General features: G+C 61.1%; 46 protein-coding genes (1 of these 46 running past the window's edge). 29 read left to right on the top strand and 17 right to left on the bottom strand.

Translation table 11 applies throughout. From position 1 onward, the window contains the following. On the top strand, positions 1 to 769 hold the 3' portion of the coding sequence (gene mmuM, locus ACE3SE_RS12990; protein ID WP_374555827.1) for a homocysteine S-methyltransferase. Its footprint begins 188 nt before the window's first position; only the last 769 of its 957 coding nucleotides appear in the window; its start codon lies off the left edge, out of view; the stop codon is at positions 767 to 769. 46 nt (positions 770 to 815) lie between these two features. Here mmuM and ACE3SE_RS12985 read toward each other — a convergent pair whose 3' ends face one another. After that, positions 816 to 1,922: a methyl-accepting chemotaxis protein gene (locus ACE3SE_RS12985; RefSeq protein ID WP_374555825.1), complete on the bottom strand. Its 1,107-nt coding sequence runs from the start codon at positions 1,920 to 1,922 to the stop codon at positions 816 to 818. A 397-nt stretch (positions 1,923 to 2,319) separates the two neighbouring features. Here ACE3SE_RS12985 and tauA point away from each other — a divergent pair, with 397 nt between their 5' ends. The 4 genes from tauA to tauD are packed head-to-tail and all read left to right on the top strand — an operon-like array spanning position 2,320 to position 5,880. Then, complete coding sequence (tauA, locus tag ACE3SE_RS12980) at positions 2,320 to 3,315, top strand: taurine ABC transporter substrate-binding protein (RefSeq protein ID WP_062787082.1); 996 nt, start codon at positions 2,320 to 2,322, stop codon at positions 3,313 to 3,315. A 2-nt stretch (positions 3,316 to 3,317) separates the two neighbouring features. Continuing rightward, positions 3,318 to 4,109: a taurine ABC transporter ATP-binding subunit gene (gene tauB, locus ACE3SE_RS12975; protein WP_374555823.1), complete on the top strand. Its 792-nt coding sequence runs from the start codon at positions 3,318 to 3,320 to the stop codon at positions 4,107 to 4,109. Continuing rightward, positions 4,106 to 4,987, top strand: a complete 882-nt coding sequence (tauC, locus tag ACE3SE_RS12970; protein ID WP_374555821.1) for a taurine ABC transporter permease TauC — start codon at positions 4,106 to 4,108, stop codon at positions 4,985 to 4,987. The genes tauB and tauC overlap by 4 nt, the downstream gene beginning before the upstream one ends. Positions 4,988 to 5,046: 59 nt before the next feature. After that, positions 5,047 to 5,880 (top strand): taurine dioxygenase, encoded by an 834-nt coding sequence (gene tauD / locus ACE3SE_RS12965; RefSeq protein WP_374555819.1) that lies wholly within the window; start codon positions 5,047 to 5,049, stop codon positions 5,878 to 5,880. A 109-nt stretch (positions 5,881 to 5,989) separates the two neighbouring features. On the opposite strand, the gene dbpA is transcribed toward tauD, so the two are convergent. Then, complete coding sequence (gene dbpA, locus ACE3SE_RS12960; RefSeq protein ID WP_374555817.1) at positions 5,990 to 7,375, bottom strand: ATP-dependent RNA helicase DbpA; 1,386 nt, start codon at positions 7,373 to 7,375, stop codon at positions 5,990 to 5,992. A 157-nt stretch (positions 7,376 to 7,532) separates the two neighbouring features. Beyond that, positions 7,533 to 9,161, bottom strand: coding sequence for a methyl-accepting chemotaxis protein (locus ACE3SE_RS12955; protein ID WP_374555815.1), 1,629 nt, complete (start codon positions 9,159 to 9,161; stop codon positions 7,533 to 7,535). A gap of 242 nt (positions 9,162 to 9,403) precedes the next feature. Here ACE3SE_RS12955 and ACE3SE_RS12950 point away from each other — a divergent pair, with 242 nt between their 5' ends. Together ACE3SE_RS12950 and ACE3SE_RS12945 are read left to right on the top strand one after the other, a co-directional pair. Further along, a complete protein-coding gene (locus ACE3SE_RS12950) occupies positions 9,404 to 10,651 on the top strand; it encodes a TIGR03862 family flavoprotein (RefSeq protein ID WP_374555813.1) in 1,248 nt (415 codons plus the stop codon). A gap of 166 nt (positions 10,652 to 10,817) precedes the next feature. Then, positions 10,818 to 11,030, top strand: a complete 213-nt coding sequence (locus ACE3SE_RS12945; protein WP_045847980.1) for a sigma factor-like helix-turn-helix DNA-binding protein — start codon at positions 10,818 to 10,820, stop codon at positions 11,028 to 11,030. 49 nt (positions 11,031 to 11,079) lie between these two features. Here ACE3SE_RS12945 and ACE3SE_RS12940 read toward each other — a convergent pair whose 3' ends face one another. Next, a complete protein-coding gene (locus tag ACE3SE_RS12940) occupies positions 11,080 to 11,976 on the bottom strand; it encodes a LysR substrate-binding domain-containing protein (protein ID WP_374555810.1) in 897 nt (298 codons plus the stop codon). A 96-nt stretch (positions 11,977 to 12,072) separates the two neighbouring features. Here ACE3SE_RS12940 and lysA point away from each other — a divergent pair, with 96 nt between their 5' ends. Next, a complete protein-coding gene (lysA, locus tag ACE3SE_RS12935) occupies positions 12,073 to 13,458 on the top strand; it encodes a diaminopimelate decarboxylase (RefSeq protein WP_374555808.1) in 1,386 nt (461 codons plus the stop codon). Positions 13,459 to 13,569: 111 nt separating this feature from the next. Next, positions 13,570 to 14,355 carry an ABC transporter substrate-binding protein gene (locus ACE3SE_RS12930; protein ID WP_374555806.1) on the top strand — a complete coding sequence of 262 codons (786 nt, stop codon included), beginning with the start codon at positions 13,570 to 13,572 and terminating at the stop codon, positions 14,353 to 14,355. A 45-nt stretch (positions 14,356 to 14,400) separates the two neighbouring features. On the opposite strand, the gene ACE3SE_RS12925 is transcribed toward ACE3SE_RS12930, so the two are convergent. Further along, on the bottom strand, positions 14,401 to 15,069 hold the full coding sequence (locus ACE3SE_RS12925) for a hypothetical protein (protein ID WP_045847938.1): 669 nt from the start codon (positions 15,067 to 15,069) through the stop codon (positions 14,401 to 14,403). 181 nt (positions 15,070 to 15,250) lie between these two features. Then, the gene (locus ACE3SE_RS12920) at positions 15,251 to 15,799 is read right to left on the bottom strand and encodes an NADPH-dependent FMN reductase (protein ID WP_131359566.1); all 549 of its coding nucleotides are present in this window, start codon (positions 15,797 to 15,799) and stop codon (positions 15,251 to 15,253) included. 187 nt (positions 15,800 to 15,986) lie between these two features. On the opposite strand from ACE3SE_RS12920, the gene asd reads away from it, so the two are divergent. Next, positions 15,987 to 16,835 carry an archaetidylserine decarboxylase gene (gene asd, locus ACE3SE_RS12915; RefSeq protein WP_374555804.1) on the top strand — a complete coding sequence of 283 codons (849 nt, stop codon included), beginning with the start codon at positions 15,987 to 15,989 and terminating at the stop codon, positions 16,833 to 16,835. Positions 16,836 to 17,137: 302 nt separating this feature from the next. Further along, positions 17,138 to 18,637, top strand: a complete 1,500-nt coding sequence (locus ACE3SE_RS12910) for a GGDEF domain-containing protein (protein WP_374555802.1) — start codon at positions 17,138 to 17,140, stop codon at positions 18,635 to 18,637. A gap of 75 nt (positions 18,638 to 18,712) precedes the next feature. On the opposite strand, the gene prpF is transcribed toward ACE3SE_RS12910, so the two are convergent. The 4 genes from prpF to prpB form a co-directional block, all read right to left on the bottom strand. After that, positions 18,713 to 19,906: a 2-methylaconitate cis-trans isomerase PrpF gene (gene prpF, locus ACE3SE_RS12905; RefSeq protein WP_374555800.1), complete on the bottom strand. Its 1,194-nt coding sequence runs from the start codon at positions 19,904 to 19,906 to the stop codon at positions 18,713 to 18,715. A gap of 170 nt (positions 19,907 to 20,076) precedes the next feature. After that, on the bottom strand, positions 20,077 to 22,677 hold the full coding sequence (acnD, locus tag ACE3SE_RS12900) for a Fe/S-dependent 2-methylisocitrate dehydratase AcnD (RefSeq protein WP_131359573.1): 2,601 nt from the start codon (positions 22,675 to 22,677) through the stop codon (positions 20,077 to 20,079). 69 nt (positions 22,678 to 22,746) lie between these two features. Continuing rightward, positions 22,747 to 23,895: a bifunctional 2-methylcitrate synthase/citrate synthase gene (gene prpC / locus ACE3SE_RS12895; protein ID WP_059287001.1), complete on the bottom strand. Its 1,149-nt coding sequence runs from the start codon at positions 23,893 to 23,895 to the stop codon at positions 22,747 to 22,749. Positions 23,896 to 24,058: 163 nt separating this feature from the next. Further along, on the bottom strand, positions 24,059 to 24,940 hold the full coding sequence (prpB, locus tag ACE3SE_RS12890; protein WP_045847945.1) for a methylisocitrate lyase: 882 nt from the start codon (positions 24,938 to 24,940) through the stop codon (positions 24,059 to 24,061). Positions 24,941 to 25,183: 243 nt separating this feature from the next. Between prpB and rpoE the strand changes: the two genes are divergently transcribed. From rpoE to nagZ, 16 genes are all read left to right on the top strand, one after another. Then, the gene (gene rpoE, locus ACE3SE_RS12885) at positions 25,184 to 25,783 is read left to right on the top strand and encodes an RNA polymerase sigma factor RpoE (RefSeq protein ID WP_045847946.1); all 600 of its coding nucleotides are present in this window, start codon (positions 25,184 to 25,186) and stop codon (positions 25,781 to 25,783) included. A gap of 2 nt (positions 25,784 to 25,785) precedes the next feature. Further along, on the top strand, positions 25,786 to 26,259 hold the full coding sequence (locus ACE3SE_RS12880; RefSeq protein ID WP_374555797.1) for a sigma-E factor negative regulatory protein: 474 nt from the start codon (positions 25,786 to 25,788) through the stop codon (positions 26,257 to 26,259). Then, positions 26,259 to 27,215, top strand: a complete 957-nt coding sequence (locus ACE3SE_RS12875) for a MucB/RseB C-terminal domain-containing protein (RefSeq protein ID WP_374555795.1) — start codon at positions 26,259 to 26,261, stop codon at positions 27,213 to 27,215. Before ACE3SE_RS12880 ends, ACE3SE_RS12875 begins: the two co-directional genes overlap by 1 nt. Before the next feature lie 95 nt (positions 27,216 to 27,310). Further along, positions 27,311 to 28,726, top strand: a complete 1,416-nt coding sequence (locus ACE3SE_RS12870) for a DegQ family serine endoprotease (RefSeq protein WP_374555793.1) — start codon at positions 27,311 to 27,313, stop codon at positions 28,724 to 28,726. Next, complete coding sequence (locus tag ACE3SE_RS12865; protein ID WP_045847950.1) at positions 28,723 to 28,962, top strand: glutaredoxin family protein; 240 nt, start codon at positions 28,723 to 28,725, stop codon at positions 28,960 to 28,962. The genes ACE3SE_RS12870 and ACE3SE_RS12865 overlap by 4 nt, the downstream gene beginning before the upstream one ends. A gap of 65 nt (positions 28,963 to 29,027) precedes the next feature. Then, a complete protein-coding gene (lepA, locus tag ACE3SE_RS12860; RefSeq protein WP_374555791.1) occupies positions 29,028 to 30,821 on the top strand; it encodes a translation elongation factor 4 in 1,794 nt (597 codons plus the stop codon). Beyond that, positions 30,822 to 31,784: a signal peptidase I gene (lepB, locus tag ACE3SE_RS12855; RefSeq protein ID WP_052694226.1), complete on the top strand. Its 963-nt coding sequence runs from the start codon at positions 30,822 to 30,824 to the stop codon at positions 31,782 to 31,784. A 21-nt stretch (positions 31,785 to 31,805) separates the two neighbouring features. Then, positions 31,806 to 32,162 (top strand): DUF4845 domain-containing protein, encoded by a 357-nt coding sequence (locus tag ACE3SE_RS12850; RefSeq protein WP_131359581.1) that lies wholly within the window; start codon positions 31,806 to 31,808, stop codon positions 32,160 to 32,162. A gap of 5 nt (positions 32,163 to 32,167) precedes the next feature. Next, positions 32,168 to 32,878, top strand: a complete 711-nt coding sequence (gene rnc, locus ACE3SE_RS12845; RefSeq protein WP_045847953.1) for a ribonuclease III — start codon at positions 32,168 to 32,170, stop codon at positions 32,876 to 32,878. Next, positions 32,875 to 33,765 (top strand): GTPase Era, encoded by an 891-nt coding sequence (gene era / locus ACE3SE_RS12840; RefSeq protein WP_045847954.1) that lies wholly within the window; start codon positions 32,875 to 32,877, stop codon positions 33,763 to 33,765. Before rnc ends, era begins: the two co-directional genes overlap by 4 nt. Beyond that, positions 33,765 to 34,082, top strand: a complete 318-nt coding sequence (locus ACE3SE_RS12835) for a hypothetical protein (protein ID WP_045847955.1) — start codon at positions 33,765 to 33,767, stop codon at positions 34,080 to 34,082. The genes era and ACE3SE_RS12835 overlap by 1 nt, the downstream gene beginning before the upstream one ends. Next, on the top strand, positions 34,079 to 34,810 hold the full coding sequence (gene recO, locus ACE3SE_RS12830; protein WP_045847956.1) for a DNA repair protein RecO: 732 nt from the start codon (positions 34,079 to 34,081) through the stop codon (positions 34,808 to 34,810). Before ACE3SE_RS12835 ends, recO begins: the two co-directional genes overlap by 4 nt. 22 nt (positions 34,811 to 34,832) lie before the next feature. Further along, positions 34,833 to 35,561, top strand: coding sequence for a pyridoxine 5'-phosphate synthase (gene pdxJ / locus ACE3SE_RS12825; protein WP_374555787.1), 729 nt, complete (start codon positions 34,833 to 34,835; stop codon positions 35,559 to 35,561). Between the two features lie 5 nt (positions 35,562 to 35,566). Beyond that, positions 35,567 to 36,130, top strand: coding sequence for a metal-dependent hydrolase (locus ACE3SE_RS12820; protein ID WP_374555785.1), 564 nt, complete (start codon positions 35,567 to 35,569; stop codon positions 36,128 to 36,130). After that, the gene (acpS, locus tag ACE3SE_RS12815; RefSeq protein ID WP_045847959.1) at positions 36,127 to 36,507 is read left to right on the top strand and encodes a holo-ACP synthase; all 381 of its coding nucleotides are present in this window, start codon (positions 36,127 to 36,129) and stop codon (positions 36,505 to 36,507) included. The genes ACE3SE_RS12820 and acpS overlap by 4 nt, the downstream gene beginning before the upstream one ends. 77 nt (positions 36,508 to 36,584) lie before the next feature. Next, positions 36,585 to 37,667: a beta-N-acetylhexosaminidase gene (gene nagZ / locus ACE3SE_RS12810; protein WP_131359589.1), complete on the top strand. Its 1,083-nt coding sequence runs from the start codon at positions 36,585 to 36,587 to the stop codon at positions 37,665 to 37,667. A 61-nt stretch (positions 37,668 to 37,728) separates the two neighbouring features. Here the strand turns inward: nagZ and ACE3SE_RS12805 are convergent, their stop codons facing one another. The 4 genes from ACE3SE_RS12805 to ACE3SE_RS12790 form a co-directional block, all read right to left on the bottom strand. Further along, positions 37,729 to 38,889: an HD-GYP domain-containing protein gene (locus ACE3SE_RS12805; protein ID WP_374555782.1), complete on the bottom strand. Its 1,161-nt coding sequence runs from the start codon at positions 38,887 to 38,889 to the stop codon at positions 37,729 to 37,731. Positions 38,890 to 39,015: 126 nt separating this feature from the next. Further along, positions 39,016 to 40,149, bottom strand: a complete 1,134-nt coding sequence (locus tag ACE3SE_RS12800; protein ID WP_131359591.1) for an HD-GYP domain-containing protein — start codon at positions 40,147 to 40,149, stop codon at positions 39,016 to 39,018. Between the two features lie 86 nt (positions 40,150 to 40,235). Next, positions 40,236 to 44,177 carry an ATP-dependent RNA helicase HrpA gene (hrpA, locus tag ACE3SE_RS12795; protein WP_374555780.1) on the bottom strand — a complete coding sequence of 1,314 codons (3,942 nt, stop codon included), beginning with the start codon at positions 44,175 to 44,177 and terminating at the stop codon, positions 40,236 to 40,238. A 112-nt stretch (positions 44,178 to 44,289) separates the two neighbouring features. After that, positions 44,290 to 45,765: a methyl-accepting chemotaxis protein gene (locus ACE3SE_RS12790; RefSeq protein WP_374555778.1), complete on the bottom strand. Its 1,476-nt coding sequence runs from the start codon at positions 45,763 to 45,765 to the stop codon at positions 44,290 to 44,292. Between the two features lie 313 nt (positions 45,766 to 46,078). Between ACE3SE_RS12790 and ACE3SE_RS12785 the strand changes: the two genes are divergently transcribed. Then, positions 46,079 to 47,770 carry a ShlB/FhaC/HecB family hemolysin secretion/activation protein gene (locus tag ACE3SE_RS12785; protein ID WP_374555776.1) on the top strand — a complete coding sequence of 564 codons (1,692 nt, stop codon included), beginning with the start codon at positions 46,079 to 46,081 and terminating at the stop codon, positions 47,768 to 47,770. A 29-nt stretch (positions 47,771 to 47,799) separates the two neighbouring features. Further along, the gene (locus tag ACE3SE_RS12780; protein WP_374555774.1) at positions 47,800 to 55,140 is read left to right on the top strand and encodes a hemagglutinin repeat-containing protein; all 7,341 of its coding nucleotides are present in this window, start codon (positions 47,800 to 47,802) and stop codon (positions 55,138 to 55,140) included. Positions 55,141 to 55,211: 71 nt separating this feature from the next. Here ACE3SE_RS12780 and tnpC read toward each other — a convergent pair whose 3' ends face one another. From tnpC to tnpA, 3 genes are read right to left on the bottom strand one after another with little or no spacing between them, the layout of a single operon-like run. Beyond that, complete coding sequence (gene tnpC / locus ACE3SE_RS12775) at positions 55,212 to 56,759, bottom strand: IS66 family transposase (RefSeq protein ID WP_374555772.1); 1,548 nt, start codon at positions 56,757 to 56,759, stop codon at positions 55,212 to 55,214. A gap of 49 nt (positions 56,760 to 56,808) precedes the next feature. Then, complete coding sequence (gene tnpB / locus ACE3SE_RS12770; RefSeq protein WP_374555770.1) at positions 56,809 to 57,153, bottom strand: IS66 family insertion sequence element accessory protein TnpB; 345 nt, start codon at positions 57,151 to 57,153, stop codon at positions 56,809 to 56,811. Next, positions 57,150 to 57,530 carry an IS66-like element accessory protein TnpA gene (gene tnpA / locus ACE3SE_RS12765; RefSeq protein WP_374555768.1) on the bottom strand — a complete coding sequence of 127 codons (381 nt, stop codon included), beginning with the start codon at positions 57,528 to 57,530 and terminating at the stop codon, positions 57,150 to 57,152. Before tnpA ends, tnpB begins: the two co-directional genes overlap by 4 nt. Positions 57,531 to 57,671: the final 141 nt, after the last annotated feature.

The following is a 57,671-nucleotide window of genomic DNA, read 5'->3' as shown; positions in this document are numbered from 1 at the left end:
CGGGGCCGACATCATCACCACCTCCAGCTACCAGGCGAGTTTTGAGGGCTTTGCCCGGCGTGGCCTGGACCGGCTGCAAGCCGCCCGGCTGATGCAGCTGTCGGTGGATCTGGCCTTGCAGGCGCGCCAACGCTTCATGGCCGGCCAGCCAGAAGGGGCGACAGCGCCGCTGGTGGCAGCGTCGGTCGGGCCTTACGGGGCCATGCTGGCGGATGGCTCGGAATACCGGGGGGATTATGGCCTGAGCGTGACCCAGCTGATGGACTTTCACCGGCCACGACTGGCGGTGCTGGCCGCCAGCGGGGCCGATTTGCTGGCCTGCGAAACCATTCCCTGCCCGCAGGAGGCCGAAGCGCTGGCGCGCTTGCTGCAGCAGGAATTTCCCGCCACGCCCGCCTGGATCAGCTTCAGTTGCCGTGATGCAGAACATGTATGGCAGGGCGAGCGGCTGGCCGACTGCATGGCCATGCTGGACGCCGTACCGCAAGTGGTGGCACTGGGGGTGAACTGTACCGATCCATTGCTGTTGGAGGCACTGTTGGGGCAAACGGCCAGTGTAACTTCCAGGCCCTTGCTGGCCTACCCCAACTCTGGCGAGCACTGGGATACGGAACAGCACTGCTGGCAGGGTAGCGCCAGTGTGGCGGGTTTTGTTGCACTGGCGCAGCGCTGGCGTGCTGCCGGGGCACGGCTGATTGGCGGCTGCTGCCGTACCGGCCCCGCGCATATTGCCGCCTTGCGTGCCAGCTTTGTCGCCAATGACGGTTAAACAAAAAGCCGGTCAATGACCGGCTTCAGGCAGCTGACAAAGTGATTCAGATCTTGCGGGTACAGGGCTGGTTTTCCATCTCGGTCAGAATGTCCATGACCTGGCTGGACGCATCCTCCATGCGGCGCAGTGCCTGCTGTGCCTTGGCAAACTCGTGGGCGTGGAAGGCGTTGAGCGCTTCCTTGCCGAAGTTGTGCACATTGGCGTGCGGCGCTTCCAACTGGGTGTAGTTGCTGTTGCCCTTGCATTCCTGCGCGCCGCGGCCTTCGTAATACCACTTGCCCAGACGGCAATGCTGGTGGGAGGACACCTTGTCGGCATGCAGGTCGTGATAGCCGATGAAGGCCTTGTAGATATCCAGCTTGAACACGATGTGGTCCAGCTTCACCACTTCCATGAAGCTGGTGTTGGTGCCCTGGGCAATCACCCGTGCCATCTGTTCGCTGACATCCACCATGCTGCGGATGGCATTGGCGGTTTCAATGCCGGTTTCACGGTAACCTGCTACCTGTGCGGCCGCTTCGGTCACTTGTTGCTTGGTGCTGTGCGAGGCGCTTTCCACATCGCCCACCAGGCTGGAAATTTCATTGGTGGCATTGGCCGTGCGCTCGGCCAGCTTGCGCACTTCGTCGGCCACCACGGCAAAGCCGCGGCCTTGTTCACCGGCACGGGCGGCTTCGATGGCGGCGTTCAATGCCAGCAGATTGGTCTGGTCGGCCACGTCCTTGATCAGCTGCACGAACTGGCGGATCTGCCCGGTCTTGCTGTTGAGCGAGTCCATGGATTCAGCGGTTTTCTGCTGTGCCTGGGCGATTTCATCAAAGCTGTGCGCCAGGGTATCCACCGCACCACGGGTGCCATGCAGCGTGGTGACGGCATCGGCGGCAGCGCCAAAATTGTTTTCCATCAGGGTGGCGAGGTCGGCAAACGAGGCGCGGATGCTGGCGAGGCTGCTGCAAAAATCACCAAAGGGTTCGATATAGCTGTCATTGCGCTGGCTGGTCAGTTGCAATTTGGACAGCTGCTGCTCGGCTTGCTGACGGGCTTGTTCACTTTCCTGCAGGCGGGTTTGATTGAGGCGTGCTTCCTGTTCCAGCTGTGCGACTTGTTGCTCTAATTCCTGGATACGTCTGTTCTTTGCTGCACCAAACATTAAAGTCTCCGGCTACCGTTGGGTTGTTCTCTTTGATTGAAGCTGTTGTTTTGATTTTTAATGACTTTACTGCGCTTCAGCCTGTCGTGGTGAAGTATTTGCACTGACAAGTGCCTGGGCCTTGTTAGTTGAAGAGCCAGCTTTTAACTGCATGGTATTTTCTCTGCGCTCTGGTTTAAATAGCCGCGGGACAAACTTTGCCCCCTGTTTGCTCCACATCAAGCCGATTGTTCGGTTTTGGCCGGCTCGCTGGGTTTTCAGCTGTTTTTGTGATTACTGTCAGGGTTTTCCTATTGCATTTTTTTGCTAAGTAAACCGTTTTTTCTTGCTTAGTTTTCCGGTGGCTGCTTGCTAGATTGGTGTCCAGCAAACAAACCCACCAATAACGGAAAACACCATGACACAAGCCAAGACCAAGACGGTTCGCCTCTCCCTGATCGCCGCTTCCCTTGCCCTGTTCGGCAGTCTGGCCCATGCCGGTGATGCAGTCACCATCGCCTACCAGACCGGCATCGACCCTACCAAGATTCCGCAAGCTGACGGTACTTATGAAAAGGCCACCGGCACCCAGATCAACTGGCGCAAGTTTGAAAGCGGTTCGGAAGTGATTGCCGCCGTGGCCTCGGGTGACGTGGTGATCGGCAACCTGGGCTCCAGCCCGCTGGCCGCTGCCGCCAGCCGTGGCCTGCCCATTGTCACTTTCCTGGTGGCCGATGAAATCGGTGATGCCGAGGCACTGGTGGTGCGCAATGGCAGCAAGATTGCCAAGCCGCAGGACCTGATCGGCAAGAAAGTGGCCGTGCCTTATGTGTCCACCACCCACTACAGCCTGCTGGCCTCGCTCAAGCACTGGAATGTGGATGCCAGCAAGGTGAATGTGCTGAACCTGCGCCCCAGCGAAATCACTGCAGCCTGGCAGCGTGGCGACATTGATGCCGCCTACGTGTGGGACCCGGCACTGGGCAAGATCAAGGCTAACGGCAAGGTGCTGACCAGCTCGGCACAGGTCTCCAAGTGGGGCGCCCCGACTTACGATATCTGGATCGTGCGCAAGGACTTTGCCGATGCCCATCCGGAATTCGTCAACAAGTTTGCCAAGGTATCGCTGGATGCCATCGCCGGTTATGTGGCCAACCCCAAGGCCTTTATCGCCAACAAGGACAATATCGACAAGATCAGCCGTCTGACCGGCGCTGCGCCGGCTGACGTGGTGCTGGGCTTGCAGGGCAACCGCTTCCTCACCCAGAAGGACCAGATTGCCCTGCTGCAAAAGCCTTTCGTGCAGGCCGTAGCCAATACCGCAGCCTTCCTGAAATCGCAGGGCAAGGTGGACAGCCTGCAGGCTGATTACAGCCCCTATGTGAGCAACCAGTTTGTGAAGGCAGCGAAATAATCATGGCCATCCTCTCCGCCAACAAGGTGAGCGTGCGCTATCCCGGTCAGGACCGGCCCGCCTTGTCCGAAGTGTCGCTGGATATCGGTCCGGATGACCTGACCGTGGCACTGGGGCCGTCCGGCTGCGGCAAGACCACCTTGCTGAACCTGTTTGCCGGATTTGTCCAGCCGGATGGCGGCGAGGTGCGCTTTGGTGAAGCCCGGGTGACCGGGCCGGGTGCGGACCGCGCCGTGGTGTTTCAGCACGACGCCTTGCTGCCCTGGCTTTCCGTGCGTGACAACGTGGCGTTTGGCTTGCGTCTGCAAGGCGTGGCCAAGGCCGAACGGCTGGCGCGGGCTGACGAGGTGCTGCGCCTGGTCGACCTGCCGGAGGCCGGCAGTCGCTACAGCTGGCAGCTGTCCGGCGGCCAGCGTCAGCGCGTGGGGATTGCCCGCGCACTGGCCAGCCACTCGCAGGTATTGCTGATGGACGAACCCTTCGGCGCACTGGATGCCTTTACCCGCGAGCAAATGCAGGAGCTGCTGCTCAAGGTGTGGCAGCAGGCGCGGCGACGCATTTTCCTGATCACCCACGATATCGAAGAGGCGCTGTTTCTCGCCACTGAGCTGGTGCTGATGTCGCCGGGGCCGGGCCGCATTGTGGAAACCCTGCGCCCTGGTTTCAGCCAGCGTTACCGCGCCGGTGAATCGGCGCGGTCCATCAAGTCCGATCCGGCCTTCATCGCGCTGCGCGAGCAATTGCTGGCCACCTTGTTCGACCATCGCCGTCAGGCCGAGGAGATTGCCGCATGAATGCACTGGAACAGACACTGGAACAAAAACTGGCTGATGTTGCCGTCAGTAAAACCGTACCGGACGAACTGCCGGCCAGCAGCCCGCGCGCTGGTAGCCCCCGCTGGCGGCAATACCGTCGCGGCTGGCTCAGCCTGATCAGCCTGCTGGCAGTGCTGGGCGGCTGGTGGGGGCTGTCGCACAGCGGCATTGTGCCGCCGCTGTTTCTGCCGGCGCCCGAAGCGGTGGTGGCCAAGTTGATCACCGTCAGCATCCAGGGTTTCATGGATGCCACCTTGTGGCAGCACCTGGCAGCCAGCCTGCAGCGCATCGTGCTGGCCTTGCTGGCTGCGGTGTTGCTGGGCATCCCGCTGGGTGTGCTGATGGGCGTCAGCCCGGTGGCGCGTGGCCTGCTGGACCCGCTGATTGAAGCCTATCGCCCGGTGCCGCCGCTGGCTTATCTGCCGCTGATTGTCATCTGGTTCGGCATTGGCGAATTGTCCAAGGTGCTGCTGATTTTCCTGGCGGTACTGGCACCGGTCATCATTGCCACCAGTCATGGCGTGGCGCAGGTTAGCCGTAACCGCCTGCGTGCCGCGCAGACGCTGGGGGCCAGCCGCAGCCAGTTGCTGTGGTTTGTCATCTTGCCCGAGGCCTTGCCGGAAATTCTCACCGGCATCCGCATCGGCCTGGGTACCGGCTGGTCCACCCTGGTGGCGGCCGAACTGGTGGCGGCCACCCGCGGGCTGGGTTTCATGGTGCAGTCGGCAGCGCAGTTCCTGGTGACCGATGTGGTGATTCTGGGCATTGCCGTCATCGCGGTGATCGCCTTTGCGCTGGAACTGGGCTTGCGCCTGTTGCAGCGGCGACTGGCACCCTGGCATGGCCAGCTGGATTGAAGATTTCATGGTCGCTGCCTGTGGCGGCGGCCAGAACCGAATGATGCAAGGAATAGAAGATGAGTCTGACTCTTACCCGTTTGTCCCCGGCGCTGGGCGCGATTGTTGAAGGCGTGGATCTGGCGCAGCCGCTGACTGACAGCCTGCAGCAGGAGATACAGCAGGCCCTGCTGCAACACCAGGTGCTGTTCTTCCGTAATCAGGACATCAGCCCGCGCCAGCAGCGCGACTTTGCCGCCCGCTTTGGCGATCTGCACACCCACCCCATCTACCCGCAACACCCGGATGCACCGCAGGTGATGATTCTGGACACCGACGCCTTCGACCTGAAGGACAATGCCATCTGGCACACTGATGTCACCTTCATCGAAACACCGCCTGCCGCTGCGGTACTGGCCGCTCGCCACTTGCCGGAGTTTGGCGGTGACACGCTGTGGGCCAGCAGCTTTGCTGCCTGGGATGCGCTGTCCGACCGGCTGAAAACCATGCTGGAAGGGCTGACTGCCACCCATGACTTCACCAAGACCTTCCCGCTCAAGCGCTTTGGCCTGACGCCGGCCGACCGGGAAAAATGGGAACAGACGCGGCGCGACAATCCGCCGCTGAGCCACCCGGTGGTGCGCACCCATCCGGTGAGCGGTCGCAAGGGCCTGTTCGTCAATGGCGGTTTCACCACCGAAATCAACGAGCTGCCGGAAGAAGAGGGCGCTGCCTTGCTGGCCTTCCTGCTTGCCCATCAGGCGCGGCCGGAATTCACCATCCGCTGGCGCTGGCAGGCCGGGGATGTGGCGTTCTGGGATAACCGCTCTACCAGTCATTATGCGGTGGACGATTACCGTCCCAACCGTCGCATCATGCACAGGGCCACGATTCTGGGTGACAAACCCTTCTGAACAGACTCAGAACAGGTTCAGAACAGACTCTGAACAGACTCTGGTTTTCGGTCGGAAAACAAAAAAGCCACCCCTTGGGGTGGCTTTTGCATGGTGTGTTGCGCAAGGCTTATTCGACAAAGCGCATCTTGAACAGACGGCCCTTGATCTTGCTGACCGACAGCCGTTCAAAAGCCTGCTGGGCGATGTCGCGCTGCAGGGCGACAAAGCTGGCACCTTCCAGCACGTTGATCTTGCCCACGTGGCTGCCGGCAATGCCGCCGTCACCAGTCAGCGCGCCCAGAATGTCACCCGGGCGCAGCTTGTCACGTTTGCCGCCGGCAATTTCCAGCGTCACCATGGCCGGAATCAGCTGGCCGCCCGGCGCCGGGGTCAGTTCGTCCACTTCGGCCCAGGTGAGCGGGGCCTTCTGGTAGTCCTCGATCTGCACCAGGCGGCGGGCATCGCTTTCGCAGGTCAGCGTCATGGCCAGGCCATGCAACTCGCCACGGCCGGTTCGGCCAATGCGGTGGATGTGCACTTCCGGGTCGTGGCTCACGTCCACATTGATCACCAGGTCCAGTTCCTTGATGTCCAGCCCGCGTGCGGCCACATCGGTGGCTACCAGCACGGTGGTGCTCTTGTTGGCAAAACGCAGCAGGATCTGGTCGCGGTCGCGCTGTTCCAGATCGCCATACAGCGCCAGCGCGGAGAAGCCACGGCTTTGCAAGTCTTTCACCAGCTCCTTGCAGCGTTCCTTGGTATTGCAGAAGGCCAGCGCGGAAGCCGGGCGCACGTGCTGCAGGATGCGGGTGACGGTTTCCAGCCGGGTTTCCGGCTTCACCTTGTAGAACCATTGTTCGATATGGTCGCCGCTGTGCAGCGCTTCCACTTTCACTTCCACCGGCTGACGCAGGAACTGCGCGCTGGCCTTGCGGATGGTGTCCGGATAGGTGGCGGAGAACAGCAGGGTCTGACGCTGGCGCGGGCAGGCGCGCACGATGCCGACGATTTCCTCGATGAAGCCCATGTCAATCATGCGGTCGGCTTCGTCCAGCACCAGGGTTTTCACCCCGGCCAGGTTCAGCGATTCGCGGTACAGGTGATCCTGCAGACGGCCAGGCGTGCCCACCACGATGTGTGCACCGTGTTCCAGCGAGGCACGCTGCGGCCCCATCGGCGAGCCGCCGGTCAGGGTCACTACCTTGATATTGTCGATGCTGCGTGCCAGTCGGCGGATTTCCTGCGCCACCTGGTCGGCCAGTTCACGGGTGGGGCACAGCACCAGTGCCTGTACGGCAAACCAGCGCGGGTTGATGTTGGCCAGGATGCCAAGGCCGAAGGCGGCGGTCTTGCCGCTGCCGGTCTTGGCCTGGGCGATCAGGTCGCGCCCGTCCAGAATCACCGGCAGGCTTTCGGCCTGGATGGGGGTCATGCTGTGGTAACCAAGGCTGTCCAGGTTGGAGAGCAGGGCTTCAGGCAGCGCGGTGAGGCTGGAAAAGGCGATTTTTTTCACGGACTTGGCGATATCACGACAGAAACGGGCTGGCAGTGTAACAGCAGACGGCGTATTGGCCAAACCGGCTGTTGCGGATGTGGCTGTACTGCGCTGGCAGACAGAAAAAACGCCAGCGGGCCGGGGCGCACTGGCGTTGCTTGCTCTTGCCGGTTTGCTACACCTTGAAGCGGGCCACCGAGTCGTTCAGTCCGCCTGCCAGTTGTTCCAGCTCTTCGGCCGAGCGCACGGTGTGCTGGATGGCGGAGTCGTTGGTATTGGCCAGCTGGGCAATGCTGTCGATATTGCGGGTCACGCGTTCGCTGGCTTCACGCTGCTGTTCGGTCACCTGCACGATTTGTTGCAGGCCATTACGGACGGCCACCGCCGAGTCATTGGCGGCATCCAGTACGCTGGCCACTTGTGCCGCCGACTGGTTGCTGGCCTGCAAGGAGCTGAGGCTGGCTGCCACGGCATCGCGCACGGCTTCGGTCTTGTTGTTCAGCGCATCCGTGACGCTGTCGATTTCGCGCGCCGACAGGGCGGATTTTTCCGCCAGCTTGCGCACTTCGTCCGCCACCACGGCAAAGCCACGTCCGGCTTCGCCGGCACGGGCCGCTTCGATGGCGGCATTCAGGGCCAGCAGATTGGTCTGTTCGGCAATGTCGCGCACCTGCTGGGTCATGCCGGTGATGGCAGCGGTGGATTGCACCAGCTCGGTTTCCGCTTCGGACATCATGGTGACAGCTTGCTGGATTTCGCCAACCTGCTGTTGCAAGCGGCTCAGGTCCTGGCGGCCCTGCTGCGAGCGTTGCAGGCTTTCATCCGACTGTTGCAGTACCTGTTCGGCATGGCGGGCAATGTCGCCAATATGCTGGGCCAGTTGCTCCACCGCCTGCGCCGCATCCTGCGATTGGCGATTCTGGGCTTGCGAACCCTCGGCCAGTCGTTCCGCACCCTGACTCAGCTGACCGGAAGACGAAGCCACGCTGCGCGCAGCGGTGCCAACCTGGCGTACCAGCTCGGCAATGGAACCCAGCATCTGGTTGAACAGGCTGGCAGTCTTGCCGATTTCATCCTGATGGCGTACTTCCAGCCGGCGTGTAAGGTCGCCTTCGCCCTTGGCCAGTTCAGCCAGACCACCTGCCATGGCTTGCAGCGGCCGGGTGACAAAGCGGCGGATGAACAGGAACACCACCAGCATCAGCGGCAGCGAGGCGATGATGGCAAACAGGATGCTCTGGTTGCGGAATTGCGCCACCGAGGCGTAGGGTTTTTCCAGTGAAATGCGCATGCTGACCGCGCCCAGCGGGGTGCCTTCGCTCACCTGGTGACAGCTGATGCAGTTCTTGCCCAGGTAATTGCTGGCCGCACGTGCCGGGTACACCACGTGCAGGTGTTCGCCCAGTTGCGGGCTGGATTCAATGGCCACATAGGGCTGGCCGCTGGCCAGTGCGCTCTTTTCCGCTTCGTCCGCGGCATGCGCCTTGTCACCGGCGTTGCCGGGGCCAAACTGCTTGTTGACCGCATCCCCCCGGACCACACGCAGTTCGCGCACGGCGGAGAGTTCCTTGATTTGATCCAGAAACACGTCACGCTGACCCACGGTGCCGGTCATCATCATGCCGGTGAGGCCGGCCAGCGTCATTTCGTTCATGCTGCTGGCCAGGTCCTTGGCCTGCGATACCGCAATATCACGGCTGACCGTGGTTTCCCAGGCAATCAGCCCGCTCCATGCCACCACCAGACAGCACCAGATGGCGCTGGTCAGACGCAGCCAGATTGGCCATTCGGAAAATTTTTTCATTATATGTACGGGAGCCCCGCCTCCTTTTGTTGTTGCTTATGTTTTTATCCAGGCCGTCTCGACCTGCTACAGCGGCCAGCGTAACGCACGTCATATTAACTGTGCTTGGTTTAAAACAAAATTTTTTCCCCCTTTGGCCGTATGGGTACGATGTGGCTTGGGATAACGCGGGTTTTCTGCAACAATCCGCCCTCTGTCGACCGGCCCGCCGGTTTTGCCTTGTTCTTGCTGCAGGAGTTGTCATGTCGTCATCCCCATCTTGTTCACGTGTTGCCATCATTGGCGGAGGTCCGTCCGGCCTGATGGCAGCCGAGGTGCTGTCCCGGGTGGGTGTGACGGTGACGGTATATGACGCCATGCCGTCGGTAGGGCGCAAATTCCTGTTGGCCGGCGTGGGCGGGATGAACATCACCCATTCCGAAGCCAAGGCGGACTTTCTCGGCCGCTATCGCGAACGGGAAGGCGAGGTCGCTGCCTGGCTGCATGACTTCGATGCCGACATATTGCGTGAATGGGTGCATGGTCTGGGGGTGGAAACCTTCGTCGGCAGCTCGGGCAAGGTATTCCCGCGCGAGATGAAGGCAGCACCCTTGCTGCGCGCCTGGCTGACGCGCTTGCGCGAGGCCGGTGTGCAATTCAGGGTGCGCCACCGCTGGCTGGGCTGGACGGCACAGGGCGCCTTGCGCTTTGCCACGCCGGAGGGCGAAGTAGAGGCGCGGCATGATGCCGTGCTGCTGGCCTTGGGTGGTGGCAGCTGGAAAAAGCTGGGTTCGGATGGTAGCTGGCTGCCCGTGCTGGCCGAACGCGGTGTGGCGGTGCGCGATTTGCTGCCGGCCAATTGCGGTTTTGACTGCAACTGGAGCAGCCACTTTGCCGACAAGTTTGCCGGAGAGCCGCTCAAGTCGGTGCTGCTGGAGTTTACCGATCTGGCTGGTCATACCGTGCGCAAGACCGGTGAATGCGTGGTCACCCGCCACGGGGTGGAAGGCAATCTGATCTATGCCTTCAGCGCGCCCATCCGCGACAGTTTGCTGGCCAATGGCAGTGCCACGGTGTATCTGGATTTGCTGCCACAAAAAAGTGCCGGACAGGTGGCGGCGGAAGTAAAACATCCACGCGGCTCGCGTTCGCTATCCAGCCATCTGCAAAGCCGCCTGAACCTGAAAGGGGTGAGGGCAGGCCTGCTGCGCGAATGCCTGAGCAAGGAAGCATTCAACGATATGGATCAGCTGGCCGCAGGTATCAAGCGCTTGCCGCTGACCATGCACGCCACGCGGCCCATCGACGAAGCCATCAGCACTGCGGGCGGGGTCCGGCTGGAGGCGCTGGACGCCGGGCTGATGCTCAAAGACATGCCGGGCGTGTTCTGCGCCGGTGAAATGCTGGACTGGGAAGCCCCTACCGGCGGCTATCTGCTGACCGCGTGCCTTGCCAGTGGCCGCGCCGCCGGGCAAGGCATGCTGGACTGGCTGGCCGCAAGGGGCAGCTGAGCCAGCCTGGTCTTTCTTCCCGCTTGCAAAACTGTCCGTGCATTTTTTTTGCAAGCATCTATGCTGAATTTACCGGCCCCGGCAAGTGGTTTTACCGGGGTTGCCAGTGTCTGCTGCACTGGCTGGAGCATCATTCCCCCACCCCATGATGTCGGAGATCAGCGCCATGAAACTCGACGATTTCAACCAGGTAGCCGACCTGATCGGCCTGAAAAAACGTTCGCGTGAAGCCGTCTGGCTGATGGAAGTAGAAGGCATGACCGGCTACTTTGCCGCCCAGCAGATGGATATCAGCGAATCCACCGTGTCCCGCGCCCACACCCGTTTCCGTCAGGCACTGCGCAAGCTCAATGCCCTGTCCACGCATTTGCCTTTGTGATTTCTCCTGTGTTGTTGACTTGTCGCCCGGCCTCCATGCCGGGCTTTTTCTATGGTGTGTGGCGAATGCCGCCAGCCTGCTCGCGCAGCCAGGACAGTAAATCCTGCAAGCCCGGATGCTCGGCATAACTCTCGGGGTAGACCAGCCAGTAACCGGAACCGGTATGCAACTGGCTATCGAATGGGCAGACCAGCCGGCCTTGTTCCAGCTCGTCCTGCAGCAAGGCCATGTCACCGATCGCCACACCCAACCCGCTGGCAGCCGCCGTCCACGCCAGGTGGTGCAAGTCCACCACTTGATGCTTGTAGGCGGCAAGCGTGTGTATGCCCTGGGTATCCAGCCAGGCAACCCATTCCTCATAGTCGCGGGTGGTGTGAAACAGGGTGTGGCCTGCCAGGCTGTCCACACCGGACAGTTCAGTCCGCATGGCGGGGGAGCACACCGGGCTGAGCACCTCGGGTAACAGCAGCTCGGCCTGCATGTTCGGCCATTGTCCGCGCCCGAACAGGATATAGGCCTGATGGCTGTCCGGGTCCAGCACCTCCGGTTCGTACACCATGCTGTCGATGCGCAGCTGGGTAAGCGGGTGCTGCTGGTAAAAGCTGCCCAGCCGCGGCATCAGCCAGCGCACGGCAAAGCTCACATACACCTGCAGGCTGAGGATGTCGCTGCGGGTTTTGATCTGCCTGTCCACTTCCTTCAGCTTTTGTACCACCTCACGCGCCACCGGCAGCAGGGTCTGGCCTGCCGGTGTCGGGCGTATCTGCCGGTGCTGCCTTTGCAATAGCGCGGTGGCGTAGTGCTGCTCCAGCAGGCTGATCTGCTTGCTGATGGCACCCTGGGTCAGAAACAGGCGGCGTGCGGCCTCGGTAAAGCTGCCGGTGTCGATGACGGTGACAAAGGCGCGCAAGGCGGTGAGCGAGGGCAGGTGATGGGTTTCATTCATGACGGAATGGAATGGTTCGATGCCAATTATTCGTTCGTGAAAACTAGGCGATTTCCGTATGTTTGGCAACAAACAACACAACATGACGGAGCGCACATGCATCACGATTTCGATTCCCAACGGCAATACACCCTGCAACACGACCGCCGTCTGTCTGCTGCTGATGGACAGTTGCAGATGGAGGGGGTGGGGCTGGCCGCGCTGGCCGCAGAACTCGGCGCACCGCTATTCGTGTATTCCGCGCCGGAAATCCGCCGCAATGTTGACGAAATCAAGCAGGCCTTTGCCAGCCATGCCAATACCCGCATCTGTTACGCCTCCAAGGCTTGCTCCTTGCTGGCGGTATTGCAGGTGGTGCGCGAATCCGGCATCAGCATCGAAGCCAATTCGGCCAATGAAATCCGCCGCTGTCTGGCCGCAGGTTTTGCCGGCAGCCAGATTGTCTACAACGGCGTGGTGAAGCGTGATGAGGAACTGGAATTCGCCATCCGCCAGCAGCTGCATGCCATCAATGTGGATAGCGAGCACGAATTGCTGGCCATCGACCGTATCAGCCGTCAGCTGCAAATTCCGGTACGCATCTGCCTGCGGGTGGAGCCCAACGTCAAGGCCGCTACCCATGAAGGCCTGATGACGGCATTCCGCGCCAAGTCCGGGGTGGATCTGGCCGATGCCGAAGGCATTTGCCGTCAGGCACTGGACATGCCCTATGTAAAGCTGTGCGGCCTGCACATGCATGTGGGTGACCAGGTGCCGGATGCCGAGCCGTTTGGCGCGGCCACCCGTGTGCTGGTGGATTGTGCCCGCCAGCTGGAAGCAGCACTGGGTGTGCGCTTTGACATGATCAATGTCGGCGGTGGCATTCCGGCACCGTACCGCTACGCCACCGACCGTGGCCTGGGCGGGCCGGACAATATGCAGCCGCAAATCGGCGCCAATGAATTTGCCGCTGCCGTCATCCGCGAAGTACACGCCTGGCGTGAGGATATCGAAATCTGCATCGAGCCGGGCCGCAAGGTGGTGAGCAGTGCCGGGGTATTGCTTACCCGCATGGTGACCGCCAAGCGCAAAACCTTGTTGCGCGAGGATGGCAGCGTGGAAGGCCAGGTGCAGTGGTGCATGCTGGATGCCGGCTTCAATGCCATTCCGGATTACAAGGACTGGTACTTCTATGTCTACAATGCCAGCCGCATGACGGACAGCCACAATCAGCCCGTGAAGCTGGGCGGCCCCTTGTGCGACGGTGGCGATTACTTCCGCCATGGCCCGCTGGGTGAGCAGTTCCTGCTGCCTGAGGCCAGTGCGCCGGGCGATGTGCTGGCCTTCCTGGATGTGGGTGCCTACCAGCTGGAAAACCAGACCGTCTACAACGCCCAGCCGCGTTCCGCTGCGGTGCTGATTGACGGTCCGGGCCAATACCGCCTGATCCGCCGTCAGGAACGCTTCGACGACATGTTGTTGCTGGAGCGTGACCTTTCCTGACTGTCAGAACCCTTTTGCCGTATCGCCACACCCCTTGACGGGTGTGGCGTGATAACACCAAGCCGTCCCTTGTCGTGCGTTTGTCTACTCACCCAGTCCGGAGGAATGAAGATGAAGCTGCAATCCTGGTGTGCCGTGTTGTTGTCTGCTGTCGCCCTGCAAGCGGGAGCGACGGATCTGAACAATCTGCGTATCGGCATGGATGCCACCTATCCGCCGTTCGAATCGCTGAACCCGGCGGGGCAGATCGTCGGCTTTGAGGCAGACCTGGCTGCTGCCCTGTGCAAGGAAATGAAAGCCCGCTGCAGCCTGATCAATCAGGACTGGGATGGCATCATTCCGGGGCTGATGGCCAAGAAGTACGATGTGATCATGTCGTCGATGACCATTACCGCCGAGCGGGCCAAGACGGTCAGCTTCACCGAGCGCTATTTCCGTACGCCGCAGCGGCTGATTGCCGCCAAGGGCAGTCCGCTCAAGTTCACGGTGGAGGGGATGAAAGGCAAGCGGGTAGGCGTGCAGCGCGGCACTACGGCCGACATGTACCTGAGCAAGTTCTGGGGGCCGCGCGGCATGGATGTGGTGCGCTATGAGGATCAGGACAAGGCCTATGCCGACCTGGTGAATGGCCGGCTGGATGCCAGCTTCCAGGACGAGCTGCAAGTGGAAGCGGGATTTCTCAAGAGCGAACCGGGCAAGGGTTTTGCCTTTGTCGGCCCGTCCATCAATGGTGACAACGCCGCTGAGCGCGAGGTGCTGGGCTCCGGTGCCGGCATGGCGGTGCGCAAGGAAGACAAGGCCTTGCTGGACAAGCTGAACAAGGCCATCAGCGCCGTGCGCGCCAATGGCACTTTCAAGAAGCTGAGCGTGCAGTACTTCGGCCGCGATATTTACTGACACGGCTGGTGTTCCCGCAGCCCGGTCACGGACTGCGGGCATGCTTCAACTGCTCGCGTTTTGTGTGGCCTGCTGCTGGTCCTGCTGCAAGTCCGGGCGGATCAGCGTGTAGTCGTTATTGCTCGGCAGGCCGTTTTTCTGCCAGTCATCCAGCGTAGCCATGATGGCATCCCGCGTCTGGTTGCTGATGTCCGGCAGGCTGCCGCCAAATGCCTTCTTGGCTTCGTCAAAGCCCTGCTGCACAGCCGCGCGAATGGTATCTATCTTGCCGGGGTCGTTGCCTATGCCCAGCCGGGCAAAGTCCAGAATGCGCCGCGCGGTGTTCTTGATGCCCAGTTCGCCATCTTCCGACACCGCCTGGGTGGCTTCTGCCTTGGTCTGCGGGTCAACCGTCAGCTTCTGTTCGCCACTGACCACCTTGTTCCATTGCAGGCCTTGTTGCTGGACCAGATTGCCCAGCAGCTTGAGGAAATCCGACACCTGCTGGTTGGACTTGGCCAGCAAGGCAGGTACATCCACCGGCGTGCTGCTGCCCGTGGTCGGTTTGCCATAGGTGAGGGCACTGTTGTCTTCACTGTTTTGCCCCAGCGTGACCACTTCGTCCACGGTGAGGGTGCTGCTGCTGATGCTATTGCCGGTTTTGCTGTCGGTAATGGTGCTGCTGCTGTAGCTGGCATTCAGCAACAGGCTGCTGTTGACGCTGTTGACGGACATGGGAGGCTCCTGCTGAAAACGGAGAAGGACGCCAGCCTGTGCATGGCGCCGGGTCTGCGTGCCGTATGGCCTGCGGCAGATGTCTGTATATCGGCAGGATGGAAGTAAAATTGAGTAAAAACAAGATAATGCGCTGTCCCGCAGCCGGGTGTGGAACAGCGCAGGGTGTGCAGCGGTGCGATCAGGCTTTCAGCTGGGTGGCCCAGGCGTGCAATGCTTCCAGCTGCTGTACCACCAGGCCTTGCAGGCGCTCGTCGGTGAGGTTGCCTTCGGCATCAAAACCGCCGGCAAAGGCATTGGCAAACACTTCCGGCTTGTTCAGCGGGTGCAGGTCCAGATACACGCAGCTTTGGCGCAGGTGGTACTGCGCACGCGAAGTACCCATGCCGCCGCCAGCGCCCACAATGGCCACGGCCTTGCCTGCCAGCAGTTTGTTGTCCGGCTCGCGCGAAGCCCAGTCCAGCGCGTTTTTCAGCGCCGGGGCCATGGAGTAGTTGTATTCCGGGCAGCCCAGCAGCAAGGCATCAGCCTTTGCCAGTTGTGCCAGCAGTTGTTGCACGGCGGCCGGTTTTTCAGTGATGTCGGCGTTGTAGAACGGGACCTGACTGAGGTCGGCAATGTCGATCTGGATGCCGGCTGGCGCATGTGCCTTGGCGTAGCGCAGCAGACCCATATTGGTGGAGGCACGGCGCAGGCTGCCGCAAATGGCCAGAACGTTCAGTGTGCTCATTGTGGTTCCTTGTGTGAGGAAAGCGGGCAGAAGAGGTAAAGCCCGTCTGCATTCTAGTTAGCGCATCCATGGCTTTCCAGTCCTGACGGTCAGTGACCGGCTGTGCAGGCAAATGCAGCTTGGCGTTTCGCATTCACTGGCAGTCCGGCTTATAATGTGCGGCTGTCCGCATTCAAGGTTTTACATCGTGTCCGAACGCTTTGCCGTATGGCTGCAATATCTTCTGCCCAAGCAGGCTTTAACCATTCTGGCCGGCAAGCTGGCAAGTGCCGAAGCCGGCAGCCTGACCACGGCGGTCATCCGCTGGTTTGTCGGACGCTATCAGGTGAACATGGCCGAAGCGGCCAATCCGGATATCAGCAGCTATCCCAGCTTCAACCAGTTTTTTACCCGCCCGCTGCGTGCCGGTGCGCGACCATTGGCGGATACCGCACTGATCTGCCCGGTAGATGGTGCCATCAGCCAGTTTGGTGCCATTCACGCCGATCAGATCTTCCAGGCCAAGGGCCATGCGTATTCCACCACCGCGCTGGTGGGTGGTGATGCCGAGATGGCGGCACGCTATCAGGACGGCCAGTTCGCCACCATTTATCTGAGCCCGCGTGATTACCACCGCATTCACATGCCTTGCGACGGGCGTCTGCTCAGCATGACTTATGTGCCCGGTGCGCTGTTTTCGGTGAATCCGGCCACGGCACGTGGTGTGCCCGGCCTGTTTGCCCGTAATGAACGGGTGGTATGCGAGTTTGAAGGCCCGCATGGCCGCTTTGTGCTGACCTTGGTGGGTGCCACCATCGTTGGCAGCATGGGTACGGTCTGGCACGGCATTGTCAATCCGCCGCGTCCGGGCCGCATTCAGCATTGGGATTATCAGGACCAGCAAATCATCCTGCGCAAGGGCGAGGAGATGGGCCGTTTCCAGCTGGGTTCTACGGTGGTATTGCTGTTCCCGGCCACGGCTGGCCTGCATTTTGAGCAGGACTGGCAGCCGGCCCGTCCGGTGCGTCTGGGCGAGAGCATGGCGGACACGGTCTGAATGCCATCCGGTATGGACATGGCGTGCATGAACCCGGTTTGGCCGGGTTTTTTCGTATCCGGACTGGTATGAGGCCGGGTGTGCAGTCAATATGCAACAGCTATCCATGCAATTTCATGCTTCTGTCCCGGCTGGGCAGGGGTAATGCCGCAGTCGGGTGCAATATCCCTGCTGAGCAAGGGTGAATTATGCTAATGTCACTGCCGCGCCTTGCCTGTGTTCCCGGTTTGTTCCGCCGCCCAGCCCAGTGTTGGTGGCAAGGCAGAATGATTTCTCAATCCCGTTGTGAGCCTTGATTCACCATGAATACCGACGCTGCCGGCTCCTCATCTTCCGTGCTGTCCGTTCCTGCGGCTTTTGCCAGTGCACGCGCGTCCTTTGCCAGCCCCTGGCGTTTGTGGCAACAGCTGTCGGTACGTGAGCGCTGGCTGTTGTTTGGCGCGTGGCTGGGCAGTCTGCTGGTTTCGCTGGGGCTGGGTGTGCTGTCGGTGGTGGATAACTGGTCTGGCATGCCACTGCAATTTGGCGGGGTGACGGTGTATATCACCGTCTACCCGGCCTTGCTGATCAGCCTGTGGTGGAGTTTGTGCATTGGCTGGTGGTGGGGGGCGATTCCGGCCTATCTCACCACCTTGTCGCTGGCCTTGTATGCCGGCATGGCCTGGCAGTGGGCGGTACTGTTTGCCTTTGCCGACCCGTTGGGCGTGGCTGTGATTGCCCTGGGGTTTCGGGCCCTGCCCATGATGCGCGGACTGCGCAGCCTGGAGTCGCTGCTGCATTTTGTCCAGCTCTCCTTTGCCGGCAGCATTTTCAGCTCCAGCGGCGCGCTGATCTGGACCTACAGCAATCATCAGCCTTTGTCGGAATTGCTGCCAATCTGGCAAGGCTGGTGGCTGGGCTTTTTCCTGCAGAACCTGTTGCTGGTGGGGCCTATCCTGGCGTGGTCCTGGCTGCGGACCGAGCGCTGGCTGTATGCGCGCTTGCCGCAGGTGCAGGGCAGTGATGGCGAATCGCGCCATCTGGTGGTGCTGCTGCTGTTATTGGTCAGTGTCGGCGTGCTGGTGTTTGGCTATTTGTCGCTGAGTCTTGGCAGCAGCCTGTTGCTGGGGCAGTTGCAGCGCGGTCTGGCTCCGGAGGTGCATCAGGCGGCGCTGGTAATGACCCAGACCGGCTGGGTGTTCTTCTGGGTATTTGCCCTGATCGTGCTGTTCAATGCTTTTTTTGCCTACCGCCTGTTCCTGCACTGGCAAGGGCGCAACCAGCAACTGCTGGATGCGCTGAAGCAGAGCAATACCTATCTGGCACAACTGGTGCGGCTGGACGGGCTGACCGGTCTGCTCAATCGTCGGTCTGGTGACGAGGTATTGCAGCAGGAGTGGTTGCGCTGTCAGCATTCAGGCCAGCAAGCGGTGCTGATCATGCTGGATATCGACCATTTCAAGCAGGTGAATGATGAGTTCGGCCACGATGTGGGCGATCTGGTGATTGCACAGGTGGCCATGTTGTTGCAGGAACATATGCGCCTGCACGACACCGCCATTCGTTACGGTGGCGAGGAGTTCCTGCTGGTGCTGCCGGATTCCACACTGGAACATGCCGCGCTGCTGGCCGAAACCCTGCGTCAGCAAATGGCGGCACGCACGGTGCATGCCAGTCAGGCCGATATCACGGTAACGCTGAGCCTGGGGGTGGCAAGCGCCTCGCTGTTGATGGCCGACAAGGCCGCCTGGGTGAAGCAGGCTGACATGGCGCTGTATCAGGCCAAACGTGCCGGGCGTAACCGGGTGGTGGTGGCAGGCTGATGCTGGCCATTACCCAATGAAAAATGGCCACCCGGGGGTGGCCATTTTTGTTGGCTGATTTGCTGACTTCAATGCTCAGAAACTGTCGCCGGGAATACGCACCCAGCCTTCCATCAGCACGCGGGCGCTGCGGCTCATGATGGCCTTGCTGACCTGCCACTGGCCGTCCACCAACTTCGCTTCCGCACCTACGCGCAGGGTGCCGGAGGGGTGGCCAAAGCGCACCGATTGACGTTCGCCACCACCGGCGGCCAGGTTCACCAGCGTGCCTGGAATGGCGGCAGCCGTGCCGATGGCCACCGCAGCGGTGCCCATCATGGCGTGGTGCAGTTTGCCCATGGACATGGCGCGCACGCGCAGGTCGATGTCGCTGGCGTCAATCTGCTTGCCACTGGATGCGGTGTAGGCCGCAGGCGGAGCGACAAAGGCAATCTTGGGGGTGTGCTGGCGGGTGGCCGCTTCGGCAATGTCCTTGATCAGCCCCATGCGGACTGCACCATGGGCGCGGATGGTTTCAAAGCGGGCCAGTGCGGCGGCATCGCCATTGATGGCCTCCTGCAGTTCGCTACCGCTGTAACCCAGTTCTGCTGCGTTAAGGAAGATGGTGGGGATGCCGGCATTGATCATGGTGGCCTGGAAACTGCCCACGCCCGGAACATCCAGCGTGTCCACCACATTGCCGGTGGGGAACATTGCACCGCCGCCATCGCCTTCGCCCTCGTCGGCCGGGTCGAGGAATTCCAGCTGTACTTCGGCGGCCGGGAAGGTGACGCCGTCCAGCTCGAAATCGCCGGTCTCCTGTACTTCACCGTTGGTGATGGGCACATGGGCGATAATGGTCTTGCTGATATTGGCCTGCCAGATGCGCACCGTGGCCACGCCATTGGCCGGAATGCGGCTGGCATCCACCAGTCCGCTCATGATGGCAAAGGAGCCGACGGCGGCGGACAGGTTGCCGCAGTTGCCGCTCCAGTCGACAAAGGCCTTGTCGATGGCCACCTGGCCAAACAGGTAGTCCACATCGTGATCGGGCCGGCTGCTCTTGGCCAGGATCACCGTCTTGCTGGTGCTGGAGGTGGCACCGCCCATGCCATCGATCTGCTTGCCGTAGGGATCGGGGCTGCCGATCACCCGCATCAGGATGGCGTCACGCACCGGGCCGGGCTGCTGCGCCGCGGCAGGCAGGTCTTGCAGGCGGAAAAACACCCCCTTGCTGGTGCCGCCACGGATATAGGTGGCAGGAATGCGGATTTGTGGAGCATGGGCCATGCAGTCTCTCCTGTCATGCTGTGGGCAAGGCCGTCAACAGGCATTGCCGGAATAGGGTGGCAAGCAGCAGGGCGGCTGCGAAACTTACTTTCGCGCCGCCCTGCGGTTGGGGGCTGCTCTGGGTCCGGCCTGCCGGCAGGGACATGCCCGCAGGCCGGGAGCAGCAAAACTCAAGCGGTGGTGGACTCCAGGAAGTCCTGGGCGAAGCGCTGCAGCACGCCGCCAGCCTGATACACCCGCACTTCGGCGGCGGTATCCAGACGGCAGGTGACCGGCACTTCCAGCGTCTCGCCATTGCGACGGTGAATCACCAGCGTCAGCGTGCAGCGCGGCGAGATGTCGCCCTTCACGTCGTAGCTTTCGGTGCCGTCAATGGCCAGGGTCTTGCGGTTGGTGCCGGCCTTGAATTCCAGCGGCAATACGCCCATGCCCACCAGGTTGGTGCGGTGGATGCGCTCGAAGCCTTCGGCCACGATGGCTTCGACCCCGGCCAGCCGCACGCCCTTGGCTGCCCAGTCACGCGAGCTGCCCTGGCCGTAGTCGGCACCGGCAATGATGATCAGCGGCTGTTTGCGGGCCATATAGGTTTCGATGGCCTCCCACATGCGGGTGACCTTGCCTTCCGGCTCGATACGCGCCAGCGAACCCTTCTTCACCGCGCCATCCACTACCGCCATTTCGTTCACCAGTTGCGGGTTGGCAAAGGTGGCGCGCTGGGCGGTCAGGTGGTCGCCACGGTGGGTGGCGTAGGAGTTGAAGTCCTCTTCCGGCAAGCCCATCTTGGCCAGGTATTCACCGGCAGCCGAGCTGGGCAGGATGGCGTTGGACGGCGACAGGTGGTCGGTGGTGATGTTGTCCGGCAGCACCGCCAGCGGCAGCATGCCCTTTAGCGTGCGCTCGCCGGCCAGTGCGCCTTCCCAGTAGGGCGGACGACGGATGTAGGTGGACTTCGGACGCCAGTCGTACAGCGGGCTCTTGGCTTCTTCCACCTGACCCAGGTCGAACATCGGGATGTATACCTGCTTGAACTGCTCCGGCTTCACGCAACGCGCCACGATGGCGTCGATTTCATCATCGGACGGCCACAGGTCCTGCAGGCGGATTTCCTTGCCATCCACCACGCCCAGCACGTCTTTTTCGATATCAAAGCGCACGGTACCTGCAATGGCGTAAGCCACCACCAGCGGTGGCGAGGCGAGGAAGGCCTGCTTGGCATACGGGTGGATACGGCCATCGAAGTTGCGGTTGCCGGACAGTACGGCGGCGGTGTACAGGTCGCGGTCTATGATTTCCTGCTGGATTTTCGGGTCCAGTGCGCCGGACATGCCGTTACAGGTGGTGCAGGCATAGGCGACGATGCCAAAGCCCAGCTTTTCCAGTTCCGGCAGCAGTCCGGCTTCTTCCAGATACAGCCTGGCCACCTTGGAGCCCGGAGCAAACGAGGACTTCACCCACGGCTTGCGCAGCAGGCCCAGCTCATTGGCTTTCTTGGCCAGCAGGCCGGCGGCCACCACATTGCGCGGGTTGCTGGTGTTGGTGCAGCTGGTGATGGCGGCAATGATGACCGCGCCATCCGGCAGCAGGCCTTCGGCTTCTTCGGCACGGGCCTTGTCCAGGTCAACCGCAATGCCGCGCTCGGCCAGTGCCGAGGTGGGCAGACGTTTGTGCGGGTTGGACGGGCCAGCCATATTGCGCACCACGCTGGAGAGGTCGAACTCCAGCACGCGTTCGTATTGCGCGCTTTCCAGGCTGTCGGCCCACAGGCCGCTGACCTTGGCGTAGTTTTCCACCAGTGCCACTTGCTCGGCTTCGCGGCCGGTCAGCTTGAGGTAGTCGATGGTTTGCTGGTCGATATAGAACATGGCAGCGGTGGCACCATACTCCGGGCACATATTGGAAATGGTGGCACGGTCGCCGATGGACAGGCTGGCAGCACCATCACCAAAGAACTCGACATAAGCGCCCACCACACGTTCCTTGCGCAGGAACTCGGTGAGCGCCAGCACGATGTCAGTGGCGGTAATGCCGGGCTGGCGCTGGCCGGTGAGCTTGACGCCGACGATGTCCGGCAGACGCATCATGGACGGGTGGCCCAGCATCACGGTTTCCGCTTCCAGGCCGCCCACGCCGATGGCAATCACGCCCAGTGCATCCACGTGCGGGGTGTGGCTGTCGGTGCCGACACAGGTGTCAGGGAAGGCCACGCCGTCGCGCACCTGGATCACCGGCGACATTTTTTCCAGATTGATCTGGTGCATGATGCCGTTGCCGGCCGGAATCACATCCACATTCTTGAAGGCAGTCTTGGTCCACTCGATGAAGTGGAAGCGGTCTTCATTGCGACGGTCTTCAATGGCACGGTTTTTTTCAAAAGCCTGCGGGTCGAAACCACCACATTCCACGGCCAGCGAGTGGTCGACAATCAGCTGCGTCGGTACAACAGGGTTGACCAGCGAGGGGTCGCCACCCTTGTCGGCAATGGCGTCACGCAGACCGGCCAGGTCGACCAGTGCGGTCTGACCCAGAATGTCGTGGCACACCACGCGCGCCGGATACCAGGGGAAATCCAGGTCGCGCTTGCGTTCGATCAGTTGCTTGAGCGCGTCGGTCAGCAGTTCCGGTTCGCAGCGGCGCACCAGTTGCTCGGCCAGTACGCGCGAGGTATAGGGCAGGGTGGCATAGGCGCCGGGCGCAATGGCGTCAACGGCGGCGCGGGTGTCGTAGTAGTCCAGCTGGCTGCCGGGCAATCGGGTGCGGTAGTTTTTGTTCATGGCGTCGCTAAAACTCTCAGGGTGGAAGCAAAGCGGGGAGCTATCCTTGCGGCTTAGCTCCCCTGACCATCAGCGTTGTGCCAGCGGCACGAAAGCCTGATCGTCCGGGCCGGTGTAGTTGGCCGACGGGCGGATGATCTTGCCGTCAATGCGTTGCTCGATCACGTGAGCGCTCCAGCCGCTGGTACGGGCAATCACGAACAGCGGGGTGAACATGGCAGTCGGTACGCCCATCATGTGGTAGGACACGGCGGAGAACCAGTCCAGGTTGGGGAACATCTTCTTGATGTCCCACATCACGCTTTCCAGGCGCTCGGCAATGTCGAACATCTTGCTGTCACCAGCGGCGGCGGACAGGTTGCGCGCCACTTCCTTGATCACCTTGTTGCGCGGGTCGGAGATGGTGTAAACCGGGTGGCCAAAACCGATCACCACTTCCTTGCGTTCCACGCGGGCCTTGATGTCTGCCTCGGCTTCATCCGGATTGTCGTAACGCTTCTGGATTTCAAACGCCACTTCATTGGCACCGCCGTGCTTGGGGCCGCGCAGCGCGCCAATGGCACCGGTAATGCTGGAGTACATGTCCGAACCGGTACCGGCAATCACGCGGCTGGTAAAGGTGGAGGCGTTGAATTCGTGCTCGGCGTACAGGATCAGCGAGGTGTGCATCGCCTTCACCCACAGCTCGGACGGTTTTTCACCGTGCAGCAGGTGCAGGAAATGACCGCCGATGGAGTCGTCGTCGGTTTCCACGTCAATGCGCTTGCCGTTGTGGCTGAAGTGGTACCAGTACAGCAGCATGGAGCCGAAGGAAGCCATCAGGCGGTCGGCGATGTCACGCGCACCGGCGATATTGTGGTCGTCTTTTTCCGGCAGGGTGCAACCCAGGGCGGACACGCCGCTGCGCATCACATCCATCGGGTGGGCGGAGGCGGGCAGGGCTTCCAGCACGCTCTTCACCACTTGCGGCAGGCCGCGCAGGGCTTTCAGCTTTTGCTTGTAGCCTGCCAGCTCGGCCTTGTTCGGCAGCTTGCCGTGCACCAGCAGGTAGGCGACTTCTTCAAATTCGCACTGATCGGCGATATCCAGAATGTCATAGCCGCGATAGCTCAGGTCGTTGCCGGTACGGCCAACCGTGCACAGGGCGGTATTGCCGGCGGCAACGCCGGACAGGGCGACCGATTTCTTCGGCTTGCCAGTCAGAACCACTTCAGTCATGCCATTTCTCCTTGGACAATTTCTCTGCTGTTACTGTTGTGCGCATGGTCAGGCTGCGCGGGGCTGCCTGACTGATTGGTTTTGCTGCCAGTCTTGCTGGTGGCAGGCTGTTACTTGTTTTTGCCTTCGGCAGATACTTATTTGTTTTGCCTTCGGCGGACCGTTACTTGTTTTTGCCTTCGGCAAACAGCCCATCCAGCTTTTGCTCGTAGCTGTGGTAGCCCAGGTGTTCGTACAGATCCATGCGGGTCTGCATCAGGTCCAGCACATTTTTCTGGGTGCCGTCGCGACGCAGCGCGCCGTACACATTCAGCGCGGCCTGGCTCATGGCGCGGAAGGCGGACAGCGGGTACAGCACCAGCGACACCCCGTTTTCGCCCAGTTCCTGGGTGGTGTAGAGCGGGGTGGAGCCAAACTCGGTGATGTTGGCCAGCACAGGTACACCCACGGCTTCGGCAAACTGCTTGTACATGGCCAGATCGGTCATGGCTTCCGGGAAAATCATGTCGGCACCGGCTTCCACGCAGGCCACGGCGCGTTCGATGGCGGAATCCAGTCCTTCCACGGCCAGTGCGTCGGTGCGGGCCATGATGACGAAGCTGTCATCCTTGCGCGCATCGGTGGCGGCCTTGATGCGGTCTACCATTTCTTCCTGGCTGACAATCGCCTTGTTCGGGCGATGGCCACAGCGCTTTTGCTGTACCTGGTCTTCAATATGCACGGCAGCAGCACCGGCTTTTTCCAGGCTGCGGATGGCGCGGGCAATATTGAAAGCGCCGCCCCAGCCGGTATCGATATCCACCAGCAGCGGCAGTTCGGTCACGTCGGTAATGCGACGCACATCAATCAGCACGTCTTCCAGGGTGGTGATGCCCAGGTCCGGAATGCCGCAGGAGCAGGCAGCCACGCCGCCGCCGGACAGATACAGGGACTTGAAGCCAGAGTGTTCGGCCAAACGTGCTGCATAGGCGTTGACTGCACCAACAACCTGCAGCGGCTTTTCTTGTTCTACGGCGAGACGGAAGCGTTGACCGGGTGTGCTCATGGCTGGGTCCTTGTGTTGATCCGGGTGATGTTGGGGTCATTCTAGCAAGTGCTTGGTTGGAGTGCAAATGCTCTATGACCTCATTCTGTACGGAGGAAAGTTTCAGCTTTTGCGCAAGGTCTGCTATGTTTCCGGGCAGCAAAGCACGGGGGAACTCATTGCACGAGCCACTGTCTAGCGTTGTGTTCACACAGCAGTACACACAACTAAACCAGTGGACAATTCAGGGAGCATTACAACGACATGAGTGATCGTGAGATCGATCAACAGTTGGTGGAGCGTGCCCAGCGAGGTGAAAAAAGAGCATTCGACCTGCTTGTTGGAAAATATCAGCGTCGTCTGGCCAGACTTTTGTCACGTTTCATTCGCGACGGCGCCGACATCGAAGATGTGACGCAAGAAGCATTCGTCAAAGCGTATCGCGCCTTGCCATCTTTCCGTGGCGAGAGCGCGTTTTACACATGGCTGTACCGAATCGGCATCAATACTGCCAAGAATTTCCTCAGTTCAGCCGGGCGTCGTCCGGTGGTGAACAGCGAGTTTGAAGACGAAGATGGCGAGAGCTTCGACCTGGCGTCGCAAGTTCCCGACATGAATACGCCCGAAACCGAGCTGATGAACAAGGAAATCGTGACGACAGTGAACAGTGCCGTGCAGGCTTTGCCGGAGGAGCTCAGAACCGCCATCACCCTCAGGGAGATGGACGGACTGTCCTACGAAGAGATTGCACAGGTAATGAATTGTCCCATCGGCACCGTCCGCTCGCGTATTTTCCGTGCGCGGGAGGCTATTGCTGCCGAGTTGAGGCCATTGCTGGATACGGCAAAAAACAAAAGGTGGTAGGTATGAAAGAAAAATTATCTGCACTGATGGATGGCGAGCTGGACGGGCAGCTCGCAGACAGAACAATCAAAGCCATCACGGAAGAAGAGGAGCTCAAGCAGGTGTGGGATGCCTACCACCTGATCGGGGATGCCATGCGTGACAATTCCCATGTGAGCGTCAATGTGCGTCAGCGTGTTGCCACGCGCCTGGCTGCTGAGCCCACGGTACTGGCACCGCGTCGCTGGTTTGCGCCCATCCGGTCGCGCCGGGCGGGTGCCGTGGCGCTGGCCGCCAGCGTCAGCTTTGCCGCTGTGGTCGGCTGGCAGCAGCTGTCGCATGGCAATGCCGATTCCGCCGTGGCGGACCGGGGTGTGCCGGTAGCGTCGGTACAGTCGGCCCAGGAGCATGACGACCTGTATCTGGCGGCCCATCAGGAAATGACTGCTGACCAGAGCGTAGTCAAGGTTGCTTACGGGAATGGAGTCCGCCACTGATGCGTCTGACACAGCTCTCCGGGGTTTGTCTGATGGGGGTGGCCGTACTGGCTCACGCGGACGATGATTGGCTGGTGGTAAAAAAAGCCGCGGCAGCGGCAAGGCAATTGCCACTGAGCGGCACCTACCTGCATCAGATGAATGCCTCTCTGGAAACCTACCGTATTGTGCGTGCCGGTTCGGGTGACAACATCCAGGAAAAACGCACCTCGCTGGATGGCCCGTCGCGCGAAATCATCCGCAAGGGTTTCGAGTTGGTCTGCTACGCGCCGGATGCCAAGTCGCTGGGAGCGGCCAAGGTTAGCGCCATGCGCCTGTTTCCGGCCATTTTGCCCGACGACATCAGCAATATCGCCCAGTCCTACACGCTGAAGCATGGTGGCAAGGACCGGGTGGCGCAGCGTGATTGCAGCTGGCTGGACCTCAAGCCCAAGGACAGCAAGCGCTACGCCTTGCGCATGTGCGTCGATCCGGTCAGCAATCTTCCGCTGAAGGTCATCACGCAAAATGCCGCCGGAGAGCCGATGGAGCAGTTCACTTTTACCGAAGTCGAATTGCAAGGCCCGAAAGACCGTGCAGCCTTCAAGCCGCAATACAAGCTGAGCTATGTATTGCGCAGCGCCAGTGCGCCGCAGATGACGCTGGATGCCGACGCGCCGTCTGAAGTTACCGGCATGCCGGGCGGCTTCAAGCTGTTGCGTGCGGTGCAGCGCAGCCTGCCTGGTCAGGCGGAGCGTACGGTGCGGCACATGGTGTATAGCGACGGTTTGGTAATGTTGTCGCTGTTCATCGAGCCGCAGGGCGACAGCCGTGTCGAACGAGCGGTTAATCTGCATGGCGCGGTCAATATGGCCACGGCACCCCAGGGGGATTATCTGGTCACCCTGGTGGGCGATCTGCCCGAACCAACCATGCTGGCGATGATCAGGAACCTCAAGATCACTCTCAAGCCATGATGGTGCTGGCCGACCTTCCCGCCCTGGGCGGGGAGGTCGGCCACTTGAAGCTTCTCCGCTGTTTTCTGTGCAAACCACATCAAGATGGAGCGACCATGTCGATCAAAAAGCTGATCGTTGCTGCCATGCTGGCGGCTTCTGCATTTACTGTCCAACCTGCGGCTGCCCTGGCGGCTGATTTGCCTGACTTCACCCGTATTGTTGAAACGGAAGGGCGTGCTGTCGTCAACGTCAGTACCACATCCACCATCAAGCAGAATGTCAGTGCCATGCCCGAAGGCATGGAGGGCGATCCATTCTTCGAATTCTTCCGCCGTTTTGCCCCGCAACAGCAGCAAGAGCGACAGGAGCGTTCGCTCGGCTCCGGCTTCATCATTTCGCCGGATGGCTATCTGCTGACCAATGCCCACGTGGTGGCGCGGGCGGACGAGATTACCGTCACCCTGACCGACAAGCGTGAATTCAAGGCCAAGGTGATTGGTTCCGATGCGCGAACCGATGTGGCCTTGCTCAAGATTGATGCCAAGAACCTGCCGGTGGTGCGGCTGGGAAGCATGGCGGACGTGAAGGTTGGCGAATGGGTGCTGGCCATCGGCTCGCCCTTCGGCTTTGAAAACACGGTGACTTCCGGCATTGTCTCGGCCAAGAATCGCCTGCTGCCGGATGAGAATTTTGTCCCCTTCCTGCAAACCGATGCCGCAGTGAATCCGGGGAATTCCGGTGGCCCGTTGTTCAATCTCAAGGGTGAAGTGATCGGTATCAATTCCCAGATCTACAGCCGTTCCGGTGGCTTCATGGGTATTTCCTTCTCCATCCCGATTGATGTGGCCATGAATGTGGCCGATCAGCTCAAGGCCACCGGCAAGGTCAGCCGCGGTCGTATTGGCGTGGCAATCCAGGAGCTGAACAAGGATCTGGCCGCTTCCTTTGGTCTGGCCAAGCCGGCTGGTGCGCTGGTGAATGATGTGGAGAAAAAAAGTCCGGCCGAGAAGGCAGGGCTGCGAACCGGTGATATCATCCTCTCCGTTGCCGGACAGGCCGTGGACTCTTCGTCAGACTTGCCGCGCCTGATTGGTGCCATTCGTCCGGGCAAGCCGGTGGTGCTGGAAGTGTGGCGTAATCGTGCCATGCAGAAGCTGACCGTGGTGCCGGAAGAGCTGAAAACCGAAGACGCCCGTACCGCCCAGCGCGAGTACCGTTCGCCGCAAGCGGTGCCGGATGCGCAGAACATGAAGCAGCTGGGCCTTGCCTTGCAGGAGCTGACGCCTGCCCAGTTGGCCAAGGTAGGGGTCAAGTACGGTTTGCAGGTGAAGCGGGTGGGTGGTGCTGCGGCCCGTGCCGGCATTCAGCCGGGTGACGTGATTGTTGGTCTGGGTGGCGAGGCGCTGGGCAGTTTTGCCCAGTTCAAGGCGGCGGTCACTGCTGCGCCCAAGGGAAGTACCCTGGCCTTGCAGCTCTGGCGTCAGGGCATCACCCTGTTTGTGCCCTTGAGCATTGGTGGAGAAGAATGAAGCTGACTTTGTATTTCCGGGAGTACTGCAGTTTGTGCCATCAGATGCTGGCGGAACTCAAGCCGTGGCAAGACCGGCACGGCTTTGCGCTGGATGTGGTGGATGTGGATGCGGACCCCGAACTGGAGGCCAGATTCAACGAACTGGTGCCGGTTTTGATGGATGGTGAACAGGAGATTTGTCACTGGCATCTGGATATTCCTGCTTTGGCTGCACATTTGGGCGAAATCGGCTAAAATCCGCGCCAGTGTGAGTTGTTCGAGGGCACGCCAGCGTGCCCTTATCTTTTTGCTGGATACCGATGAAACATATCAGAAACTTCTCGATCATTGCCCATATCGACCATGGCAAATCGACCCTGGCCGACCGCTTCATCCAGTTTTGCGGTGGCCTCGAACTGCGTGAAATGAGTGCCCAGGTACTCGACTCGATGGATATCGAGAAAGAGCGCGGCATTACCATCAAGGCCCAGACGGCAGCCTTGCATTACAAGGCGCGCGACGGTCAGGTATACAACCTGAACCTGATCGACACCCCGGGGCATGTGGACTTCTCCTATGAGGTTTCCCGCTCGCTGTCCGCCTGCGAAGGCGCACTGCTGGTGGTGGATGCCTCGCAAGGCGTGGAAGCGCAGACCGTGGCCAACTGCTACACCGCCATCGACCTGGGCGTGGAAGTGGTGCCGGTGCTGAACAAGATCGACCTGCCCGCGGCCGAACCCGAGCGTGTCTCGCAGGAAATCGAGGACATCATCGGCATTGAAGCCATTGATGCCGTGCGTGCCTCGGCCAAGTCCGGCATCGGCATTGAAGACATCCTGGAAACCGTGGTCAGCAAGATTCCGCCGCCGGAAGGCAACCCGGATGGCCCGCTCAAGGCGCTGATCATCGACTCCTGGTTCGACAACTATGTCGGCGTGGTGATGCTGGTGCGCGTCAAGGACGGTCAGGTACGTCCCAAGGACAAGATCAAGTTCATGGCCACCGGTGCCGAGCATCTGGTGGAGCAGGTGGGCGTGTTCTCGCCCAAGTCGGTGCAGCGCGAAGTGCTGAACGCCGGTGAAGTGGGCTTCATCATCGCCGGTATCAAGGAGCTGAAATCGGCCAAGGTGGGCGATACCATCACGCTGATGAAAACGCCGGCCACCGAGCCGCTGCCGGGCTTCAAGGAAGTGCAGTCCCAGGTATTTGCCGGCCTGTACCCGGTGGAAAGCCACGATTACGAAGCGCTGCGTGATGCGCTGGAAAAACTGCAACTGAACGACGCCTCGCTCAAGTTCGAGCCGGAAGTGTCGCAGGCGCTGGGCTTTGGTTTCCGTTGCGGCTTCCTTGGCCTGTTGCATCTGGAAATCGTGCAGGAACGTCTGGAACGCGAGTTCGACATGGACCTGATCACCACGGCACCCACCGTGGTGTACGAGCTGGTGCTCAAGGATGGCAGCATCATCCAGGTGGAAAACCCGTCGCGCCTGCCGGATCCGGGCAAGATCGAGGAAATCCGCGAACCCATCATCACGGCGCACATCCTGGTGCCGCAGGATTATGTGGGCGCGGTGATCACACTGTGTACCCAGAAGCGCGGCGTACAGCGCAATTTGCAGTACCTGGGCCGTCAGGTGATGCTGACCTACGACATGCCGATGAACGAAGTGGTGATGGACTTCTTTGACAAGCTCAAGTCCACCAGCCGTGGTTATGCCTCGCTGGATTACGAGTTCAAGGAATTCCAGTGCTCTGATCTGGTCAAGCTGGATGTGCTGGTAAACAGCGAGAAAGTGGATGCGCTCAGCCTGATCGTGCACCGTGCCTCCAGTATTTACCGTGGTCGCGAGCTGGTGTCCAAGATGCGCGAACTGATTCCGCGCCAGATGTTCGACATTGCTGTGCAGGCGGCTATCGGCGGGCATATCATTGCGCGTGAAACCGTCAAGGCGCTGCGCAAGAACGTGCTGGCCAAGTGCTACGGCGGTGACATCACCCGTAAGAAAAAGCTGCTGGAAAAACAAAAGGCAGGCAAGAAGCGGATGAAACAGGTGGGTAATGTGGAAATTCCGCAAGAGGCATTCCTGGCCATTCTTCAAGTAGGGGACAAATAAGTGGGCGAAAACCTGTTCTGGGTATTTATCGTTGCCGTGATTGTCGGCGGCATGCTGATTGCTTTTGGCGGCCAGCGTGAAGTCGGCCAGAAAGACTGGCCGGTATCGGTGCAGTGGGGCTATCTGGCCCTGGTCATCGGTGGCTTTGGCCTGTTGTCCAACTACATGAGCTTCACCGCGGTGATGCTGGTGTTCGTGCTGGTGACCGGTGTGGTCTGGGCGCTGGACAAGTTTGTGCTGGCAAAGAAACGTGCCGGTGAAGCAGGGCATTTCGTTGAATACTCGCGCGGGTTTTTTCCGGTCATCCTGGTGGTGTTCCTGTTGCGTTCCTTCCTGGTGGAACCCTTCCAGATTCCCAGCAGCTCCATGCGTCCGGGGCTGGTGGTGGGTGACTTCATCCTGGTCAACAAGTTTGCCTACGGCATCCGTGTGCCGGTGCTCAACAACGTGATCGTGCCGGTGGGCAAGGTCAGCCGTGGGGACGTGGTGGTGTTCAACTATCCGCCCAACCCCAAGGTCAACTACATCAAGCGTGTGATTGGTGTGGCCGGTGACGTGGTGGAATACCGCAACAAGCGTCTCACCATCAATGGTAAGGCAGTGCCGGATGAAAAAGACGGTACTTATGACTATCTTGAACAAAGCCTGGGTACCATTCACAACGACCAGTTCAAGGAAGTGATGGATGGCAAGGCGTACAAGGTCCTGAACATTCCGGATGCACCGGTAGTGGCACTGGGGCAGGTGGCAGAATTCCCTTACCGCGACCAATGCCAGTATGATGACAACGGCTTTGTCTGCAAAGTGCCGGCCGGTCATTACTTCATGCTGGGCGATAACCGGGACAACAGCCTGGATGGCCGCTACTGGGGCTTTGTTGACGACAAGCTGATGGTGGGCAAGGCTTTCCTGATCTGGATGAACTTCGGCGCCCTGTCACGCATCGGCACCAGCATCCACTAATACCAAGTCATGGGGACTCACATGCAGCGTCAGCACGGTTTGTCAGTCATTTCTGTTCTGGTCATCATGTTGTTTGTCGGCGCAGGTTTCCTGCTGGCAGGCAAGGTGCTGCCGGTATACAAAGAGTATGCCGAAGTGCGCAAGGCAGTGACGGCCATGGCCGGGCAAACCGGCAAGAGCGAGTACGATTTGCGTCGTGAGTTCATGAACCATGCCATGGTGGGCGACATTTCCTCGATCAAGCCGGAAAACCTCACCATCATTACCACCAGCAACAGTGTGTTCATTCGTGCCGCCTACCGGCGCGAAGTACCGCTGTTTGCCAATGTCAGCCTGGCCTTCGATTTTGATACCCAGGCTGGACAGACACCTCAGTAACTACCGTGAACCATGTTGATACCCGATTCCGGCGCCTGTCCGAGGCGCTGGATTATTCATTCCAGAAGCCCGATCTGCTGCGTCAGGCGCTGACGCACCGCAGCTTTGCCGCGTCCAACAATGAGCGTTTCGAGTTCATTGGCGACAGCATTCTCAATTACACCGTGGCGCGCATGTTGTTCGACCAGTTCCCCCGCCTCAGCGAGGGCGAACTGTCGCGACTGCGGGCCAATCTGGTCAACCAGAACACGCTGGCGGAAATCGCCCACGAACTGAAGCTGGGTGACTACCTGTATCTGGGCGAAGGCGAACTCAAAAGCGGCGGCTTCAACCGTCCGTCCATACTGGCGGATGCGCTGGAGGCCACGTTTGCGGCGGTCAGCTTTGATGCCGACTTCCAGCATGCCGAACAGGTGGTACGTCGGCTGTATGGCAGCCGCGTGGCCGCCATCGACCCCACCAAGCATGCCAAGGACGCCAAGACCCGCCTGCAGGAAGCCTTGCAGGCGCGCAAATGGCCCTTGCCCAAATACCGCATTCTTGGCCAGACCGGCGAAGCCCACGAACAATGGTTCAAGGTGCTGTGCGATCTGGGCGAACTGATGATCGAATCGCAGGGCGAAGGCGGCAGCCGCCGCGCCGCAGAACAGCAGGCAGCGGAAGCCGCCTTGCTGCTCCTTGAACAAAAACTGGCCACAGGCAAGAAACACGCATGACAGAACACGCATATCACTGTGGCTTTGTAGCCATCGTGGGCCGCCCGAATGTGGGCAAGTCCACGCTGATGAATCACCTCATCGGCCAGAAAGTCAGCATCACCTCGAAAAAGGCGCAAACCACGCGTCACCGGGTCAATGGCATTCATACCGAAGACAATGCCCAGTTCATTTTTGTTGATACGCCGGGTTTTCAGACCTTCCACAAGGGCGCGCTCAACGAAACGCTCAACAAGAGCGTGAAGGATTCGCTGGGTAGCGTGGACTGTGTGCTGTTCATCCTGGAAGCCATGCGCATCAGCGCGGCCGACCGCGAAGTGATGGCACTGCTGCCAAAGCACACGCCGGTAATCCTGGTGATCAACAAGCTGGACAAGGTCAAGGACAAGCTGTTGCTGCAGGAATTCATCGACGGCGTGCGTGCGGAATTCCCCTTTACCGATTGCGAAGTGGTCAGCGCCAAGCACGGCCAGCGCCTGAGCGAACTCTTGGACAAGGTGCGTCCGCATCTGCCGGAATCCATGCCGCTGTATCCGGACGACATGGTGACCGACAAGAGCGAGCGTTTCCTGTCGGCCGAAATCGTGCGCGAAAAGCTGTTCCGCTATCTGGGCGAAGAACTGCCTTACGAAATGAACGTGGAAGTGGAAATGTTCGAGATGGACGGTGCGCTGCGCCGCATCCACATTGCGGTTCTGGTGGACAAGGAAAACCAGAAGCCCATCGTGATTGGCAAGGGCGGCGAGAAGCTGAAGAAGATTTCCACCGAGGCCCGTCTCGACATGGAAAAGCTGTTTGACGGCAAGGTATTCCTGCAAGTGTGGGTGAAGGTGAAGTCCGGCTGGGCCGATGATGTACGCTTCCTGCGGGAATTCGGCTTGAACTGATGTTGCACGCTTCTTCACAGCCGCCCTGTTGGGCGGTGATTTTTTCTGCACCCGCCAGCCCGGCGGACCTGACCGGACGCATGTTGCGCCTTGCCAGCCTGCAAGCGGGCTATCTGGGTGCTGACTCCGTACAGGATGACAGCGGCAGGGCCTTCACCCGTTGCTATTGGGACAATGTGGATGCCATCGCCGCCTGGCGCATGCATGCCGAGCAGTTGCTGTCCCGTGTTGGAAGCCGGGAAGACGCGCTGCAATTTGCCCTGCAGATCGACCGCATCAGCCCGCCTGCGGATGTTGGTTCCGGAATGAAGAAATGAGCCAGCAAGGCAGGGTGGACCGTCAGGCCGCGTATTTGCTGCATGCACAACCCTACCGGGAAACCAGCCTGCTGGTGGAAGTGCTGACGCCGCAGCATGGCCGCTTCACCATGGTTGCGCGCGGCGCACGCCGGCCACGTGCCGATGTGCGCGGCGTCCTGCTACCGTTTCAGCCACTTACCCTGTCCTGGTTCGGCAAGGGCGAGGTACGTACTCTGCACACGGCTGAATGGAATGGCGGGGTACCACAACTGGCCGGCATGCGCCTGATCTGCGGCTTTTACCTGAACGAGCTGATGCTCAAGCTCACCGCCCGTGACGATGCCGAGCCGCGCGCCTTCGCCGTCTACGACCAGGCGGTCAGGGCGCTGGCGCTGGCCGACTCCCTGTCCGCCACCTTGCGACGTTACGAATTGCGGCTATTGCAGGCGCTGGGCTATGCTGGCAGCTTCGCCTGCGACCAGCACGGCGCTGCCATCGACGCGGCAGCCCTCTACCTGTGCCGTGGTGGTGCCTTGCCCGAGCGCGATGCCGGATTCGACCCGACAGGGCCCTTTCTCCGCCTGCCAGGCAGTGAACTGCTGGCCATCGAGGCAGACAACTACACTGCCATCAGCACCCGCCGTGCAGCGCGCAGCCTGCTGCGGCTGCTATTGACCGATTTGCTGGGCGAGGAGCCATTTGCCTCGCGTGAACTCTTGCAGGCCGTCAACGCCATTGCCGACTGAGGCCTGCCAACAGGAGCTGAACATGATTTTGCTTGGTGTGAATATCGACCACGTTGCCACCCTGCGCCAGGCGCGCGGTACCCGCTACCCCAGCCCGATCGAAGCGGCGCTGGTGGCGGAAACTGCCGGTGCCGACCTGATTACCCTGCATCTGCGCGAAGACCGCCGTCACATCCAGGATGCCGACGTGGTGGCCATGCGTCAGGTCATCAAGACCCGCATGAACCTGGAAATGGCGATGACACCGGAAATGCTGGCCAATGCGCTGGACGTGGCACCGGAAGACGTATGTCTGGTGCCGGAAAAGCGTGAAGAAGTCACCACCGAAGGCGGTCTGGACGTACTAGGCCACTATGCAGATGTCTGTCATTACACCGAAACCCTGCAACAGGCCGGTATCCGGGTGTCCATCTTCATCGACCCGGATCGCGCGCAGATCAGCAAGGCTTTCGAAGCCGGCGCCCGCGTGATCGAGCTGCACACCGGTGCCTACGCCGACGCCGTACATGCCGCTGAACGCGAAGCGGAACTGGCACGCATCCGCGGTGCGGCCGCCTTTGCCGCCGAGCTGGGCATGGTGGTGAATGCCGGTCATGGACTGAATTATCACAACGTCAAGCCGATTGCCGCCATCCCGCAAATCACCGAGCTGAACATCGGCCATGCCATCATCGGTCAGGCGGTTTTCGTCGGCCTGGATCGCGCCGTGCGCGACATGAAAGCCCTGATGCAGGAAGCCCGTCAGGGCTGAGCCGCATGCCCACCATCATCAGCCACGGGCTAGCCGGGGCCACGCTATCGCGTCTGGCGGGTGCTGGCTCTGCGGCAGCCTCACGCACCGATGGTCTGAAGGTATTGCTACTGTGCGCTGCGGCGGCCATGCTGCCGGACCTGGACGTGGTCACCTTCAAGCTTGGCATTCCTTATGCCAGCCCCTGGGGGCATCGCGGTGTGTCGCATTCCTTGCTGCTGGCCCTGCTGGCAGCGTTGTTGCTGGCTGCTTGCAGTCGCGGTGTGTGGCAGCGTCTGGGTTGGTCCTTGCACTCGGCCTGCTTGCTGCTGTTTGCCGTCATCGCCAGTCATGCCGGACTGGATATGCTGACCGATGCCACACATGGCCCGGCCTTGTTCATGGCGTTCGACATGCAGCGCTATCTGCTGCCGTGGCGGCCGATTGAAGGTGCTCCCATCTCGCCCCGCCTGTGGCTGACTGCCAAGGGCTGGCGCGTGGTCTATACCGAGTTGCTGTATGTCTGGCTGCCTTGCCTGATGTTATGGGTGTTGAGAGTCAGATTTGAACGGTGCAAGGAGCCCGCATGATCTACGGCATTGGCACGGACATGGTGGAAATTGCCCGCATGCAGGGTCTGCTGCAGCGCTGGGGTGACAAGGCCGGCCGTCGTATTCTGGCCGAGGCCGAAATGGCGGATTTTCTGCAGTCCCGCGACCAGGCGCGCTTTCTGGCCAAGCGTTTTGCCGTGAAAGAAGCGCTGTCAAAGGCGGTTGGCACCGGTGTGGTGGACCCGGTGCTGTTGACTGCCATTGCGGTCAGCCATGACGAACTGGGCAAGCCGCAACTGGTCTTTTCTGCTGGCTTGCAGGCTTTTCTCAGCCAGCGCGGCATTGTGCGCAGCCATGTTTCCATTACCGACGAGCGGGAACACGCGCTGGCTTTCGTCGTGCTGGAGCAAGCCTAGCGCCGCCGGGCCCGGCCCGGTGCCATCATCAATTGAATCGCGGAGGCGTGCCTTCGCACAGTCTTGGAGAATCAGCCATGCAAGTAGCGAATCTGCCGCGTGGACCGGTCATGGTGGATGTACACGGCTTTAGCCTGACCGAGCAGGAAAAAGCCCGCTTGTCCCACCCGCTGGTGGGTGGCGTCATCCTGTTCCGCCGCAATTTCCAGAACATCGACCAGCTCAAGGCGCTGACGGCGGAAATCCGCGCACTGCGAACACCGGAGCTGCTGATTGCTGTGGACCACGAAGGTGGCCGCGTACAGCGTTTTCTCGATGGCTTCACCCGTCTGCCGCCCATGAATGTGCTGGGCGAGCTGTGGCAGCAGGACGAAGCTGCCGCCCGTGCCGCTGCCGAGAATGTCGGCGTGGTGCTGGCGGCTGAGTTGCGTGCCTGCGGCATCGACCTGTCCTTCACCCCGGTGCTGGATCTGGACTGGGGCCGCTGTGCCGTTATCGGCAACCGGGCTTTCCATCGCGACCCGCACATTGTCAGCGAACTGGCGCTGGCCTTGCAGCGTGGCCTGCGGCAAGGTGGTATGTCCACGTGCGGAAAGCACTTCCCTGGTCATGGTTTTGTTGCTGGCGACAGCCATTTCGTGATGCCGCAGGACGACCGCACGCTGGCCGAGCTGGAAGCAGACGACTTGATTCCGTTTGCCCGCCTGGCAGAAGCTGGCATGGGGTCGGTGATGCCGGCACATGTGGTGTACCCGGCAGTGGACAGCCGCCCGGCGGGCTTCTCGCCGGTATGGCTGCAAGACATCCTGCGCGGCAAGCTGGCTTTTGATGGTGTCATTTTCTCTGACGACCTGGGTATGGAAGGTGCCGCCGGCGCAGGCAGCTTTGTCGAGCGTGCCGAAGCTGCACTGGCGGCAGGCTGCGATATGGTGCTGGTGTGCAATCAGCCGGAACGTGCCGATGAAGTGCTGGCCGGGCTGCAGCCGCCAGCCCAGCCGCGTCTGGCCGAGCGTTTGCAGCGCATGGCCGGGACCGGAGACATTACCGGCTGGCAGCAGGCAATTCTCAGTCCGGCCTTTGCTGCGCGTCAGGCAGAGGTGAAGGCGCTGGCCATTCCGCAAAACGTGTTGCAGGGGCCGGCTGTGGGTGAGGCCAGTTAAGCGCGTTGATTCAAGCAAGAAGCCGGCAAATGCCGGCTTTTTTGATTTTGCAGCTGAAAGTTCAGTTGGGCTGGGTACGCCACAACCGTGCCAGATGAGAAGGCCGCACGCCTGCCAGCGTGGCCGGGCAGGGTGCCACCACCTTGTGTGCCGGTTGGCTGGTGTCGCGGATCAGGGCGTCGATATATGCCGGGCCGTCACTGCGGCGAATGGCAGCCACCTGCGGTTCGCTGGCTTTTTCACGGCGCGCCAGCACCACACCGATTTCATCATTGGCCAGTTTGACAAAGCTGCCGGGCGGGTAGATGCCCAGTTCCTTGATCAGCAGGGTGGTGTAGGCCGGGTCGAATTCGTGGTCCTTGCGCTGGAAGATATGCCCCAGGGCGGCAGCGGGCACCATGCCGGCACGGTAGCTGCGCGGGGTGAGCTTGGCGCAGGTGATGTCGGCCATGTGCAGCATGTGTGCCAGCGATTCGATCTCGCCACGCCCCAGCCCGTAGGGGTAGCCATTGCCCAGCCAGGATTCATGGTGGGTCTGTACCAGCCAGTGCCATAGCTCATCGCTCACCCCGGCTTCACGCAGGATGGCGGAACTCATCAAGGGGTGGCTGGCGATGTCGTCCTCTTGCTGCGGGCTGAGCGCTTCCTGTTGATGGTAAAGCGCGTTTTGCAGCTCGCAGATGGACATGTTCATGGTGAGCGCGGCAGACAGCATGGAGGTGCGCTGCTCAGCGGACAAATCCGGAATGCGGCGGCTGAGCAAGGCCAGCAAGGCGGTGGTGTGCAAGGCATGCGCCGGGCCGTATTCATTAAATGGCACCAGCAGCAGGCTGGCAATCACGCCGTCCGGGTGTTGCTCGGTCAGCCGCACGATGTCGCGCACCACCAGCGATACCTTGCGCGGGAAGTCCTCCAGCTGCATGGCATAGCTCAGCAGGGTACGGGTACGCTGTTGCAGGAAGGCCATTTCATGCAGCACGCTTTCGCGCACCATCATGGTGTCCGGCTGTTCCGGCAGGTTGATGGCATCCAGACGGTTGCCGTCCACCGAATAGCCCATTTCCAGCAGCTTTTCGCGCTGGCGGTCGCTCAGTACAAAATGCCCCTTGCGCAGCAGCAGCAGGCCGTTCTTGGCATAGACATCCAGTGGTAGTTCCTTGCCCATGTGAATCTGGTCGGGCGCTACCTTGTCCTGTAATTGGATCTTGAAACGGGTGTTCATGCTGAGCGTGTCGTCGGCTGGGTTGGCAAGTGGCAACTGAACTTAAGGCCAGCTGCGATTATAGGCCGATGCGCCTGCCCTTGCATGGTTTTTACCTTGCCCCTTTTCCTTGTCGGTAAAGGGGTTTCAGTATTTCCACAGCCCGGCCAGAAAGGAAATGCGCACACCCGACATATGCGCCGGGCAAGGCGAGATGATCTTGTAGGCTGCGTGGCTGGTTTCGCGCAGCAATACCTCGGCATAGGCCGGGCCATCGGCCTTGCGCAGCGCGGCCACTTGCGGCTCGCTGGGCTTCTGCCGACGCGCCAGCACCACGCCGATTTCGTCGTTGGCCAGTCGGACAAAGCTGCCGGGCGGATAAATGCCCAGCTCGCGGATCAGCATGGTGGTAAAGGCGGCGTCAAAGTCCACATCCTTGCGCTGGAACAGCTGCCCCAGCGCGGTGGCCGGTAGCTGTGGCGGCCGGTAGCTGCGCGGCGCCAGCTTGGCGCAGGTGATGTCGGCCAGGTGCAGCAAATGGGCTGGCGGCAGGATTTGCTTGCGATCCAGCCCGAAGGGGTAGCCCTTGCCATGCCAGTTTTCGTGGTGGGTCTGGATGAGTGCATGCCATAAATCGTTCTCGATGCCGGCCTCACGCAGGATAGCCGAGCTGAGCAAGGGGTGCTCGTGAATGGCGGCATGCTGTTCTGCTGCCAGTGCGCCCTGGTGGCGGAACAGTTCGTTTTGCAGCTCCACCTGGGCAATATTCATGGTGAGTGCTGCGCACAGCAGGATTTCCCGATGATCGGCCGGCAGTTTCATCTGCCGGGTAATCAGTGCCAGCAGCGCGGTGGTATGCAGCGAGTGGGCCGCCGCATAATCCTGGAAGGGCAGTAACAGCATGGCGGCAATCAGCCCGTCCGGATGCCGTTCGCACAGTGTCATCACCGCCTGGGCGATGCTGCGCACCCGTCCTTCCAGTCCGGGACGGCCCAGCGCATGTTGCAACATGCTGCGTACGCGTTGCTGCAGGAAGGCAACTTCCTCGAACAGCAGCTGGTTCTTGTAGCCTTCTGCGTCGGTCTTGTCTGCCGGCTTGGGTTCTTCGGCGTGTTCGGCAAAGCCCAGCTTGATCAGCCGGTGCTTCATGTCCGGCGTCAGCACATAATGCCCGCGCTTGAGCAGCAGAATGCCGTTTTTGGCATAGACATCCATCGGCAATTCCTTGCCGATGGAAATCGCGCTGGACTTCAGTTTGTCAGACAAGGAGCGATCTGGCATGGCACACCGTTAGCGTTGAATGGCCAAATTATATAGATATACCAACATTTCCACCCATGCATATCGGGTGAAAATGTTGATAATCATCATTGTTTGGGTAAATCCTGCCATGCCTTTTGCAAGCGCTTCACCGAAACCGGATAAGGCGTTTTCAACTCCTGGGCAAACAGGCTGACGCGCAGTTCCTCCAGCTGCCAGCGGAAATCCAGCAAGGCGGCGGATGGTTCGCCGCGCTCGCGCTCATCTGCCAACCGGGCTTCCCACTTGTTCCACAGCTCGCGGATTTCTGCCGCCCTTTGGCCGTCGCGCTGCGGGTTGGCCGGCTGCTTGTCCATGCGCAGGCTCATGGCGCGCATGTAGCGGGTGAGGTGCGGCAGTTGTGCCCATGGCGTGGCCTGCAGGAAACCGGGGTAAACCAGACGGCTCAATTGCTGTTGTAGCTCATTGCCCAGGCGGTGTTTCTGCATTTTGGTATACAGCACCATGTATTCGCTGCCGATCTGGCTCAAATACTGCGTGACTGCCTGAATCACCGCCGGCAGTCGGGTACGGGCACGGGTTTTCTGCTCGTTGAAGGCTTTTTCGCTGCGCGGCAGCGCGTCTTCGCCAATAAAGGCACGGTCGCAGATGCAGGCAATGGCATCGGCCAGCAGTACATCCGCATTGGCCACATTGCGCAGGTTCAGGCCAATCTGGGTCATGCCGGACAGGCCCTTGCCCAGTTGCTTCATCTGCTCCTTCAATTGCAGTTGCAACAGGCGGATCACCCCGGCGCGGTGGTGGCGTTCGGCTTCGGGCTGGGTATCGAACAGGCGGATGGCCACCTTGTCCTGTTCCAGCGTCAGTGCCGGATAGCCGGTAAGCTGCTGGCGGCCACGGGCAAACTGGATGCTTTCCGGCAGATCGCCAAAGTCCCAGCTGCTGACATCATCCCGCTCAAAATCGGCACTGCTGTCGCGGAAGGTCAGCTGGGCGGCCTGGCCAAACTGTTTTTGCAGGGCCAGCAGGTCGCGGCCCAGGCCGATTTCCTGCTTGCCGTCGTCGATGATGCGGAAGTTGAACAGCAAGTGTTCCGGCAACTCCTGCTTGTTGAATTCGTCGATATCGACCTTGACGCCACCGGTTTCGCGCAGGATGAAGCGCGCCAGTTGCGGCGCAATCGGCAGCTGCTGGTCCGGATTGCTGCTGAGGAAGCGGGTGACAAAGTCCGGCACTGGCACACAACAGCGTCGCACCTGCTTGGGCAGGCCCTTGAGCAGCTGTTGCAGCTTGTCGCGGATCATGCCCGGCACCAGCCATTCAAACGGGGCGGGTTGCAGGCGGTTGAGAATGGCCAGCGGCACATCCATGGTGACGCCATCCAGCGGGTGCTTGGGTTCAAAGCGGTATTTCAGCCGCAGCTTGCCGTCTTCCAGTTCCAGCCATTCCGGGAACTGGTTTTCCGTCACATGCTGGGCGGCGTGGCGCATCAGCTCATCGCGGGTCAGGTGCAGCAGCTTGGGTTCGGTTTTTTCCGCTTCCTTGCGCCAGGCTTCAAAGCTGGCGGCATCCACTACCGTGGCCGGAATGCGTTCGTGATAGAAGGCATACAGCGCTTCTTCATCTACCAGCACGTCCTGACGACGCGCCTTGTGTTCCAGTTGCTCCACTTCGCGGATCAACTGCTGGTTGCGCTGGAAGAAAGGCGCATTGCTGACGTAATCCATATTCACCAGCGCACCGCGGATGAACAGCTCGCGGGCTTCTTCCGGCGCAATACGGCCATAGCTTACCGCCCGGCGCGGAATCAGCGTCAGGCCGTACAGGGTGACGCGTTCGCTGGCCACTACTTCGCCGCGGCTTTTTTCCCAGTGCGGTTCAAAGTAGTGGTACTTCACCAGATGGGGAGCCAGTTTTTCCACCCATTCCGGTTCGATCTTGGCCACGCAACGGGCGTACAGGCGGGTGGTTTCCACCAGCTCTGCCGCCACCAGCCACTTGGGCTTGCTCTTTTTCAGGCCGGAACCGGGGAAAACATGGAAGCTGACGCCGCGAGCGCCCTGGTAGTCGTCGCCTTCCAGATTCTTCATGCCGATATTGCCCACCAGGCCGGTCAGCAGCGCCTTGTGCAGGTTTTCATAGGCCACGGCGTCCAGTTGCTGGCGCTTTTTCTGCGACATCTGGGCATCGGGCTGCTCGGCATCGGCATGGGCTGCTTCGCGCTTGATCAGGCCCAGTTCGCTGGCAATCTCCGCCAGCTGGCTGTGCAGCTCGCGCCATTCGCGCAGGCGCAGATAGGACAGGAAGTGCTCGTGGCAGGTGTTCACCAGCAGGCGGTTGGACTTCTTGTGCTTGATGGCTTCGCTGAAGAAGTCCCACAGATGCAGATAGGACAGGAAGTCGGACTTTTCGTCATTGAAGCGGGCCTGGGCACGCTCGGCGGCTTCGCGGGCTTCGAAAGGGCGCTCGCGCGGGTCCTGGATGGATAGTGCCGAAGCGATGATCAGCACCTCGCGCATGCAGCCGAAGTCGCGGCCCGCCAGCAGCAGGCGGCCCACTTTCGGGTCCACCGGAATGCGCGCCAGCTCCTTGCCGATCGGGGTCAGTTCGTTGCTGTCGGTTACCGCGCCCAGCTCGGTCAGCACCTGGTAGCCGTCGGCAATCAGGCGGCTGCTGGGGGCTTCCAGAAAGGGGAAGGCATCCACCCGGCCCAGGTGCAGCGCGGCCATGCGCAGAATCACCGCCGCCAGGTTGGAGCGGACGATTTCCGGGTCGGTAAACGCCGGACGAGCGTTGAAGTCCTCTTCGCTGTACAGGCGCACGCAGATACCGGCTTCCACCCGGCCACACCGGCCTGCCCGCTGGCGCGCGGCGGCCTGGGAAATCTTCTCCACCTGCAGCTGTTCCACTTTGGCGCGCGGGCTGTAGCGGTTGATGCGCGCAAGGCCGGTATCGATCACATACTTGATGCCCGGCACGGTAAGCGAGGTTTCCGCCACATTGGTGGCCAGCACGATACGCCGTCCGCCGGATGGCTTGAAGATCTTCTGTTGGTCTTCGTTGGACAGGCGGGCGAACAAGGGCAGGATTTCATAACCGCGAATGCCGGACTTGCGCAGTTTTTCCGCCGTTTCGCGGATTTCGCGCTCACCGGGCAAAAACACCAACATGTCGCCAGCACCCTGGCGCGACAGCTCGTCAGCGGCGTCGACAATGGCGTCTTCCATTTCCATCTCGCGCTCGTCTTCGTCGCGCTGCTTGAGCGGGCGATAACGCACTTCCACCGGGAAGGTGCGGCCGGAGACTTCAATCACCGGTGCGCCATCAAAATGGCGGGCAAAACGGTCGGCGTCGATGGTGGCCGAGGTGATGATGATTTTCAGGTCCGGGCGGCGCGGCAGCAGCTGCTTGAGAAAACCCAGCAAAAAGTCGATGTTGAGGCTGCGTTCGTGCGCCTCGTCGATGATGATGGTGTCGTAGACTTCCAGATAGCGGTCGGTCTGGGTTTCCGCCAGCATGATGCCGTCGGTCATCAGCTTGATGACGGATTTCTCCGACAGCTTGTCGGTAAAGCGCACCTTGAAACCGACATGCTCGCCCAGTTGCGAGCCCAGCTCCTGCGCAATGCGGGTGGCCACCGAGCGTGCGGCCAGACGGCGCGGCTGGGTGTGGCCGATCAGCCCGTACACGCCACGGCCCAGCTCCAGGCAGATTTTGGGAATCTGCGTGGTTTTGCCCGAGCCGGTTTCGCCGCAGATGATCACCACCTGATGTCCGGCAATGGCGGCCTTGATGTCGTCCAGCTTCTGGTTGACCGGCAGGGCAGGGTCAAACTGCGGGCGCGGCATGTGCTGACGGCGGGCATCGGCGCGGGCAGTGGAGCGTTCCAGCTGGGCACGGACATCATCCAGCAGCTTGTCGGCCGGCTGGTTTTTTTTCAACCGTTCAGCCACATCATTCAGCTTGCGTCGCAGGCCGTGGCGGTCGCGCAGCAGGCAATGGGCAAGGCGGGATTTCAGTTGGGACAGTTGCTGGGCTGGGGTGGTCATCGGGCAAAGAGCACTGGTTTACACAAGCCGGGCAGTATAGCAGAGGGGGGAGGGGGACAAAATGCAAAAGACCGCCAGTTGGCGGTCTAGGCATGATGAGGCCTTGTGGCGACTAGCCGGCGTGCTGGGCCTGCGAGCTGCGACCCAGATCATCCAGCAACTGGTCCAGCCGCTTGATGGCATCGGCAATGGAGCGGGTTTCGGTGGACAGCGAGCGAGTGGATTCGCCCACCGCGGTAATGTCACCGGCAAACTGGGCAAAGCCCTGGTTCTGGCTGCTTTCCGCCCGGGATACTTCCTCCAGCAGGCTGGCCAGCTGGCGGGTTTCCTGAATGATGCCTTGCAGATTCTGCTGCGCCTCCTGCGCATTGCTGCGCCCGGCCTGCATCTGGCTGTTACCGTCACGCATGGCGATGATGGCCTGATTGGTGCCATCCACAATCAGCTTGATCTTGGTTTCGATATCCAGCGTGGCGTTCTGCGTGCGCTCGGCCAGCTTGCGCACCTCGTCTGCCACCACGGCAAAGCCGCGCCCCATTTCACCCGCGCGGGCAGCTTCGATGGCGGCATTGAGCGCCAGCAGGTTGGTCTGGTCGGCAATGTCACGAATCAACTGCACGATGCCGTTGACCTCGGTACTGCGCTGGCCCAGGTCTTCCAGCTTGCTGGCGGCATGGGAGATGACTTCCCCGGCGCGGCCCAGCTGCAATACCGCCTGGTCCATCACCTGGCCGCCGCTGCTGGCCGCCTGGCCTGCGGTTTGCGCCAGCCGGGTGGCGCTGTCGGACTGGGCAGCGTTCTGGCTGGTGACGACCGCCATCTGCTGTGCCACCACCATCATGTCTTCCGCACGGCTGCGCTGCTCGGCCATGGTTTGTGCCATCAGCCCGGTGCTGTCGGCAATGTCGCGGCTGGCGCTGGAGGCAGCGCGAATGGAGCGCGCCACCTGTTCCATCATCTCGCGCATGGCGCGGCTGGCCTGCTCGGACTCGGCGCGTGCCTGTTCCAGCTTCTCCAGGCTTTTTACCTTGGCCTTGTCAAAGGCCATGGCCAGTGACAACACCACGATGGTGAGGCCGATCAGCGACTTGGCTTGCAGTTTGGGAATTTCGGCATGGTCGATCGGCACCGGCGGTAGCGCACCGGGGTCGGACGACAGCAAAAAGAACAGACCGATAGCCAGAATGGTCAGCACCATCCACACCATGCCGGAGCGGCGGGTGGACACGAAAATGGCGGTAAACGGAATGGAAGCAAACCACACCACGCTGGTGGACATGATGCCGCCGTTGACATACACCATCCAGCACACCATCACGAACATACAGCTGGTAATCAGCTCGGCACAAAAGCGCAGTGCGCCGGTGAGTTTCAGCAAGAGTGGCGCCAGCAACAAACCCAGCCCGCCCAGTGCAATGCCGGTGCCCATGGCCGGGTGATTCAGCATGAAATACTCGATGGAAAACAGCGGGGCAATGCAACCGGCCAGCAGGCCGACGCCCACCGTCGTGCGTGCGCCAATGGCCTGGGCGGGGGATTGGCGGATGGTTTCCGGTATGAACCAGTCGGTAACGGACTTGGCAGTCATGTGGTGAGTCTCCCTCGTTGCGTCTTGATTTGTAAGTATTGTTTTGGTTTTTACGCCCTATTTCAGGCGACTGGCTAATGTAAAACAACTGTTTGAAATCGGCAATCACGCTATTTGCTGAGCACGTGTCAGCGGGGTGCTCAGTCAGTGAGGGCTGTGTATTTCTTGCCCTGCCGCGGACAGACCGTCGGCGTGTGCTGAACCGGTCAGGCCAAAACCAGCCAGTATTACCGGCAGGTGCCGAAAAGTATGCTGGCCATTTGGGAATGCGCTGATAGGCCAAGCAGCATGGCATTTGGACAATCGGCAAACCATGACAATGTCCCGATTGCCGCTGTTTGGCTGCCATTTGATTCCCAATTTCCGGTTTGTACCGCTTAGCCTGGCAGGTGTACTGCCATTGCTTGCCGGTTTGTGGCCGGTATATTCCTGCGCGCAAGTGCCTTCGCCGGTTACCGGACTTGCTGCCGCTGCAGACAACAGCCTGCCTGCGGTCACGCCCTTGCCACCCGCAGAACAGCCATGTTTCCCGATACGGAAGTTGTTGCTGCAAGGCGAGTTATCCGCACGCTTTCAGTGGCTATTGCATGCTGCCGCCCAGCCGGACAGCGCCATTGGCCGCTGCCTTGGCAGCCAGGGCGTCAGCCAATTGCAACGGCGCATGCAAAACGCGCTGCTGGCACAAGGTTTTGTCACTTCCCGCGTGCTGGTCAGCCCGCAAAACCTGAGCACCGGACAGCTGGTGTTCACCTTGCTGCCCGGTTTTATTCACCAGATCAAACCTGCTGCCGACAACAGCACTGCAATGCGTACGCTAAATGCCCTGCCAACCGGGCCGGGTGAGGTACTCAATCTGCGTGACATCGAACAAGGGCTGGAAAACCTGCAACGCCTGCCTTCGGTGCAGGCAGACTTCCAAATTGCCCCGGCCAGCGCCGCCGATGCACCGCCCAACAGCAGCGACGTGCTGGTGCAATGGCGGCAACACAGGCCATACCGCTTGTCATTGCAGCTGGATGATGGCGGCAGCAAGGCCACCGGGGTGCTGCAAGGGAGTGCCACGCTGGCGGTGGACCATCTGCTGACGCTCAATGACATGCTCAGCCTGTCGCGCAGCCAGGCGCTGGGTGGTGGTCAGGATGGCGAGAGGGGCTCTGAAAACAACACCGTCAGCTACAACCTGCCGCTGGGGTATTGGCTGCTCGGTCTGACACTGAATGATGGCCGTTATCGCCAGTCGGTGGCTGGTGCTTATGAAAGCTATCTGTATCACGGTAAAAGCGAGAACGCCTCGCTCAAGCTGTCGCGCCTGCTGCTGCGTGATGCCGACAGCAAAACCGGCGTGAACCTGCAGTTGTGGCAACGCAAAACCAGCAGCTTCATCAACGATGCCGAAATCGACGTGCAGCGTCGTCGCATGGCGGGCTGGGAGCTGGGCGTAACTCACGAAACCCGCCTGGGTGAGGGCGCATTCAGCGCCAGCCTGAATTACCTGCGTGCTACCGGTGCCCGTCGCGCGCAGCGCGCGCCGGAGGAGGCCTTCAACGAGGGCAGTTCCCGCTTGCAGCTATGGCAGGCAGAGGCACAGCTGGTATTGCCGTTTCGCGCCCTGGGCCAGGCCTTGCAGTTCAGCTCGGCCTGGCGCGGCCAATACAACCAGACTCCATTGATTCCGCTGGACCGCTTTTCTATCGGCAGCCGCAGCACCGTGCGCGGCTTCAACGGCGACAACCAGCTCAGTGCCGATCGCGGCTGGCTGGTACGCAATGAGCTGGGCTGGCAATTCAAAGGACGTGAAATCTATCTGGCTTACGACCATGGCGAAGTCGGTGGCCAATCGGCGGCCTTGCTGCCGGGTCGTCGGCTGAGCGGCATTGCCCTTGGCAGCCGTGGCCACTTGCTTGGCTTCGACTACGAAGTGTTCATCAGCAAGCCCATGCACTACCCCACCCATTTTCGCACCCCCGGCAGCACCGGGGGCTTCTCCGTTGCCTACCGTTTTTGACGCTGCGCCTTGCCACCGGAGACTGGCCCATGAATCGACAATGTTATCGTCTGGTTTTTAACACCTTGCGCAATCTGTTGATGCCTGTCGCCGAGCTGACCGGCAGCTACCAGCGCTCAGCCAGTACCCGTCCGGGAGCGGGGCAGGCATGGCCATGTTGCTGGGCATGGCGACCGCTCGCACTGGCCTTGTTGTTGCTCAGCCTGCCCGGTGCTGCACTGGCGCAGATTCTGGCCGACCCTGCCGCACCTGCCGGGCAACGCCCCACCATTCTCAATACCGCCAGCGGTGCGGTACAAATCAATATCCAGACCCCGACCGCCGGTGGGGTGTCGATGAACCAGTATCGCCAGTTCGACACCACCACACCGGTCACCATCTTCAATAACGGCCGCAGCGCCAGCCAGACCCAAAGCGCCGGCTGGGTGGCAGGCAACCCATGGCTGGCCGGTGGCAGTGCCAGAGTCATTGTCAACCAGGTCAACAGCGCCAACACGTCACGCCTGAGCGGCACCATGGAAATAGCCGGTGCACGGGCAGACCTGATCATCGCCAATCCCTCCGGCCTGCGCATAGATGGCGTCACTGTGCTCAATGCCAACCGCAGCACCTTTGCCGCTGCCACGCCGCAGCTTGCTGGCGGGGTAGTGCAAGGTTTCCAGACAGGCAACGGCATATTGCAGATTAACGGCGCAGGGCTGAACGATAGCGGCAGCGACTACACCACCATCCTGGCCCGAGCGGTACAACTGAATGCCGGGCTGTGGGCGCAGCAACTGCAACTGAGCACCGGGCAGAACCAGCTGGATGCCACGGGCAAACTTATCACCACCACCACCCCGGTTGCGGGGGCTGACGGTGCTGCCCCGGCCTACAGCCTGGACGTGGCGGCAATCGGTGGTATGTACGCCGGCAAAATCACCCTGCTGGCTACCGAACACGGCCTGGGCGCACGCAATGCCGGTGAGTTGGTGGCAAGTCAGGGCGATTTGCAGCTGCAAGCGGATGGCCGCCTGATCAACACCGGCCGCATGCTGGCACAGCAGGGTGGCAGCCTGCATGTGCAAAGCCAGGGGCTGGATAATGACGGCACCTTGTCGGCCAGCCGCAACCTGCACATTGCCAACGGGCCACTCAGCAACAGCGGGCTGATCAATGCCGGGCGCGAACTGGTGCTGAATACCAGCGACATCCGTAACAACAGCAGCGGCAGCATCAGCGGCCAGCGCGTGCAGATAGATGCAGACAGCCTGGACAACGCGGGCCAACTCAGCCAGACCGGCCAGCAGGGCTTGCTGTTGCAGGCCAATGCCTTGCACAGCAGCGGGGCGGTAGGCCTGCCGCCCAAAGCCAGCACTGCGCCTGAGCTACCATCCACACCGGATGACGGCGCGGCCACGCCGCCAGCCACAGGCAGCACGAACGCACCGGGCGGGGATGCCCCGGTTTACAGCCAGCCCACCCCTGCCGAGGTGCTAGCCGACGGCACCATCCGCGTGGCAGGCCTGCTGGATAACAGCGGCAGCCTGCTGGCCAATGGCGGCATCGACCTGAGCCTGCAACAAGGCTTGCAGAATCACGGCAGCATGCAGCTGCGCACACTGCAACTGTTCGGACCCATGCTGGATAACCGGCAAGGCCGGCTGTATGTCGACCAGGCGCATATCGACACCGGAGCCATCCACAATCAGGGCGGCACCCTGGTGGCCAGGCAGGACATCACCCTGCGCACCCCCACTCTGAATAACCAGCAGGGCAAGCTTGCCGCCGCGGGCGGACTCAGCCTGATGACCGGGCAACTGGACAACCGCGCTGGCTGGCTGGAAGCCGCCGGGCTGTTGTTCAATGGCGGCGACATCGACAACCGCCAGGGCGGCATCTTTGCCCGCGACATCAGCGCCAGCAGCGGTACGGTGGACAACCGTGGCGGCCTGCTGGCCGCCAGCCAAAGCCTGCAACTGGATACGGGTGGACAAACCCTGTGGAATGCCGACAGTGGCGATACGCTGGGCGTACTCTCCGGCGGCAGGCTGGCCTTGAAAACCGGCGACTTGTTCAACCTGCGAGACGGGCGCATTCAGGCGTCCACACTGGACATCAACAGCAGCACCCTGCGCAATCAGGCCGGCCTGATCATGGGTGATACCGTCACCCTGCAGGGCGATGCGCTGGACAACCAGGCCGGGCTGATTGCCGCCAAAACCAGCCTGTCGCTTGTTGCCGCGCAATCCCTGCACAACCAGGGGGAATTACACAGCCTGGGTGATGCCGCAGTGCAAGCGGACACCCTGCAACAGCAGGGCGGGCTGACCACGGCCAGTCGCAATCTGGCCGTCCAGGCCAGGCAGCTGGGCAGCACCGGCCAGTTTGTTGCCGGGCAAGACCTCACCCTCAACACCCGGCAAGACCTTACCGTACAGGCCGCTATCCAGGCGGGCAGAAACCTTGTACTCAGCACGACGGGCAAGCTGGATAACCAGTCCAGCCTGCGCGCCGGAGGCAGCGCCAGCATACAGGCAGACAGCATCAGCAATGCCAGCCAGGCCGACATCACCGCCAGCACGCTGAACCTGCAAGCCACCACCAGCCTGGACAATCAGGGCCTGATAGACGCCGGGGATGCCAGCCTTCTCGCCGGACAAGCCATCAGCAATCGCGGCAGCGGGCGTATTTATGCCGACCGGCTGTTACTGGCCGCACCGCAGCTGGACAACACCCCACTGGCAGGGCAAGCACCGGTGATTGCCGCCCGGCAACAACTGGGCATCGCGACCGATCAACTGCTTAATGGCGAAAACGCCCAGCTCATCAGCCTGGGCGACATGGTGATAGGCGGCGGCTTTGACGATAGCGGCCAGATCAATCGCCCGGCCAGCCTGGTGGACAACCAGTCGGCCAGCATCGAGGCTGGTGGCAATATGCAGATCAGCGCCGACACCGTACGCAACCAGCGGCTGCGGGTGGGCATGAGCCAGCAAAGCAGCATTGACGAAACCGTCACCATGAACCTTGCCTCCTGGCAAAGGAATGGTGGAAATGGCGGCGACCTGCGTAACTCCGCCAATTACCGTGCCTCGCAGATTTATTTTGTTGACCCGGCCGACATCATCAGCAACGAGCAGATCATCACCCCGGATGGCAAGGTACTGGGCCGCGCCGTGGTCAAACTCGGCCCGCAAACCAGTACCTTCTTCTTTGCCAATGGTCGTGGCTGGGGCATGACCGGCGAGCGCTGGCGCATCAATATCGACCAGCCGCAAACCCAAACCATCTACTACACACTGCGTCAGGACAGCATGGTCAACCCGGACCAAAGCCCGGACGGGCTCGACCCCTTCCTGCTGCTGCACGGGCCGGGTGGCACCGGTGGTGCGCCTTACTTCTCTTACCAGACCGACGCCGTCCGTTATGACGCGCAATATGGCAGTTGCAGCAGTAATTGCGTACTGCTGATCACCCCGTATCAATTGACCGACCCTGTTCACACCATCATCAATCGCAGCCAGCACCCGGCTTCAGAGTCAGGTAATGAACGCTACCGCACCGCCCACCACACCGCGCTGGACGACGTGCTAACAGTCGACGCAGGTGCAGCCCCCACCATCCGCGCTGGCGGCAATATGCTGTTGCAGCCGGGCCAGCTACTGGACAATCAGTACGGCCAGATCAGTGCCGCAGACCAACTGCAAATAGACGGTGGGACAGCTAGCCAGATCATCAATACCGCTGCCACGCTATATCGCAATCATCATTTTGATGTCACCAGCCACACTTATGCAGGCGGCAGCTTCGCCAACCCCCAGCCCGATATCCGCGAAACCATAGGCAGCGTCGATGCCAGCATCCAGGGCAAGACCAGCCTGATCATCAACGCCGACACCGTCGCCAATCTGGATCAGGGCCGCCCAGGCCCCAGCCCGATTGCACCGCCCGTTCCCGGCAGCGAAGTTGCCCGGCTCAGCCAAACCAGCAATGGCACGGTACAGCTGGAACCCGGCAGCAATGGCATCCCCGGCAGCGTGCTGACCCAGCCGCCCACCATCCAGTTGCCCCGCAGCAGCCTGTACCGCCTGCTGCCCGACGGACCGGCACCATTGCTGGAAACCGACCCCGCGCTAACCAATCGCCAGGCCTGGCTGGGCAGTGATTACCTGCTGGCCGGGCTGTCGCCCGACCCCAATACCGCCCTCAAACGCCTGGGTGATGGTTACGTCGAACAACAACTCATCAACCAGCAAGTCAGCCGCCTCACCGGCCAAAGCCTGCTGGCAGGCTATAGCGACGGTCAGGCCCAGTTCCGTGCGCTGATGGACAACGGTAAAACCTTTGCCGCCAGCCACCAGCTGGTGCCCGGCGTGGCACTCACTGCCGCGCAAATGGCCCAGCTCACCAGCGACATCGTCTGGCTGGTCAGTCAAACCGTCACCCTGCCGGATGGCCGCAGCCAGCAAGTGCTGGTGCCACAGGTATACGTCAAACTGCAGCAAAGCGACCTGGCCCCCAGCGGTGCCATCCTGGCGGCAGACCGGCTGCAACTGCAACTGAAGGGCGACCTTACCAACCAGGGCAGCATGGCCGGGCGACAACTGCTCAGCATCAACGCCGACACCATCAACAATTTGGCCGGACGTCTGCAAGGCGGCGATCTCGCCATCCACGCCAACACCGACCTCAACAACCAGGGCGGACGCATCCAGGCCGACCACAGCCTCAGCCTGAGTGCCGGGCGCGACCTCACCAGCGCCAGCACCACCTATAGCCAACAACACGGCAGCGGTGGCAACACCCTGCAACAAACCGCACTCGACCGCATGGCCGGGCTGTACCTGGGGCAGGGCACAGGCCCCATGTTGCTGGCCGCAGGCCGCAACCTCGACCTCAGCGGCAGCCAGTTGAGCAACCAATCCAGCGGCAGCACCGTGCTGTCCGCCGGACAAGACCTCACACTCGGCACCACCGACACCACCCAGCAACGTCGCATCACCTGGAATGCCAACAACTGGTCCGCCCAGGCCAGTACCGACCAAACCGGCAGCCGCCTATCCACCCAGGGCGACCTCACCCTGCAGGCCGGGCGCAACCTTGCCGCCACTGCCGCCACCCTCGACAGCGCCCAAGGCCAGGTCCAGCTGCAAGCCGGACAAGACCTCACCCTCGCCAGCGGCCAGCAAACCCAGCAACTGGAATGGCAAAGCCACAGCAGCAAGAAAGGATGGCTCAGTCGTAGCAGCAGCGACGACAGCTACCAGGGCGCACAAAGCTGGGCCAAGGGCAGCCAAATCAATGCGGGCAATGGTTTGACACTGCAAGCCGGACAGGATCTCAATCTACAAGGCAGCCTGTTGACGTCCGCGCAAGGGCAGGCCAACTTGATAGCCGGGCGTGACATCAACATGGAAGCCGGCCAGAACACCGACCGCTATCAGCAACAATCCAGCAGCAGCGACAGCAAGCTGTTCCGCAGCAGTCAGCGTGCAGACCAAAGCAGCGTGGCACGCACCACCCTTAACCCCAGCGAACTGGCTGCCCAGCAAATCAACATCCAGGCCGGGCGCGATCTGAACCTGTCTGCCAGTAATCTGCAAGCCGAGCAAGGCCTCACCGCCAGTGCCCAGCGCGACCTCAACCTCACCACGCAAACCACGCGCGAAACCCGCAGTGCAGCCCACCAGGAAAACAGCCGCGGCTTCAGTTTCAGCTTGCTAAGCGGGCTGCAATATGGTGGCAACCGCGGGCAAGATCTGGGTAACTTTACCGCCACCCAACAAACCGGCAGCACCCTGAGCGGCCAGAACGTTCAACTCAGTGCCGGGCACGATGCCACCCTGCAAGCCGCCACCGTCCTTGCCGACCAGAACCTGCAAGTGCAGGCAGGCCGCAACGTCAACATCCTGGCCGCCACCAATACCCTGGAAACTACCCACCAGGCCAGCGCCAGCAGCTGGTCTGTGGGACTGGTTCCCGGTGCGGCCCCACGCCAAACCATGTTTGGTACCACCTCCAGCAAAGAAAACGGCACCCAGCCCAGCACCACCCAAAGCACCAGCCTGCTCAGCGCCAACAGCGGCAACCTCACCGTGCTGGCTGGCGCTGACAACCAATACACCGGCACTGGCCAAGGCAATCTGCTCAGCCAGGGAGCCAACCTGCAAGCCAAGCAAACCGCCACCCTGCAAGGCAATGCCGTCACTCTGGATGCCATCACCAACCAGGACAACAACCAATACCATCAGGAAACCAAGAGCTTCACCATCGGCAGCCAGTTGTCTGGCACTGTAGGTAGCGTCATCACCAGTGTTTACGACGCTGCCCAGGCCGCGCGCAATACCTCCAACGACCGTCTGCAAGGCGCACTAGCCCTCAAGGCGGGCTACGATGCTTACAAGCTGATGAATGGTGGTGCTGCCAAAGCACTGCAAGATCAAGCCGCCGCCAATATCAAAGACAGCGCTAACAATGCCAGTCGTGGCAATGCATCGGCTTTCGGTGTCAGTACCACGGTCGGTAGCAACAGCAGCAGCCAGGACAGCAGCAGTAGCACCACCACCCAGCGCGGCACCATCGTCCAGGCCGACACCCTCAACATCACCGCCAGCGATGGTAACCTCAGCGCTACCGGGGCCAAGCTGCAAGCCACCGACATCAACCTGTCCGCCAGCAAGGACATCCTGCTGCAAGCAGCCACCAACACCGCCGAAGTTCACAACAAGAACGAATCCAGTAATGCCAGCGTGGGGGCCACCGTCGGTTTCGGCCAGCAAAACGGTATTAGCTTCCAGCTGGGCGTCGGCCAAAGCCAGGGCGTGGCCAATGGTAGTGAAACCACCTACGACAACACGCTGGTCACCGCCAGCAATCAGCTGAACCTGCACAGCGGCAATGACACTACCCTGTTTGGCGCACAGCTGGCCGGCAAAACAGTCAATGCCGACGTCGGCGGCAAACTGGCCATCACCACCCTGCAAGACCAAAGCCAGTACGAAAGCCATCAGTCCTCCAGCGGCTTCGACATCAGCGTCTGCGTGCCACCCATCTGCTACGGCCAGTTCGTCAGCGGCAGCGCCAACCTGGCGGCACAGGACATCAACCACGACTACCAGAGCGCCACAGGCCAAAGCGGCATTGCCGCCGGCAGCGGCGGCTTCAATCTCAATGTCGCCGGCAATACCAGCCTCACCGGCGCGGCCATCACCAGCCAGGCCAGCGCTGAACACAACACGCTGACCACCGGCAGCCTCAGCTACCAGGACCTGGACAACCACCAGCGCACCGATGCCAGCGCCACCAGCATTGGCATCAGCGCAGGCAATGGCAGTACGCTGCTGAGCAATGTCATGAGCAATCTGGCTGCCAATGCACTGGGTAAGTAACGGCCCGGTCAGCACCGTCTTTCCGGGCTAGATGAACTGTGTTGGGAGAGGATTTACCGCGAAGGCAATGGCTAGCTAGCAGGGGCGTCCAGCTTGAGGTTCCAGGGCAACAGATCGGCTACCTGGTTCACTGGGTAATCGGCAATGACACCCAGTACATGGCGTAGATACGCCTCTGGGTCGAGACCGTTCAGCTTGGCACTGCCAATCAGGCTGTAGATCGCGGCGGCACGTTCTCCTCCGGCATCCGAGCCCAGAAACAGGAAGTTCTTCCGGCCCAAGGCCACTCCACGCAAGGCGCGCTCGGCAGCATTGTTGTCGATCTCGATCCGCCCATCTTCCGTGTACCGTACCAACGCTTCCCACCGATTCAGCGCGTACTGGATCGCCGCCGTCGTCTCTGATTTGCGGGAGAGCTTGCCCAACTGATCGTTTAGCCAGCGATGGAATTCCAGCAGCCGGGGGCGGCTGCGAGCCTGGCGGACTGCCCGCCGTTCTGCCGGCGGGCTACCTCGGATGGCCGCTTCGATCGCATACAGCGCGGCGATCTGTTCCAAGGCCGTTTGCGTCACGACCGAAGGGCGGGCAACGTGCAAATCATAGAATTTGCCCCGGACATGCGCCCAGCACGCGGCCTCCCGAATCCGGCCGGTTTCGTACAGCTGACCAAAGCCGGCGTAGCCGTCGGCCTGCAAGATGCCGGTGAAGTCTTTCAGATGCGTCTGCGGGTGCTCGCCTTTGCGATCCGGCGAGTAACTGAACCAGACCGCGGGGGGCGTCTCATCCGCGGCAGGGCGATCATCGCGGACATAGGTCCACAACCGGCCGCTCTTGGTGTGGCCTTTACCGGGCGCCAGCACCGGGACCGGGGTGTCGTCGGCATGCAGTTTATCGGCACTCAGCACATGCTGACGCAGCGCGTCGACCAGGGGGCGCAACAGCCGGCTGCTTCCCCCGACCCAATCGGCCAGCGTGCTATCGTCCAGTTCCACCCCTTCCCGGGCGTAGATCTGGCTCTGCCGATACAGCGGAAGGTGGTCGCAGAACTTCGCAACCAGCACATGCGCCAGCAGACCCGGGCCGGCAAAGCTGCGCGCCAGCGGGCGGCTCGGCGCCGGGGCTTGTACCATGCGGTCACAGCAGGAACAGGTGTATTTCGGGCGCACATGGCGGATGACGCGGAAGCGGGCCGGGACATACTCCAGTACTTCCGATACGTCTTCGCCCAGCTGGCGCCAGACCCCACCGCAGTCCGGGCAGGCCGGCTCGGCCGGTTGATGGGTCTGGGTGTCGCGTGGCAGATGATCCGGCAACGGCCGGCGAACCGGATGTCGGCGTGCCGGTGCTTCGGTACCGGAGGGCGCAACGGGGGCTTGCTCCGCTTCGGCCGTTTGCAGTTCCTCCAACTCTAACTGCAGTTGCTCGATCTGACGCCCGAGCTTCTCGGAGTGGCGACCAAACAGCATACGCTGCAGCGTGGCGATCAACAGCTTGAGGCGTTCGATCTCGTGGGTGCAGCTGGCCACCGTGGCTTCCAGTTTCTGAACCGTCTCCGTCATGGACCACACCAACGCCTTGAGGGCGTCGATATCGTTGGGGAGAGAGGTAGCGGTCAGCATGCTGTCATTGTACGCAGGCTGACCGAGGGGGAACATAGGGGGATGAAACTCAAACGCTGGTGGGGGTCCAGGTGCGCTGGGGACGGCGCCAGTCGATGCCTTCCAGCAGCATCGACAGCTGGGCGGTGGTCAGCGACACGCTGCCGCTGTCGGCACTGGGCCAGACGAAGCGGCCCTGTTCCAAGCGCTTCGCTAGCAGGCACAGGCCATCGCCGCTCCACCACAACACTTTGATGCGGTCGCCGCGTCGGCCACGAAAGACGAACACATGACCGGAGAACGGATCCAGTTCGAGTGTGCTCTGGACGATGGCCGCCAGGCCGTCAAAGCCACGGCGCATGTCGGTGACTCCGGCCGCAAGCCAGACCCTGGTTCCGGCCGGCAAGCCGATCATGCGGTCAGTACCTGCAACACTAGGCGCAGCGTCTCCGGATCGGGGCATCCGTGTATGCTGAGACGGCCTTTGGCCAGGGTCAGCTCCAGGCGGCTAGCGGTCTGAGCTGTTGGTGAGGTCGAAGCGGGTGCCGCCGTGGCATCGATGATATCGACCGGCAACAGGCGTGGAGACGGACTGACTGGCCCGAGCTGTCCCTTGCGATATTGATAGCGCCAATTAAATAGCTGATTGGCGTTGAGTCCATGTTCGCGAGCGAGTCGAGCAATCGAAGCCCCTGGAGCAAAGCTCGCCAGGACAAGACGCTGCTTGAACTCCAACGAGTATCGTGTGCGACGGGAGGGAGCCGGTTCAGCGGTAGGGGAGATCTCGTTCAAGATTAAGTGTCCATCTATTCAATAAGTGGACATTTATTCTCGTCATTCCTCGTGAGAACTCCAGACGGTGCTGACCGGATGCTTACTGACGACAGCTGGTTCGAGGCAGTCTGAAACATTGCCAGCCCAGAACCCCAGACA

The sequence above is a fragment of the Aquitalea pelogenes genome (assembly GCF_041914625.1).
Lineage (GTDB): Bacteria > Pseudomonadota > Gammaproteobacteria > Burkholderiales > Chromobacteriaceae > Aquitalea > Aquitalea pelogenes.
Note: the sequence above shows the minus strand (reverse complement) of the source record. Positions and strands in the feature narration are given on the sequence as shown.

Coding starts and splice junctions, on each gene's coding strand:
- ACE3SE_RS12985 (WP_374555825.1), bottom strand. CDS start 1,922: ATGTTTGGTGCAGCAAAGAACAGACGTATCCAGGAATTAGAGCAACAA.
- tauA (WP_062787082.1), top strand. CDS start 2,320: ATGACACAAGCCAAGACCAAGACGGTTCGCCTCTCCCTGATCGCCGCT.
- tauB (WP_374555823.1), top strand. CDS start 3,318: ATGGCCATCCTCTCCGCCAACAAGGTGAGCGTGCGCTATCCCGGTCAG.
- tauC (WP_374555821.1), top strand. CDS start 4,106: ATGAATGCACTGGAACAGACACTGGAACAAAAACTGGCTGATGTTGCC.
- tauD (WP_374555819.1), top strand. CDS start 5,047: ATGAGTCTGACTCTTACCCGTTTGTCCCCGGCGCTGGGCGCGATTGTT.
- ACE3SE_RS12955 (WP_374555815.1), bottom strand. CDS start 9,161: ATGAAAAAATTTTCCGAATGGCCAATCTGGCTGCGTCTGACCAGCGCC.
- ACE3SE_RS12950 (WP_374555813.1), top strand. CDS start 9,404: ATGTCGTCATCCCCATCTTGTTCACGTGTTGCCATCATTGGCGGAGGT.
- ACE3SE_RS12945 (WP_045847980.1), top strand. CDS start 10,818: ATGAAACTCGACGATTTCAACCAGGTAGCCGACCTGATCGGCCTGAAA.
- ACE3SE_RS12940 (WP_374555810.1), bottom strand. CDS start 11,976: ATGAATGAAACCCATCACCTGCCCTCGCTCACCGCCTTGCGCGCCTTT.
- lysA (WP_374555808.1), top strand. CDS start 12,073: ATGCATCACGATTTCGATTCCCAACGGCAATACACCCTGCAACACGAC.
- ACE3SE_RS12930 (WP_374555806.1), top strand. CDS start 13,570: ATGAAGCTGCAATCCTGGTGTGCCGTGTTGTTGTCTGCTGTCGCCCTG.
- ACE3SE_RS12925 (WP_045847938.1), bottom strand. CDS start 15,069: ATGTCCGTCAACAGCGTCAACAGCAGCCTGTTGCTGAATGCCAGCTAC.
- ACE3SE_RS12920 (WP_131359566.1), bottom strand. CDS start 15,799: ATGAGCACACTGAACGTTCTGGCCATTTGCGGCAGCCTGCGCCGTGCC.
- ACE3SE_RS12910 (WP_374555802.1), top strand. CDS start 17,138: ATGAATACCGACGCTGCCGGCTCCTCATCTTCCGTGCTGTCCGTTCCT.
- prpF (WP_374555800.1), bottom strand. CDS start 19,906: ATGGCCCATGCTCCACAAATCCGCATTCCTGCCACCTATATCCGTGGC.
- acnD (WP_131359573.1), bottom strand. CDS start 22,677: ATGAACAAAAACTACCGCACCCGATTGCCCGGCAGCCAGCTGGACTAC.
- prpC (WP_059287001.1), bottom strand. CDS start 23,895: ATGACTGAAGTGGTTCTGACTGGCAAGCCGAAGAAATCGGTCGCCCTG.
- prpB (WP_045847945.1), bottom strand. CDS start 24,940: ATGAGCACACCCGGTCAACGCTTCCGTCTCGCCGTAGAACAAGAAAAG.
- rpoE (WP_045847946.1), top strand. CDS start 25,184: ATGAGTGATCGTGAGATCGATCAACAGTTGGTGGAGCGTGCCCAGCGA.
- ACE3SE_RS12880 (WP_374555797.1), top strand. CDS start 25,786: ATGAAAGAAAAATTATCTGCACTGATGGATGGCGAGCTGGACGGGCAG.
- ACE3SE_RS12875 (WP_374555795.1), top strand. CDS start 26,259: ATGCGTCTGACACAGCTCTCCGGGGTTTGTCTGATGGGGGTGGCCGTA.
- ACE3SE_RS12870 (WP_374555793.1), top strand. CDS start 27,311: ATGTCGATCAAAAAGCTGATCGTTGCTGCCATGCTGGCGGCTTCTGCA.
- ACE3SE_RS12865 (WP_045847950.1), top strand. CDS start 28,723: ATGAAGCTGACTTTGTATTTCCGGGAGTACTGCAGTTTGTGCCATCAG.
- lepA (WP_374555791.1), top strand. CDS start 29,028: ATGAAACATATCAGAAACTTCTCGATCATTGCCCATATCGACCATGGC.
- ACE3SE_RS12850 (WP_131359581.1), top strand. CDS start 31,806: ATGCAGCGTCAGCACGGTTTGTCAGTCATTTCTGTTCTGGTCATCATG.
- era (WP_045847954.1), top strand. CDS start 32,875: ATGACAGAACACGCATATCACTGTGGCTTTGTAGCCATCGTGGGCCGC.
- ACE3SE_RS12835 (WP_045847955.1), top strand. CDS start 33,765: ATGTTGCACGCTTCTTCACAGCCGCCCTGTTGGGCGGTGATTTTTTCT.
- recO (WP_045847956.1), top strand. CDS start 34,079: ATGAGCCAGCAAGGCAGGGTGGACCGTCAGGCCGCGTATTTGCTGCAT.
- pdxJ (WP_374555787.1), top strand. CDS start 34,833: ATGATTTTGCTTGGTGTGAATATCGACCACGTTGCCACCCTGCGCCAG.
- ACE3SE_RS12820 (WP_374555785.1), top strand. CDS start 35,567: ATGCCCACCATCATCAGCCACGGGCTAGCCGGGGCCACGCTATCGCGT.
- acpS (WP_045847959.1), top strand. CDS start 36,127: ATGATCTACGGCATTGGCACGGACATGGTGGAAATTGCCCGCATGCAG.
- nagZ (WP_131359589.1), top strand. CDS start 36,585: ATGCAAGTAGCGAATCTGCCGCGTGGACCGGTCATGGTGGATGTACAC.
- ACE3SE_RS12805 (WP_374555782.1), bottom strand. CDS start 38,889: ATGAACACCCGTTTCAAGATCCAATTACAGGACAAGGTAGCGCCCGAC.
- ACE3SE_RS12800 (WP_131359591.1), bottom strand. CDS start 40,149: ATGCCAGATCGCTCCTTGTCTGACAAACTGAAGTCCAGCGCGATTTCC.
- hrpA (WP_374555780.1), bottom strand. CDS start 44,177: ATGACCACCCCAGCCCAGCAACTGTCCCAACTGAAATCCCGCCTTGCC.
- ACE3SE_RS12790 (WP_374555778.1), bottom strand. CDS start 45,765: ATGACTGCCAAGTCCGTTACCGACTGGTTCATACCGGAAACCATCCGC.
- ACE3SE_RS12785 (WP_374555776.1), top strand. CDS start 46,079: ATGACAATGTCCCGATTGCCGCTGTTTGGCTGCCATTTGATTCCCAAT.
- ACE3SE_RS12780 (WP_374555774.1), top strand. CDS start 47,800: ATGAATCGACAATGTTATCGTCTGGTTTTTAACACCTTGCGCAATCTG.
- tnpC (WP_374555772.1), bottom strand. CDS start 56,759: ATGCTGACCGCTACCTCTCTCCCCAACGATATCGACGCCCTCAAGGCG.
- tnpB (WP_374555770.1), bottom strand. CDS start 57,153: ATGATCGGCTTGCCGGCCGGAACCAGGGTCTGGCTTGCGGCCGGAGTC.